We start from the raw sequence: 57,671 nt of genomic DNA on the forward strand, positions 1-57,671 counted from the left end.
GGTTTGAACTCGGGATCAATGAATAGATAAAGGATGCAAGACGGTATCACAGGGTTAGGTAGAAGACTATGAGTGGACTTTTTTAGAAGGCTATTAGAAGGGCTATGATAGGGTTAAAGTACGGAAGGAGGCGGGCAGAGTAAATGTACACAGACAAAAAAGAGTACTCATTCTCGACATGCTGGAATATCAAGCGGCATACGAATGGCGAAGGCATGATCGAAGAGATTCTGTCGCTTGGATTCAGACAGGTAGAGTTAAACTATAATGTGACGGATGAGTTATTGCGGACGATTGAACCGATGATTGAACGCGGGCAAGTGGGTGTATCCAGTGTGCATAACACGTTTCCGCATGTACCTGATCCCGATTATGGTACTGATTCGGTGTTGCTCGGATTCGACGATGAGCCGCGGCGTAAAAGGGCGATTCAACTTTTGCTTCGTTCTGCTGAATATGCCCATCGCTACGGTGCGAAGGCAGTTGTTGTGCACCCGGGGGAAGTGCCGTTTGAGTATAACATCGATGAAGCTCTGAAAAAAATCTATAACGAGCAAGGCAAGGATTCACCAGCTTATCAAGCGTTGTGGCAGGAGATGTTGGAGAAGCGGCAGGCTGGAAGTGAACATTACTTGAAACGTATACAGGAAAGTTTGGAAGAGGTATGCAATCTTTCGGAGCAACGTGGATACGGTGTGAATTTTGGAATTGAAACCCGTTCACGCTGTTATCAGATGCCTACGCTACAGGAAGCGGGATCGCTCATTGGTGAGATGAAGGGGGCACCGCTTGGTTTATGGTATGATATCGGCCACGGCATGATGATGGATCGCATGGGATTGTATGACAACGTGCGTGAAGCGAATGCGCTGATCGATCATGTTGTGGGGGTTCACATCCATGAAACGGTAGGGTTGTCCGATCACTGGTGTCCTTATATTCATAGTCAAGACATGATCTATTTCGATTCATTTCTGGATATCATCGATCGCTCTCCAGTGAAAGTATATGAGCTGAAAGCGGTCTGTACACCGGAAGAGATCGATAAAAGTCATGGATTGATTACGTCTCGCATTGCTGAACGTCACGCGGCGCGTCAGCGCGGATAAGGAGCAACCGCATCAAACATGAATGCACCTCAATAGGAAGATCTTATTGGAAAGTAAACCAACATATAGAGCGGTTCAGAACATACCTTAGGTTGCATTGAGAGGGGTTCTGCCGCTCTTTTGTTGTTCTCGTAAAATGTTCCCGTGCTTTAATGTTTCTTAGGGAGTGCTACGTCACCGAGAATCCCTGCCTGATAGCCTTTGACTACAGCACCTTTCAGAGCAGACTTCACTTCAGGTTGGGTGAAGAATTGATTGATGAACGATTCAGTTTCCTGAGGTAGAGGGAGACTGCTCTCCGTCGATACACTGGATATTGTGGTGAAACTCAGAGATGCAACCAGAAGGATGTTGGCTACGGTACGTTTCCATTTAGGATTAGATTTGTAGCTCTGTAGTTGAGTTGGATAAGTGACTACGTCAGATTTCATGAAATTCTCCTTTGTTTAAAGTTATGTATAATCTCTTACATTTGAGTCACATCTACAATCTATCAGTTCGACTACATTGGCGATTCCGTAGTGCACACTTATTTTTGCGTGATCCCGCAAACGTAGAGGATGCCAAAGTGCGTTTCGAATGATCTTAAATATATGAAAAGAGGTATTTGTCATGATGGACCCAACAGGTGTCTCGACAAATACCTCTTTTTGTTCCACCTCTTATTTTCTAAGGGTAGCTTTACAGTGCGAAGGGATCGGTAGTTAGATATGTAAGCTACTCATACATCCGTCGTTCAAGTTCCGCATAGGCGATGGCTGAGTCATTACTGGAATTGTTGATATAGGCGACGGATGAAGCAGGGAGTGGCCAGGCCACTTCCTTTCGGACGAGAGAAGCTGTGAACGAATCCCAGTTGGCTAACTTCCATTCATCTAATGGAGATTGTCTCGCTGTGATTCGCTTGTGATACAATGCTTCATTTTCCAGATATATATAGGCCACACGCACATCCGTATCATCCAGGGTACGTCCGATCTGTGCAAGTTCCTGAGCAATCCAATCGATGGTTCCAATTTCTTTGGTAAAGGGTCCTACAACGATGGTATCAATACCCAACTGAACGTTATCCAGAGCAGCGTCCATCGTAATGCGGTATCCAAGATCACGGCACAACTTTTTGTATTCAGGCGAATCTCGATCGGATGGATCAAGTCCCTGAAGGGTCATGATCGCCTCAGCCGCGGGACGAAGCAGAATGTCCATATCGAAGAAAGCAGCTTTATGTTTACGGGAAAGGGCTTTGGCAAGGGTGGTCTTGCCACTTCCGGCCCCGCCGAGAAAGAAAATTAGTTTGCTCATGAATGTAATGCCTCCTCAGTATGTTAGAAGATCGTATGGAATGTAAGTTATTTTGTTTATTTTAGCATAGTTCACATTGTAGTCTCACTTGATTACCTGCGAAGGAAACCAGATATGACGCAGGTTCACCCAGCCCTGGCTGTTGAAAGATAGACCACGCACAGAAGGCAGATAAGCGGTTTCTACCGGTTTCTCGGATAAATGGAACAGTAAGTTCTGACTTACCAAGAATTTCTCAATTTGATCTAATTCAGAAGTTCGATCTGCTGCGGTTGGAGAGGCGACGATGGTTTGCAAAATCTTATGAATCGTTATACGAGCAGAATCTTCCAGATGCTCAGATAACGTGGAGTAGAGATCATACCTGCGCAGTTCTTCGTCCCTGTCCCGAATGAGCGAGAAGAGAATCAGATCCGATTCCAGCCGCAGATTCCCTTTGAACTGCTCCATCGTAGCGGTACGGACGGTACAGGTGAAACCGCTGCGCTCCAATATGGATGCCAAATGTTGAGCATCCCTGCGATATTGTGGAATGGTTGCAATGTGCAGGGAAATGGGACTAGGCCAAGTGAGTCGTTTAATAATATCTCTAAATCCCTCTTGCTCAACCATCCCGATATTCACGGCAACAGAGTCAGTAGCGACAACCTCAGAGTCATACGCATGTCCGTCATCACTATTCATTCCAGCAAGGCATAACTGAAGGTAGGCTCTTACTTCCGGATCGTTTAACGGTCCGGATTTTTGCGTATTACACGTGAGTAATTTTTGAACCATTACACCTGCACTTATTTGTGTCCAGTCTGCACCCTCAGACGAAGACGGATTATGAACAAGATGAAAGAACGGAGTTTCGATATCTTGGCTATCGTCTATTTTTGCCGAGGCACTCCACGGAATTTGCAGGATATCTACACGGTCCATATGTGCTCTACCCTGAAAATACGATGAAAAGGCTTCAAGTCTGCACAAGTGATCATCCCAGGCAGTGACCTTGAACGGCCCCGTCCCGACAGGTTTTTGCATCCCGTGCGCATCACCCGAATGCTTTATCTTCTGTTCGTTTTTTCCGGGTGAGGGTACAATCGCCGCACGACTTGTTGTCAGAAAAGACAAAAACAATTCGTGAGGGTCTTTCAACTGGAAAATCACGGTTAAGGAATCAACCGCTTCAATAGAAAGAATCTGTTTATTTACATCACTGTACAGTGTCCGGCGATCTGTAGATTGCAGTCGTTCAAACGTATGTACAATATCATGGGCCGTCAGCATCTGACCATCGTGAAAAGTAATACCTTTTCGCAGATAAAAAATCCAGGTCTTTCGGTCTGCACTGACATCCCAGGTATGAGCCAGACAGGGAAGGATCTCTCCTTGTTCACCCCGCTGAACCAACCCGTCATAGACATGACTGGTAACAAAGGACTCAGCCAACAGATTAATGTACAGCGGATCAAGCGCATGAAGTTGTTGGCGCAGGGGCAATCGAAGTGTATCAATCTGCTCATTATTGGTGCCGGATTCTGTATGATGTCCCGAATACCCAAGCAACCACTGGTTTAGATGATCCTGCATGATTGTTGAACTGGAAAATGCGCTCACCTGCTCGGCAGCTTCCTGCAACTCCCGGCGATTCATGGCCTGCATCATATATTCTGCGGCGATTTGATCAGCCGGAACAAGCAAAGTCAGTGAAGAACGCCGACCACGGCCACGCTGGGAAACCCAATGAATCCAGTCCTGTGCAACCATCTTTTTGACAATTGTTAACGTATTGCGGTGCGTACAATTTAGCAATTCAGCGAGATCGGCGAGTGTAAGTTCATGTTCTGTATGGTGACCGTAATGACGATGCAACAGCAGATATTGCTGATGTAATTTCAAGTGTTGATTCCCTCCTGGAGGTGAACTCTGACGTATTCCTCTAAAATAAGAAGTTCTGTCGATTTTAATTTCTATTTATATTCCTATTTTATCATCTAGAATATAGCATAGAAAGGTTAATGGAGGTTTTTCCCATGATTAATAAAATAATGTCTTCACCGCAACGCGCACTAATCACGCTACTGTCCGCATGGATGTTGGCTATCATTCACCAGTATTTATTCTATGGTAATGAGCTTGGCGTATCGTATCCTATCTTTGTAATTCTCTTTTATGTGTTCATGTATCTGTTTGCACGTGACCGCATGAGGTCTTTCAAGTTCATTGATGCATTTGTGGCGGGTTTAGTGCTGTTGTTGTCGCTAACGTTCCTGTTCTACGACAATGAACTGCTGCGTGTTCTTAATTTCCTGGTTGTACCCGGCGTAGTTATCTTACATATGACGTATCTGATGGGCAGAAAACGGAAGCAGTGGTGGGAAATAGGGTTGATCGGTACGGCGATTGACCATGTGCTGCCTCAAGCGATACGTCATTGGGGGACGGTTGCGGCCATTGCTGTGAGAGCAGGCGGGCGCGGCATGGGCAAATCACAGAAAACGGTTGTTTTCAAAGTGTTCATTGGCCTTGTGGCATCCTTGCCTATCCTCATTGTAGTTATCGCATTACTGTCCTCCGCTGACGGCGTCTTTGATCAATATTTAGCCGGTTTTCCGGAGTGGTTGAATCAGCTGGCTTTTACTCCAGGGATACCAAGAATCATCTGGATTGTCATTGTGGGTATAGTGCTGTTCGGTTATGTATGGGGATTTGTGCAGCCAATGCAATATGAGGCAGAGAAGAGAGAGAACGCGCATTGGAAAAATGGAGCTGCATCCACGTCTATTACGCGTAATCATATGCAGGAAGTCTCTGCTGTGAACCCGGCTACTGAAGGTCAGTTTACGAATAAGATTACACCCGAGCCCGAACGCCCTCCGGTTCATCAGGAAGCATTTAGATTGGACCCCATCATTGTGGGTACGATGCTGATCGTTATCAACTTTGTGTACGTGTTGTTTGTACTTGTACAGTTTTCGTATCTTTTTGGTGCTGGAGAGGGACATCTTCCGGTAGAACTGTCTTACGCAGAGTATGCGAGAAGTGGATTTGTGGAGTTGATTCTCGTCACAGGTATTAACTTCTTTATTCTTATTGTTGCTTTGCAGTATACCCGTCCGAGTGGCAAAGCGGGTTCCATCGTGCATCAGGTACTTCTCCTGATTCTGGTCAGTTGTTCAGCAATTATGTTGTATTCCGCGTTTATGCGCCTAAATCTTTATGAGCAGGCATATGGATATACGTACATCCGCTTCCTGGTACACGCATTCATGATCTTCCTTGCACTCCTGTTGCTGATTGCTGGCCTTCGTATACGCTATACGTCAATACCGCTGATCCGCTGGTATATTGTGCTTGCGCTCACTGCATATGTTGCTGTGAACTATGTGGGCATGGATAAACGGATTGCCGAGCTGAATATTGAACGTTATCATCAGACTGGCAATATTGATGCAACCTATCTGGCGAGTCTGTCAGCAGATGCAGTTCCGTTACTTCGTGAGTTTGCTCTTGAGGAGTATCCTGATCTCAAGAGGGAAATGCTGGAACATCAAGCATATCTGGATATGGATACATCAGATCGTTCCTGGCCTTCTTATAACGTGGCAAGACACCGAGCTGAGCTAGAAATGTCCAAATTGAGAACGGAATAGCTGAATAGTAGTTGTTTTCACGTACGGATTTATGCAAAAACAATATGTAAGTGTTATAATATAAAAATGAACCTATAAAGGGGGTGAATCCCTTGTTTGAACTGCAGGAGTTATTACCATATTTATTCTCGATTGGACTCATCTTCACCGTCAGTTATGCCTATATTGCCCATCTTCATTGTGGCATGACGGAGTACTGGGTGGAAGGTGGCGCCGGTGGTGGACTTGAACCTGTACTTCCCGCCCTGTGTTTGGACAGACAGCACAGACAGGAAGACTGGAGCCGCATGATTAGACGAAGAGAAGCGCCCGATGAAGATGAACCAGATTGTCATTCCTCGTTGAACGATTGGTCAACAAATCAACGAGGAGGATATATATGGAACATAAGACTAACAAGGGGTTCACTTTTAGATCAGGCAAGGGACGGATCTATGGCCTGATTGCTATTTTGTTTGCAGTCATGCTGCTTGCCGGATGCAGCAATAACGTGTCGGAGATTACTTCATCGACACCGGGATTTTTTAATCACTATATTGTATTTCCGCTGTCGTACTTAATACAGCACATTGCCACCATATTTAGCGGAAGTTACGGGGTCGCGATTATTGTAATCACGCTGGTCATTCGATTAGCACTGTTGCCATTGATGATGCGTCAAGCCAAGTCCCAGCAGGGAACTCGAGTTATCATGAACGCCATGAAACCTGAAATGGATGCTCTCAAGAAAAAATATGAAGGCAAAAACGACCCTGCTGATAAGCAAAAGCTGTCTCAAGAAACGATGGAGTTATACAAGAAACATAAGTTCAATCCGCTAAATATTGGTTGCTTGCCGATGCTCATTCAGTTGCCTATCCTTTCAGGTATTTACACAGCCATCCGACTTACACCAGAACTTTCTTCCCATTCGTTCCTGTGGTTCAAACTGGGAGCGCCGGACTATGTTCTCGCTGTGGTGGTCGCGGTTATTTATCTGATTCAAGCCAAGGTATCACAAGCCAATATGGCACCTGAGCAGCGAAAACAGTTTGCCATTATGGGATATCTCTCCCCATTGATGATGGCATTCTTTTCTCTTTCGGCCCCGGCAGCCATGCCGCTCTACTGGACGGTTGGGGGTTCGTTCCTGGTACTACAGACGTTATTGTTCCGTAAAATGTACCCGGTGGAACACCCGCACGAGCCTGTGGTTGTGGAAGTAAGTCAGAAAAAGAATAAAAAATCGAGTTCATCCAAATCTTCTCGGAAACCTGCAAAGTCGTAATATATTCGGTCGCAGGTGACTAGGAACACATGGTGACTACGGAAACTTGTTGAAAACAAAAAAACTAATGAAGAAGCCTGATCCATATGGATCAGGCTTCTTTTTGTACTATCAAGTTTTCTTTTTTTAGTCTTTTTACGAAAGCTGATGAACAGCATAACGTCCGCTTCCTGTTCCCCAATATCACTTAATGATGATATACTTACCTGATGAAATATGATATTGATAATCAATATCAACTAATGGGTGATATATACATGGGAAAAAGTGAAATGAGGAGTGCGGATAGATGCAAGAGGAAGAAGCAAGACAGGGATTTACACCGGAGATGATTGATATGATGGCCAGCATATGGACACGTTCGATCATTACATTAATAGATGTACGCTTTCAGAACGTAGCGTCACAATACCCGTTGGAGCAATATAAAATGCCTAGTAGCATGTTTATCTATGCATATGGGGGAGAAGCGCAAATCCAACTGAATGAAACCACATTTGCAATGGAACGCTTTGGTTTAATTCACGGCGGCAAGGGGAGCCTGCTCAGTATCACACCTAAAGGGGAGATTGTGGAGACTTTTATGGTGTTTTATAGAGCAGAATCGCCTCTCTTTTTCAAGAAACATCTGCAACAATTACTGGAGCAAGTCAATCCATTTGTTCAACAGTTTGGATACACCCCAAGTAATCCCATTTTGCTACGCGATTGGTTCCAACGGATGATGAATGGCTGGAAACGTGGCAAGGCGATGGATCAGCTACAGGCCAAAAGTTTTTTTTATCATTTGATTCATGAGGTGTACAGGGATTTGGAGGGTGGTGAGATTCGATATCTCCAGCCAGATCCAGCCTGTTCTGCCAAGAAATATCTCGATAAACATTACAGGGAACCGATTATGTTTCAACAAATTGCCGATATGTTTGGGATCAGTGGGGGACAATTGACGCGGTTGTTCAAAAAAAGGGAAGGGATGAACTTACAGGAGTATCTCATTCAGAGAAGGATTGAAGCTGCCTGTCATGACTTGAAACATACAGAAGCGACGGTTAAAGAAATCGCAACTGGAGCTGGTTTCGCAGATGAGAAAAACCTGTTCCGAATGTTTAAGAAACATTACAAGATGACCCCAAGTGATTATCGGAAAATAAACGCACTATCCATGCAGGTTGATGGTATTGATAATGATTCTCAATTAAATTACGATGAGAGGGAACTAGCGAGTCTAGTCAAGTCTTATAGAGATGGGGAATCAATTATGTTTGGATCATTAAGAAGTAAAGAAATGATTTTGGCAGCGGCGATAAGCATGATGATGTTATTGACGGCATGTACGTCAGGGACGCCAGCGAATAATGGGGGAACGGTGAATACAACACCCGCGCAGACACAGCAGACGACACAACAGGAAGGGGCGGAGACAGGAGCTTCGGAAGCAGTCTCGCAGACCAGAACAATAACCACAGTAAAGGGTGATGTTGAGGTACCTAACAATCCTCAGCGAGTTGTAGTCGATTATTTGGTTGGTGATGTGGTAGCCCTAGGTGTAACTCCTTTAGGTGTGGCAAGAGCGGCAAGGGGCGAGATGGAGCCTGTTTATGCTAACCAGATTACAGACTCCGTAAAAGTAGCCATGGAGCCGGAAGATATCATGACGCTTGAGCCTGATCTCATCATTTTGGCATGGAGCGATGAGTCATATGATGATTTATCCAAAATTGCCCCGACCATTTATGTTCCTTATGGTGATATGACTACAGAAGAGCGGATACATTTTATTAGCGATGTTTTGAACAAGCAGGAAGAGGCTAAGGCTGTTTTGAATGCTTATAACGGAAAAATCGAAGAATCCAAGCTAGCCTTTCAGAATGCGGGTCTATCCGATGTGAAGATTACGGTTGGAGAATTCAGTGATAAAAGTAACTACATAGCTGGAGCCAAGCATGCGGTTGGTGAGCTTGTTTACAATGAACTTCAATTGCAGGCACCTCCAAAGGTCCAAACGGATATTATCGATGCGGATAAATATTGGGGTGATGTCTCCATGGAAGTATTACCCGCTTACTCTGGGGATTATATGATCTTTTTAGGAGATGGAAACGTTGCTGCTGATAATGCAGTGTGGAATTCCATACCTGCTGTGCAACATGATCGGATCGTAAAGGTGGATTCTTCGCTATCTTGGTCCACGGACGTAATGACTTCCAGTGCATTGATTGATTATATTGTTAGTCAGTTGCTGGCATTAGCTAAATAAGAGTTGAACGAAATTTCAAATGAGAACTCCAATTATCAAACATGACCAGTCGAATTTATGGACGTTAATTTCCATATTCGTTTGGATTGTCAATAGGTGATGAAAGGGAAACGAGATGAAAAGCAAGCCTGAACAAAAACGCCGTGGGGCGATGAACTTCACCATGTACATGGCTGTAGGGCTTGGATTAACGGTTCTCATGTCGGCGGCATCGATTATGTTTGGTGCCGCTGATATGAGGTTAGCAACGGTATGGGAGGCTATTTTCCGATTTGATCCAATGCTCACTGAACATCAAATTATTCAAACCATGCGTCTTCCGCGTACCGTAGCAGATCTCATCGTTGGGTGCAGCCTTGCGGTATGTGGCGCTATCATGCAGGGGACAACGCGCAATCCGCTGGCCGACTCCGGGCTCATGGGGATTAGCTCTGGCGCAGCATTTGCAATTGCACTATGCCTGGCCTTTCTGCCGGGTTATTCGTATTGGCAGATGATGTTGTTCGCTTGTCTGGGAGCGGCGATCGCCACCGGTATGACTTACTTTACCGCGTCACTGGGCAATCGCGGAATGACGCCTCAGCGGCTTGTGCTGGCAGGTCTGTCTATTTCAATGTTGTTTGGCGCACTCAGCCAGTATTTGGCGATCAATTATAACCTGGGCCGAGCATTGACATTCTGGACGGCGGGTAGTACAGCGGGGGTCAAATGGGGAGAATTGCTGATTATCTCACCGCTCTTTGTTGGTGGTATACTGCTGGCACTGGCGCTATCCCCTTCCGTTACATTGCTCAGTTTGGGTGATGATGTGGCAAGTGGACTCGGCATTCGCAGCGGACTGGTCAAGATTTTATCGACAATTATTGTACTCGTGCTGACGGGATTGGCTGTTGTTGTGGTTGGCCCGGTTGGTTTTGTGGGTCTGATTACCCCGCATATTGTTCGATATATGGTAGGTGTCGACTATCGATACATTATTCCAGCAGCGGCGTTATATGGTGCGTTGCTGACCGTATCGGCCGATTTGGCTGGACGTTTGATCAATAAACCGTTCGAAACGCCGATTGCGATTATATTTTCCATCATTGGTGTACCGTACTTTCTCTTCTTGGCTCGAAGACAAAGGAGGGAATACGAATGACCAAACGGCGTTATACGGTGAAACGAGGCATTATCATCAATGTAGTGTTTATGGCACTCATCGTTGTGTTTGCGATCATTAGCATGAATTCTGGCAAGATGAATCTTTCACCGCTAGAAGTGCTGAACGTTCTCATAGGAAACGGTACCGATAAGCAGAATCTGATTGTGTTTGATTTTCGTTTGCCACGAATTGTACTTTCGATCTTGGTAGGTCTGGGAATGGGAGCGGCCGGGGTCGTGATGCAGAGTTTGCTGCGCAATGACATGGCTAGTCCGGGAACACTGGGAATTAGTTCGGGCTCGGGTTTGTTTGTCCTGTTCTTCGTTGTATTCATTGCACCAACAGGGAAGAGTTCCTTCATTGCTCTGCCTCTGTTGGCTTTTGTTGGCGGACTACTGGCGGCGGGTTTGATCTTCTTATTATCGTATCGCCGCGGACGAGACATCTCGCCAATCGGTTTGATCTTGACCGGGGTCGCGCTAGGAAGCGGGTATGGAGCGCTGACGACTTTCTTGACACTCAAGCTGGATGATTCGCAGATGAACTTCATGCTGTATTGGCTGGCGGGGAGCCTATGGGGCGATGATTGGGGCTATATTTCCATACTGACACCATGGGTCTTGATCTTACTCGGCTATATTTTTTACAAGGCGCGCATACTGAATGCCCTCCATCTGGGCAATCAGACAGCACAGGGGCTTGGTGTTTCCGTGAAGCGGCAGTTTTTGGGGTTGTCAATCGCTGCTGTTGCTTTATCCTCTGGCAGTGTAGCCGTGGGAGGAAGCTTCTTTTTCGTTGGCTTGATCGCTCCGCATATGGCGAGAAAACTGGTCGGTCCCGATCACAAATTGCTCATTCCGGCTGCCAGCTTGGCCGGGGGACTAGTCGTGGTGATGGCTGACACGATTACGCGCACGGTTAGCCTCGTAGGAGATGTGCCGACAGGAATCGTTATTACAGTCATTAGTGTTCCATATTTTCTTTATTTACTAGCAAAAGCCAAATAACACAATCAATGAAATAGTCTTGATATTTTGTGGAAAAAGGGTTGGTATAACTGCACGCTGCGTTTTAAAGCAGAATGCACGGTATCAAAAGTTCAACGATCGAAGTTACCCTGTATTACCGCTATGCTTTTTAATCAATAGGATATAGAAAAAGGATGCCATTACGAGGAATCGTATTGGCATCCTTTTGATTTTTTCTCATTCGATAGTCAATTTGATACTGGGAAATTACTGAGGATTTATATCGCGGGTTTCATCCGACAGTTGGAAACGGGAAACGAAATACCAGATGAGCTCGCGACGTGAGGATACTTTGGTTTTGGCAAAAATGGATTTCAAATGATCCTGAACGGTGTAGACAGAAATATGCATGGCGGCAGCGATCTCTTTGGACGAATAGCTGCGAAGCACATATCCAAGCAGTTCCCGCTCTCGACTGGATAGACCATGGCTCTCGGCGAGCAAGGGAAGCAAATCCTGCGGCATCGCCTGCTCCAAACGGATGGCAATCTGATGCGGTCCCGCGAGCTGTTGCATAAGACTGGCATGAAGTAGGAGGTAACGCCCATCCGGAAGTTGGATACAGACTTTGGAGGGCGAGTCAGGAGCGACCTGAGTATCTTCAGCCCGTTCTGCCCGATTCTTGCGCTGCAAGTGGGAACTGACTGCACGTACCGGACGTGGCAGAACATCCGGCCCTACATGTTCCAGCGTGCGTAATTGGGACAGCCAATATTGAGCCGGGGCGTTCAGCGATAAGAGCTGGAACGTGTCCGATGTGATCAAAATTCCGGGTTCCTCAGGACTGCCACTCGTGATCTCATCCACAAGCGTCAGACTTGTGGACCGCAGCATCGATGCAATAGAAGCAGTCCAGGTCTGAATCAGCAACCGTTCTTCTTCTGTAAAAAAAGAATTCTCAGTCTTGCGGTACAGCGTCAGGTATCCCCAACAAGCATCTCCGCTGACTAATACAGCGCGCAGTTCATCACCAAACCCCGCTGGCTGAAGAATGTTGATATAACGTGGGCTTTGTTCAGGTTGTGCGTTCATGGACGTATGAAGAGTAGCTGTATGTTCACCGCTGCGAATTAATTCAGCGTATTTATGTATATCTTCTTCCATGTATTCATTGATGAATAACCGATCATGTATGGCTTCAATACCGTCCTCTGTCACGGCTCCTGTGGAGAGAAGAGTCAGAGGATCAACGGTGGTGAAACAGTATGCGTCGTAAGGTACAACCGAATGGATCTGCTTCAGAACAGCTTCCCGGTAGGTACGTGAGGTCCAGGTTCGTTTTTCAAGAGAAGTGATAAGTCTGTGGCTCCGATCAATACGTGATGTCAACAAAGTTTCTCCTCTCTCTGTGCGCATATCCCAATCTTCTGGGATTGTAGGCTCGGCGTATCCTTCTATAATGAAATTAGACGAACAACGAGTCAAGTCTAACTTCAATTCAAGAGGAGTGCGGTGTCCATGAATCACAATCCATCACCGATGAGCTGGAAAACGGCAGATGTTCATCGTTACGAACAATCGATAGCCCTGAAAATTCCGGGTTATTCTCATATGCATGATCTAATGGAACGGCTGCTTGCAGCATCGCTTGCGGATAACAACGATATTCATATACTTGTAGCCGGAGCGGGAGGGGGAAAAGAGATTGCTCTGCTTGGCTCACGCCATACGGAGTGGACAATGACCGGTGTTGATCCTTCACTGCCCATGCTGCAACTTGCTGAGAAACGAGTGGCGGAAGCGGGTATTGGCTCCAGAGTGACACTGCAACCTGTCACAGTTGAACAATTACCGGAGGATGTTGTATATGATGGGGCGACAAGTATGCTCATGTTACATTTCCTTCAAGGGATGGAGGCCAAGAGAACGTTTCTTACCAGCCTCGCAGCGAGACTTAAACCGGGTGCACCATTGATTATTGCGGCTGTAAATGCCGATCTTCGTTCACCTGCACATCCAATCATGATGCAAGCTTGGAAGGATCACATGTTGAGTGTGGGAGTGCTTTCTGAAGAGTGGGAGCATTTTGCTGCTTCCTTGGGCCGTGAATCCGATCCGATATGCTCTGAAGAGATGACTCAGCTGCTGACGGAATGCGGTTTCTCACATAGTACACGTTACTTCGGGGCGTTCTGGGTGGAGGGGTATTATGCAATTCGAAACTAACGTGAAGCCTACAAAAGATCAAATCTGGGTAGTTGGCGGTTATGGTCAAGTGGGGCAGATGATATGTACTCAACTGGGGAAATTGTTCCCGGGCAAAGTATGGGCTGCGGGTACGCGTATGAACCGTGCGGAAGAGTTCAGCAGATCTACAGGTGGTGCTGTACTACCGCTTCAACTGGATGTGACAAAACCTGTAGAGCCGTCCATGTTAAGACCTGTGAAGCTGCTCATCATGTGTGTTGACCAGAGCGATACCCGGTTCGTTGAAGCCTGTGCAGAAGCCGGAACCGATTATATTGATATTTCTGCAAAATATGATTTTCTTGCTCAGGTTGAACAGCTGCACACCAAAATGCAACGTTCCAAATCAACCGCGTTACTCAGCGTAGGACTATCACCGGGAGTGACTAATCTGCTTGTACGTGAAGCAACCATGCATATGGATCAGGTGGAGGAAGCAGATATTACCGTAATGCTGGGACTTGGCGAGAAACACGGGAAAGCTGCCGTGGAGTGGACCGTTGATCAGATGAATGCCACCTACCAAGTGATGCAAAAGGGCAAACCTGCTGAGGTCCAAAGTTTCGGAGATGGCAAATGTATTAATTTTGGAGCAAAACTGGGGCAGCGGAAGGCGTATCGATTTAACTTTTCGGATCAGCATGTGGTTGCTCGTACGTTACGTATTCCAACCGTATCGACCAGACTCTGTCTGGACTCTCGCTGGATCACAAGATCCATGGCAATCTCCAAACGTGCAGGGTTGTTTTCGTTCTTGCGTATCCCGTCTATTCGGAATGGAACGGTTAAGGCATTTGGCCTTATTCCCGGAGGAGAGCCGATGTATGCGGTCAAGGTTGATGCCGTAGGATGGGAAAATGGTGAGCAAATCCGCGTCGAACAACTACTGGTCGGCGCTAAGGAAGCAGATGCAACAGCAGCGGTAGCTGCAGCCGTGGCAGAACGCGTGTATAGAACAGCATTGCCACATGGTGTGTTTCATATTGAACAGGTTCTCTCTTTACAGGACATTCAGGATGCGCTTCATAAGCCTCTAAAGGTGACGACCAAGATCACCTAGTTTCATGTTCTTTTGCTGGCACCCTCCGATCTGCTATGATGGAACAATAATCATAGTATGAATGGAGGGAGATCATGAACTGCGTTGCTGTATTACCTTATTACAAAGTACAGAGAGAAGTGACGGGTCTCACCCAAGAGATTGAGATGAATGCCCGCTCCATGATTCTGTATTCAGATAAAATCGTGACCAAATACCGCGAGTTCAACATCACGGAAGTTTTTGATATGTCTTTTCGCCGGATGGGGGATACAGGTGGGTTTTTCTATCTGCATACGAGTACAGGCGTGTATCCCTATATGGTGGAGATAGATCCCAGGCCATTTATCCAGACATTCCACCAAATGGCGATTGCACGATTAAAATGATTGACCTTGCCGCTGCGTGAAGCCTTACGCTGGATTGGACACAAATCAATAGTTCCAATTCAGAGGAGTGAAAGTACATGAGTATTTTAATTCAGCAAGCAACAATTCTAACGATGCAAGAAGCCGAAGCCCCCTTTACGGGGGATATTCGTATTGAAGGAAATCAGATTGTACAGATCGCCAGTCATATCATGCCTCAACCTGAGGATGAGGTAATCGATGGGCGAAATAAAATAGCGATGCCCGGTCTTGTGAATGCCCACCAGCATTCGCCGATGAGCCTGCTTCGAGGTTTTTCCGACGATTTGAAGCTGATGGACTGGCTGGAGCACAAGATGCTGCCTGCCGAAGCAAGGATGACACCTGAAGATATTTATTGGGGAGCTAAGTTGGGCATTGCAGAGATGATTCGTTCAGGAACGACGGCTTTTGCCGATATGTACATTCATATGAATGAGATCGCGGAAGCCGTCACAGAAATAGGCATACGTGCATCGTTGACTCGTGGTATGGTCTTTATGGAGGATGATGGAGGACGCAGGCTGCAGGAAGCGATCGATCTGGTGCAGCGCTGGTCAGGGAAAGCAAATGGTCGAATCACAACGATGTATGGACCGCATTCTCCTTATACTTGTCCGATGGAACCGCTGCGTGAAGTCATTGCGATGGCTGTTCAAGACGATATTCCACTGCACATTCATCTGGCGGAGACAAAGGAAGAAGTAGAGAAGATTCATAGTCGCTATGGCATGACACCGACGGAATATTTGGAGGAAGCAGGTATGTTTGAGCGAGCACATGTGCTACTGGCTCACGGAGTACATCTGAATCCAGAAGACGTCAGCAGGCTGAAGGGCATGCGCGGCGGTGTCGCCCATAATCCGGTGAGCAACCTGAAGCTCGGGTGTGGCATTGCTCCGGTTGAGGCGATGATCGCTGAGGGGATCACGGTAGGCATCGGCACAGATGGAGCAGGGAGCGCAACGACGCTGGATATGTTCGAAGAAATCAAGGCTGCATGCTGGCTGCAAAAGCTGGACTACGGTGATCCGACCCGGCTCCCAGCACGTCAAGTGATCGATCTGGCGACCCGTGGGAGCGCGAAATTGTTATCGCTTCAACATGAAGTGGGGGTGCTTGCACCTGGATACAAAGCGGATCTCATTCTGATTGACCTTGCCAAACCTCACCTGCAGCCCATTCATAATGTAGAGTCGCTGTTGGCCTATAGCGTGAATGGGGCGGATGTGCACACCACCATTGTAAATGGGCAGATCCTGATGCAGGACAGAAAGTTGCTTACCATAGATGAGGATGAGTTATATCGGGAGGTAAGCACTCGCGCGAGGCGAATTGTGGAAGGAATTTAAAAATATTTTTTTGAAAATTAAATTGAATATGGAAATTTTTTGATGATTGAAACGCTATGGGAGCTTATCCCATGGCATTTTTTGTCGATTGTTAACTGGTAATAGTTCTATAGACCTGTTCAGAATCGGTTCAGAATAGGTCGTTATACTTGCTATGTATCTATACAAAAATCAGATAAACACGAGGAGGAACATGAATTGAAGGGGAAAAATAAACACAATAAATTAAAGCCGATCATGAAAAAAAGCATGTTGGCCGCACTTAGTCTTGGTATTGCCTTGCCTGTAGCCGGTTCACTTCCTCACGCTCTGGCGGGAGCAATTGAGCCGACCATTAACATCTCACGACCGGTACTTAATGATGATATTTATTGGCTAAGCCATTCGTCTGAGCAAGTGGATGCACTACCTATTATGCCTTCTATGCCAATCGGAGTTGATAATAATACGATCATAATTGATTTGAGTACTCATTTTTCTTCTGATAGGTTTACTCAACTCGGTGCGATTTCAGAGAATACGAATGTCGCTCGTGCTTATGTAACTAATGACAATAAACTTGTTGTTGTTCCTTACCGCAGCGGCAAGATCAACATTCAATTGCAGGCTAAAAATGCACTATCCCCAGAAGGAGAAATGATTAGAGACAATATAGAGCTCTATATCAGCAAAAAAGGAGATCTAAACGGTGACGACAAAGTTGATTCTGCGGATGCAGTTCAGCTATACAATTACCTTCGTAACATGGTAACCCGTCGTGGCTTCTCTTATGTAGAGAAGAACCAAGCGGATGTGGATCGAAACGGTGAACCTGAATTGGCAGACATGAACGCTTTGCTAAGTGGTTACGCTAACCAATCACTTGGTGCTAAGGATAATAGCTATGTGTTAACTTTCAAGCAAGTCGATGACGCTCCTTATGCGTTGAATGGCAAGTTAAATGGGGATTTGAAAGTCGGCGCTACGTTAACAAGTAACATCGAATTCTTTGACCCTGATGGTGATACACCCAGATCGATGCTCTATCAATGGTATCGGGGTTCCGAAGCAAGTGGAGAAGGTAAAACAGAAATCATCGGAGCTACTGAAGCCGTATATAAGATTACTGCTGCCGAGCAAGAGAAATATCTCTTTTTACAGGTTACGCCTCAATCGTATTCATCTGATCGTCCTCAAGGCAACCCGGTAGTCCTTCGTAGTGAGTCAACTGTTGCGGTAAAACAGGAGGATATCGTAAGTCTTTCGCCATCGAATGGTTCTACGGAAGTTAAGACTAATGCGCCATTAGTAATTACGTATAATCGGCCTGTAAAAATAAATATGAACAGTTTCTCCAGCATTATCATTAGGAATCTCACTTCTAATCAAATTGAGGCTAATTATATCTTTTTTTTGGGAAATAATTTCAGAGCAAATGATAATAAGGTCATTATTGACAACCCGGGTTTAAAATACGGTGCTAATTATTCTATTGAAGTCTCAAATGATGCCATCATAGCTGCGGATCCGGATGATAATGCTTATATGCAAGGGACTGTCGTAGAACAAAATGGTGTTCAATGGACATTTACAACACAGATACCACAATAATTTAAAATTCTAGCTTGCTCAAAAATGATATCTACCCATTATTGATTCAGACATGGAGGTTATTAGATGATTCAACTGAAAAAGAAACGTCCAAAATTAAGAAAAACGATGTCAGGCCTGATTATGTTGACGTTATTCTCGTCACTTGTTTTGCCGGGCTCCGCAGGAGCTACACCTCCTCAATCATCACAAGTCGAATTGGCGAATGTGAGTGTACAGGCAGGTCAAACCGTTCATGTGCCTGTTGTTATGAAAGCGACGGAACTTCCGATCAAAGCTTATAATATGCAAGTTGACTATGATACAACATCGTTGGAGATTGTACGGATCACTCCAAGAACGATCAATGCAATCACTTCATTCCCAGAACTAAATACTCCATCCGATTTCCAGTACGTTATTAATAACGAGGAAGGATGGGTGCGGATTATCTGGATGGATCTTAGTGAAGTAGAGCATTGGATCGATACAGGTGACCAAATGTTCGATATCGAATTTAAAGCTAAATCCACTGCTACTCCAGGACAAAAACAGCTCATAGTGAATCAGGATGATTCAGAACACTTCCATTTTGAAAACGTAGACTATGGTACTGATGCCCAATTGTCTGGAGGAACAATCACCATTACAGCAGCTAGCTCAGGCGGTAACTCCAGTTCGCCTTCAACGGGTTCATCAGGTGGAGGGGGAGCGGCACCATCTGCTGCACCATCTGTGCCGACTACATCTTCCGCTCCAGTGGCTACTAAAGGTGTAGACATTTACGTGAATGGACAGAAGCAGGAGCAGTCTGCAACTGCATCAACATCCACGATTGATAACAAGGTGACTACAACGATTCAAGTAGATAACAACAAAGTGATTAATCAGGTGGGGAACGGACTTCGTACACTGTTGCTTCCGGTTACAGGCACAGGTACCAATTCGGTTGTCGGTGAACTGAACGGCAGACTCGTGAAGACGATGGAAGGCAGCAATGCACAAGTTGTTATTCAAACGGATACAGGAACGTATACCCTTCCAGCCAGTCAAATCAAGATAGATCAGGTGGTTAAAAAGCTTGGCGCCTCAGCACCATTGGAAGATGTTAAGTTCCAAATTGCGATTACTCCAAGCAATGACACTAAGAAAGCAGCGATTGCGGCGGCAGCAAGCAAAATGGATAATACAACGGTGATTGCGGCTCCGGTTGATTTCGAGGTCAAAGCCGTTTACCAAGGACAACAGGTCGATGTGAATCGCTTCAATTCTTATGTAGAGCGCACGATCACCTTGCCTAAAGACACCGACGGCTCCAAAATCACCACGGGTGTTGTGCTTCAAGCGGATGGTACGATGTTGCATGTGCCAACTAAAGTGATCAAAGGAACAACAAATGATTCCGCGGTAATTAACAGCTTGACGAACAGCACATATGCGTTGATCTACCACCCGGCAACATTCACGGATATTTCCAATCACTGGAGTCGCACGGATGTTGAGGATCTGGCTTCTCGTCTCGTTGTAGAAGGTGCGGGAGATAACACATTTGCACCGGATCGCAGCATTACGCGTGCAGAGTTCACAGCCGTATTACTCAGAGGTCTTGGTCTGCATTCTCCTGAAAGTGCAGTTACGACAACATTTACAGATGTGAAGTCAGACAGCTGGTATGAAAATGAAGTTCAAACCGCAATTTCCTACGGACTGATCTCCGGTTACACGGATAACAGCTTCCGTCCGAACGACGAAATATCCCGTGCCGAAGCGATGACCATCGTTGCACGTGCCATGAAACTCGTAGACTTGGCTAAAGCGGATGCTTCCGAGACGGCGAATCTGCTTGGTGGATATATTGACGGTAGCAAAGTCCAAGCATGGGCTGCGGAGCCTGTAGCCTCAGCAATTAAGCAAGGTCTGGTTCAAGGCGCTGACGGGAAACTGATGGCTGATGCTGACATTAGCCGTGCTCAGACAGCGGCGATTGTGAAACGTTTGCTGGCAAAGGCCGGATTGATCTAATTTATTTTCAAATGATTGTTCATTAAAATGTAATCCTAACAACAATAGAACACCTGCCTCTCGTTTAACGTTATCGTTGAGTGAAAGACAGGTGTTTTTTATTTCAAACGAAAGCTTTGTTTAGAGGCAGATCATTTGATAAAATAGAAGGGACGCCTCAGTACACTTTTAATAGAAAAAGTATATTGGCACATTTTTAGTTTCTTTACTGTGAGCCTTGTCGTGCGTCTATGTGAATATATGAACATAATCTATATAGTTTGAACATTTTATTTACACAATAACGGAGAGGACAGAAAAAACCTGAAAAAGCGAAGCGCTCGCCTAAAAGCTTTCTGCAAGAAAGCTACATCGGAAGCATACGCTTATCACCGGATTTTCCCTTAGGAAAAAGGGAATCAAAAAATCTGGGGATAACAGCTACCCTCAAGGTTATTCTGTCATTGGAGTGCTTCGTGTAAAGAACTTAAGTTCAACATAATCTAGCGATTTTTATTATACACAGAATGGAGCCATACGATGAAATATCGCAATATGGAAGATTGTATAAACGATCTGGAGCAGCATGGTCATCTGATCAGGGTTAAGGAAGAGGTTGATCCGAACCTGGAGATGGCTGCGATTCACATGAAGGTGCACGAGGCTAAGGGCCCGGCGCTGTTATTTGAAAATGTTAAAGGTTCCAAGTTCAAAGCCGTATCGAATCTATTCGGCACCGTTGAACGAAGTAAGTTCATGTTCCGCGAGACACTGGAAGGTGTACAGCGGGTTATGGATGTGCGAGACGACCCTATGAAGGCGCTCAAGACGCCATTCAAGCATATTCGAACAGGACTTGCCGCCTGGCAGGCCTTGCCGAAGCAAAAATCCATCAGCCTTCCGGTATCGGCGCAGGAGATTCAGATTTCCGATCTGCCGCTCATCAAACACTGGCCGATGGATGGAGGAGCATTTGTGACCTTGCCGCAGGTGTATTCGGAAGACCCGGACAAACCGGGCATTATGAATTCCAATCTGGGCATGTACCGTGTACAGCTGAGTGGCAACGACTATGAGATGAATAAAGAGATTGGATTACATTATCAAATTCATCGTGGAATCGGAATCCATCAAGCCAAAGCTGTGAAAAAAGGCGAACCGCTGAAAGTTAGCATTTTCATCGGCGGCCCACCAGCACATACATTATCCGCAGTCATGCCACTTCCGGAAGGATTAAGTGAGATGACCTTTGCCGGCCTGCTTGCCGGACGCCGCTTCAGATATAGCTACAAGGATGGGTACTGCATTAGCAATGACGCGGATTTTGTCATTACGGGGGAGATTTATCCTGGTGAGACCAAGCCGGAAGGTCCTTTTGGCGACCATTTGGGTTACTATAGCCTGACTCACGAATTCCCGCTTATGCGTGTTCATAAAGTATATGCTAAACCGAACGCGATCTGGCCATTTACGGTTGTAGGACGTCCACCGCAAGAAGATACGGCATTTGGCGATCTTATTCATGAAATTACGGGAGATGCCATCAAACAGGAAATTCCGGGTGTGAAAGAAGTGCATGCTGTAGATGCTGCTGGGGTTCATCCTTTGTTATTCGCCCTCGGCAGTGAGCGTTATACTCCTTATACCGATGTGAAGCAACCAACCGAGCTGTTGACCATTGCCAATCGAATTTTGGGAACAGGTCAACTCAGCTTGGCGAAGTATCTGTTTATTACGGCTGAGGATCAGCAACCACTGGATACGCATAAAGAAGTTGAATTTCTGACTTATATTTTGGAACGGATGGATCTGCAAAGGGATATTCATTTTCATACGCATACCACGATTGATACACTCGACTACTCAGGTACGGGGCTCAACAGTGGCAGCAAGGTGGTTATGGCGGCTTACGGAGACAAGATTCGTGAATTGTGCAAAGACGTGCCGGAATCGTTGAAGAATATACGGGGTTATGACAATCCGCAACTGATCATGCCGGGCATGGTTTCCATCCAGACATCGGCCTTCACTACGTATGAAGATACTGCGCGGGAGATGCGAGAGTTTACAGATGTTCTGCAAGAGCGTGGGGGACTGGAATCATGCCCTGTGATTATCGTGTGCGATGACAGTTCGTTCCTGAGTGCAAACCTCAGTAACTTCTTATGGGCTACGTTTACGCGCAGCAACCCGTCACATGACATGTATGGAGTGAATAGCAGTTATAATCACAAGCACTGGGGCTGCGACCAGCTCATTATCGATGCGCGGGTGAAACCACATCAGGCGCCGCCGCTCATTCCCGATGCATCGGTGGAGAAGGGCATTGAACGTTTTTTCGTAAAAGGTGCAAGTTTGGAATCCATTAAACTTTAAGAGACGCTCTGGACGGTTGAATCGTTCTCAAATCGTAAGTCGCATTGTAATAAATTGGTCATGAATCAGGGGTCCAAACCATGTGTTGGGACTCCTTTTTTATTAAGGTTGTTTCGTTTTATTTGCTTGGGGACACGTGAAAAAGTTATAAAATCTCGTATACGCGAAATTAAAAACCGGGATAATACCTTATTACCTATGAGGATAAAGTCTTAGGTGTTCATTTTTGTCTAAATGATTAAGGTCGTTTGGACTATGTAGAAAATGCGGGATTCAAACGATATAAGATGTATAAGTATGTCTCGGCCCCGATCATCCGGGGTTGTTAACTATAATCATTTGTTCAGGGGGAGTTCCGATTGAGAATCCATATTATGAACCTGCAAGACGGGGACCGTCTGACAGCGGATACGTTTAGTGATGCAGGACTGCACATTCTCGGAAAGGGGACTGTCATTCGAAGCGAGGATATTACCTTGCTTATGCAACATCGGGTAGATTACGTAGACATTGAATTGCGTGAGGAAGGAATTACCGAAGCAGAGTTTTTCGCAGCTTCCATGAAACACGCATCGGAATCCAGAAGTAACAGTAGTTCTAGCGGGACAAGCACTGGTGAACAACCTCCTGAAGAAGAGATGAAGTCTCAATTCCTTCAGACTGTACATAACTATCAGAATGCATTTCTGGAAGCGCTGACCGTGGGCAAGTTTAATGCGACGATGGTAGATGATGCGCTGCAGCCTATGGTGGACGGACTTGATGAGCAAAAGGACGTTGTACATCTCCTGATGATGCTGGAACGCGATGACGTTAACAACTATACCCATTCCATACAGGTAGGTCTGTTATCCTTCTATATTGCGAGCTGGCTAGGGTATTCTCAGGAAGAATGTTACAAGATCAGCCGGGGAGGGTACTTGCACGATATCGGCAAGTGTAAGGTTTCACTCCGAATTCGAAATAAAACAGAACCGTTGACTGCAGAAGAACAGCTTGAATTGCAACGTCATACGATCTACGGACATGAAATCATTAAGAACTCCATGACAGATGAAGCCACGGCTTTGGTTGCTTTACAGCATCATGAGCGTGAAGATGGATCAGGGTATCCAATGCAACTCGGCAAAGGTGAGATTCATCCGTATACTCAAATTGTGTGCGTAGCTGATATCTATATTGGTATGCGGACCGGTAAACATGGAGCGAGCAATCCGAACCTGATTAACAATCTCAGAGATATCTATGGCATGGGATTCGGTAAATTGAATGAAAAGGCGGTTCAAGCACTAATGCAGCATTTGCTGCCTAACTTTATTGGCAAACAGGTGCTGCTAAGCAATGGAGAGAAAGGCGTTATTGTCATGAACAATGCGTCCGATATTTTCAAACCGCTTATTAAAGTGGAGTCCGAACAGTATCGTGATCTGTCCAAAGAGCGCACTCTTTCCATTAACGAATTGCTGATTTAAGCCCAAAAAAAGAAAACAGTCAAAACGAGCTTCTTATCATTGGATGAGAAGCTCGTTTTTTGATGAAACAATTTCAACCATTGTTAGCGATCACGCCTCGCTGCAACGAACCGTTCCGACAGACGATCCGCGATCCATACCAGCAAAGCCGTTATACTGACGCCCGCACCTAATATACACACTCCCCTCCAGCCTGACCAGGCATATACTTGTGTAGAAATAATGGAACCAACTGCGCTGCCGATGGAATAAAAGATCATATACGAGGCAGTTAATCGGCTTTGAGCTTCCGGACGGACTTGATAAATCAGACTTTGATTGGTCACATGTACAGCTTGCACAGCAAGATCAAGCAGGATCACACCTACAACCAGAAACCATAATGAAGTATGTAACAAGCTGGTAGGAATCCAGGATAACACTAAAATCATGAGGGAAATACCGGTTGTTTTCTGTCCAGAACCTTGATCGGCTTGTTTGCCAGCTTTGGCGGCAGCGAGTGCTCCAGCAAGGCCTGCAAAGCCAAATGCGCCTATAGCAGCGTGGGATAACGATATTGGGGTCGCACTGAGTGGTAACACAATGGCAGTCCACAATATGCTGAAGGACATAAAAATCAACATGGCTAGCAACCCGCGGATTCGAAGTACATGCAACTCTCTATATAGTCGCAGCGTGGAAGCCAGCAATTGCAGGTAGCCAAGCTTGGACTGTTTGAACGATCGTTGAGGGAGCATGCGCCCTAATACAAATACACTGATCAACGTGAGACTGGCTGAAAATAAATATACAGATCTCCAGCCAAGCCAGTCGTTCATCAAACCGGCCACAGATCGTGCAAGCAAGATGCCAATAACAATTCCGCTGGTTACCCGGCCTACGATGCTCCCTCGCTGGGAGTCGGCTGACAAATGGGCCGCATAAGCAACAAAGGTTTGTGTGATAACGGCTAGTAATCCAACCATGGCAATAGCTGCGAATAAAAGGGATGGTGAAGCAGAAGTACCTACAACGATTAAAGCGAATGCGGATAAAATCATCTGGATCAGGATCAGTTTTCGGCGGTTGACGAGGTCTCCGAGTGGAACAAGCAGTAAGAGGCCAAGCGCGTAACAAATCTGAGTAATGGTAATTACGAGGCCAATGGTTGCAGTGGATAGATGAAATTCGAGTGCGATGGAATCCAGCAAGGGCTGCGCATAATAAATATTCGCTACGGATAGACCGCTACACACGGCAAATACCCATGCCAATGCTCCTGTCATGCTCTGTTTTGTTGAAGATTCCTTATTTGAATGTTGCATAGAATATTGCATGTGTGTCGCATTCCTTTCTTGTTTTATTTTGTACTGATTGGTATGTTATAGATGGGAATAACCATATATTTTATCTTTCTGAATGTCAATAGGGCTCCTGATTAGAAAAAGAGGACACGGTTATTGAGCCATTGAAATGTAATGTAGAATGTAATGTAGATTGAAGGGGTAGGGTGAGTTGATGATTGAAATACATTTTGACTTTTCGAATCATTGCGTTAATATATAACTATACTGTTCGATAAATAAAGGAGGGGTGTTATGGTTAGAAAGAGAGAGTTTAATACAGAAGAAGCACTGGATGCTGCTATGCATGTATTTTGGCTTAAAGGGTTCGAGGCAACTTCACTAACCGATTTAACAACGGCAATGGGGATTCAGCGACCCAGTTTGTATGCGGCTTTCGGAGATAAATTGGAGTTGTTTGAACATGTGCTTCGTAGATATACCACTTTACATGCTGCGCAAATTAGAGCAATGTTAGGTCATGGTAAGTCCGTCCAAGAAGATTTGCGCGCTGTTTTTGACTGGATTACATCAGAGGAGAAGAAAGTTAATGCTAGTCACGGTTGTTTTTGTATCAACACCATGGTTGAACTGGCTCCTCATGATCCAAAGTTTGCTGTGTTAACACGTGAGCATCAGATGTATTTGGCGGTCATTTTCAGAGAAGCACTCGAAAAAGGTCAGCGGAATGGAGAGTTATCAGATGAGTTAAACGCTGGGCTTGTGGCACAAAGCTTAGTCGTTTCGATGATCGGGTTAACCGTGCTAATGAAATCGGGACCGGATCGTTCGTTCATCGAGCAAAGCATTCAGGCGGCGTTATCTATATTGGAGAACAACGACCATAGAAACGAGCCTCTTATTTGAAAATAAGAAGCTCGTTTTTGTATCTCCATCATGGAGCATCATGATTGCTCTCCATTGCAGAACGTAAATTACATATTCATTCAACGAATGGATACTGCGATAATTGTGTACGGATCAGTTTGTACTCATTCTAGGAACGGGTATTGTTTATCGCGTTTGACGAGCGAATCATAGCTACGCTGGACTCGCGGACAATCAAGCGCGGTTCGAACTGGATATGTTCGTAATCGGAAGTGCTCATCTCACGAACCCGTTTAAGCAACAATTCCGTTGCGAGACGAGCGACCTCCTCACCCATGATCGAGACGGAACTAATCTGAGGAGACGACACCGTTGTCCATTGATTGTTATCCACGCCTACCACAGCAACATCCTCGGGTACTCGTACGCCCAACTCTTTAAAGCGGTTCACAAGTCCAATGGCAACCATATCATTGATTGCATAGACCGCATCCGGCATATGGGTCAAACCGTAGAAATAATCCGCTGCACTTGCTCCCGTAGCAAGTGAGAAGTCCTCTCCGAAGTAAACGAGGGAAATATCCACATGACCGACAGCCTGCTCGTAAGCACGATAGCGCTCCTCAATAATATCTTTGGGAGCTCCGGCATAAGCAATACGGGTTCTTCCGATTTTAAACAGATGTTCCATAACCAGTTTTCCTTCAGGTTGCGACAAAGAGACGATGTCGGCATGAATGCCAGGCTCCAATTTTTTTCCGTAGTTAATAATCGAGATTGGAAGAGGTGCTTTGTCAATAAGACCGGGCAGTGTTTTTGGATAGGCAAGCGGCATGAAAATGAGACCATCGACGTGTAATTTCTTCACATTACGTATCGTTTCAAGTTCTGTTCTGGCATTGCCAGCTGTGTTAATCTGCACAACATGGTACCCGTGCTGTTTCGCGGTCTGCTCAACGGACCAGGAGATTTCAGGAATGATGGCGTTACGGATATCCGGAACAACAAGTGCAATCTGATGCGTTTGCCTGATTTTGAGACTCTGTGCAGAGGTGTTCGGAACAAAGCCTAAATCTTCTATGGCACGCATAACCTTTTCTCGTGTTGCACTGCTGATTCCATCCGAGTTGTTAATAGCCCGCGATACGGTAGCAATTCCTACACCAGCGCGTTCAGCGACATCTTTAATCGTGATTTTCTGCTCTTTACTCACTTTATCATTGACCTCACTTCATCGGAAACGATTCCGTATTTTCGGCTTATGTATGTATTGCAAAGTATGCATATAACTTGATTATACCATTGCAGAAACCCAGTAGCCCGTCAACAAACTGAAAATGATGTAAGTTTATGCATTTTTATGTTTAATTTTCTAATTTATCATCAAGAATAAACGAAATCTTAGAAGAACTAAATTGTTTATTCTCCATATCAGCGCAAAACAGCAGATTAATCGACGAATTTACTCACGAGATTGACATATTTATGGAGAAATATGTTTGACAGGGTATCTCAAATGTGACATATTTAATTTACGGAAACGTTTCCGATATTATACGAATCAATTATTTGGGAGATGAATGAAATGAAAGCATTGCGTTGGCACGGTGTCAAAGATCTTCGTCTGGAACATATTTCTGAACCTCAGATTGAACAGGGTAAAGTGAAAATAAAAGTGGAATGGTGCGGGATCTGTGGCAGCGATCTACATGAATACACAGCTGGGCCGATTTTTATCCCTGCTCAGGATCCGCATCCGCTAACAGGGGAAAAAGCACCTGTGGTTATGGGGCATGAGTTTTCCGGACAAGTGGTTGAAGTGGGTGAAGGGGTGACTCGTTTTCAGGCCGGTGATCGTGTGGTTGTAGAGCCGATTTATGCATGTGGTCATTGCGAAGCTTGTAAACAGGGCAGATACAATTTGTGTGACAAGATGGGATTTTTAGGTCTGGCCGGGGGTGGAGGGGGATTCTCCGAGTATGTAACAGCAGACGAGAAGATGGTTCATGCCATTCCCGATTCCATTTCCTATGAGCAGGGCGCTCTGGTTGAACCTTCTGCAGTAGCTCTGCACGCTGTACGCCAGAGTAAACTGAACGTTGGGGATACGGCAGCGGTATTTGGTGCAGGCCCAATTGGACTGCTGGTGATTGAAGCGCTCAAGGCATCCGGAGCATCCGATATTTATGTTGTGGAGCTGTCACCGGAGCGTAAAGCAAAAGCGAAAGAGCTTGGTGCCATTGTGATTGACCCAACCGAGGTTCAAGTGGTTGAAGAGATTCACCAGCGTACGCAAGGGGGAGTCGATGTAGCCTACGAAGTAACAGGTGTGCCTCGTGTGTTGCAACAAGCGATTGACTCAACACGTATTGGTGGCGAACTGATGATTGTAAGCATTTTTGAACAAGAGGCGCCAATGCAACCAAACTCCATTGTGATGAAAGAGCGAACAGTGAACGGCATCATCGGTTATCGCGATGTGTTCCCGGCTGTCATCCGTTTGATGGAGAAAGGATTTTTCCCGGCCGAGAAGCTAGTGACCAAACGAATTGTACTGGATGAGGTTGTAGAACACGGTTTTGAAGCACTGCTTAAAGAAAAAAATCAGGTGAAAATTTTGGTTAAGGCAGAATAGTTCTTCAATTCTTATAGTAGACCTCATATCTTCGGATACGAGCGTCTACTTTTTTTGCTGAAAAGGGCGAAATTTGTTGCAGTGTACGCACCTTTTACATACTATAAAAAGATACAATTTGTATCTTTTTTGAACGTATTTAAAGTGATTATGTTGAAGGAGGATGCGGATATGCAAAGGAAAGCAACCTGGGCAGCGATTGGGCTGGCTCTTATCGCCGGAGCAGGCTGGATGCTCATGGGGAACCCCAAACCCAAGACGAACACACCGGCTATAAGACCTGCGGCTACAGAGCGAGGGGATATGCAAGTGTCAAATGCCCCGCTCCAATCCGTAGATGTGACAAGCAAACTGGAATTATTAGGGAGGGCTTTTAACAAATCACCTTATGCCAACAACGTATGGGACATGCAACTATACAACGGTAAAATTTATTTAGGTCATGGAAACAGCAGCAATACGGGACCTGCACAAAATGCGGGACCGATCCCTGTCGTATACTATGATGCAGCGAATGCCAAGTTTGAGACACAGGCGGTGACGAACAGTAATCCGAGCATTATACCCTCGACAAAAATGTACGTGGATGAAGAACAGATTGATCTCTATAAGGTTTTAAATGGAAAACTGTATATCCCTGGTCATGACTCCGATGGTGAAAGCTGGGACTTTGGCAACTTTTACCGCTTGGATGAAGGGGTGTGGACCAAATATCGCAATCTGCCCAAGGGTGTTCATGTCTATGATCTCGCATATTATCAAGGCAAGCTGTTTGCTGCACTTGGCACAGAAACCAAACCGACCGTCTTAATCTCACATAATGATGGGCAAAGTTGGCAGCAGTATGCAACGATCAACACATTTGGCTTTAGAGCTTATACCCTGTTTGAAATCAAGGGGAAATTGTATGCCTCCGGAATGATGTACCCCGCCAATAAAATATGGAATGACAAAACGAATATACTGGAGATTAATGAGCGTTTGGAAAAAAGAGATGTAGCCGTCTACGGCAGCAAAATGTTACCTGGGTTAACCTATCAACAAGGTACAGTTCCGTATAACAAAATCGGTAAAAATATTAATTTTAACAATAAGCTGGTGTACATTGCTGGCGGTGTCTTCAATGATAGTCAACTGTTGCCGAAGTCTTTGAATGTGATGACGGATATCAACCAGGCGAGTCGTGTCAATCTGGCAGATGCGAATGCGTTGCCAACAGACCTACTTGTGCGTGATGATAAAGTTTATGTGTTAACGTACACTCGCAAGCAGGCCAATGTCTACGTGAGCAGAGTCTATCAAACCAATGATCTGACAACATGGAATGAAATCTTACGCTTCACACAGGACACGTATGCCAAGTCATTTGAGGAGCTTGATGGCGATTTTTATTTTGGATTAGGTACAGACCCTGATGTTCTATCCCCCTCATCTGGAAAACTATTACGAGTAAATCGAGTGGATATTCCCGTGAATTCGAATTAAAATAGAAGGAAGATTATGGATTATATACTATGCTGCATCCACATTGTTGGTGACCCGGCGATGTGCTGATGATATTCATCGTGCAGACAATCTGCAGCACCCAGGTCAACGGACAGCGGCTCTTCCGAAGCTGTTCTTTTTTTTGTGGTTCAGTTTCGTGTGAGAAATTTGTTTGAAAATAAAAATAAGAATCTATAAAATGGATAAAGAGAAATATTCATGACAGTCTACAGGCGTAGACCACTGCTTAATGTATCAAAAGCATGTCACATCTCAAGGTAAGTGCGAAATGTATACTTCACATTGCAAAGGAGACTAAATCATGAACATACCTTTATCATTGTTTAAACCGTTTACATCTGACAAACTTACCTTGCCCAATCGAATTGTTATGGCACCGATGACGCGGGGATTTTCACCGAGCGGTGTGCCAGGGCCCGATGTGGCTGACTATTACCGCCTTAGAGCGGCTGGCGGCGTGGGACTTATTATTACAGAAGGCACAGGGATAAACCATCCCTCCTCAGTAAGTGGTGAGAACATTCCACTTTTTTATGGTGAAGAAGCACTGCAAGGATGGGCGAATGTGGTCAAGGCTGTTCACGATGCTGGCGGGAAAATAATGCCTCAGCTCTGGCACGTTGGCACTGCAAGGCGCTCTGGAGATTTACCTAATGCAGAGGCTCACCCGGTTAGTCCGTCCGGAATCAGTATGGCTGGTGAAGCGGCTTACGAACCATTAACGGAAGAGGAGATCCAAGAGCTTATACAAGCCTATGCTCAAGCAGCGGCTGATGCGAAACGTATCGGTTTTGATGGAATTGAGTTGCATGGTGCGCATGGATATTTAATTGATCAATTTTTCTGGGCTCAGACGAATCGTAGATCTGACAAGTATGGTGGAGATTTAGTACGCCGAACACAGTTTGCAGTCGAAGTGATCGAAGCTTGCCGTGCTGCAGTGGGACCTGACTTTCCAATTGTTCTTCGTTTCTCGCAATGGAAAATGGGCAGTTACGAGGCAAGACTGGTCGAATCGCCAGAGGAGCTGAAACAGTTTTTGGAACCGCTCAGCGCAGCGGGGGTAGATATTTTCCATTGTTCCACACGCCGCTTCTGGTTGCCGGAATTTGAAGGTTCTGATCTCAATCTTGCGGGCTGGACCCAGAAAATAACAGGCAAACCCGCGATTTCGGTTGGTTCAGTAGGTTTAGAGGCAGAGTTTGTTGAACGTGGCAGTGAAAAGCAAGAAACAGGAGATGCGCATCTTGATTTGCTGAATGATAAGATGGAGAATGGGGAATTTGATCTCATTGCACTGGGACGTGTGCTACTGAGTGATCCGGAATGGCCGCTTAAAGTGAAAGAAGGTCATAATGCTGATATCATTCCTTTTACAAGTGAAGTTTTATCCAAATTACACTAAAAAATTTCATTATATGAAAAATTCGAAATAAGCATACTTAATATGTGATTACATCCATAACAACGGGATAAAAAGGAATTTAAAATCAACAGCAGAGCCGCCGCAGGGCGGTTTTTTATTTTTCTAATAACCATCCTCTTGAACATCAAACTTAATACCCACAATCTTCGATTAATAAATATTTCATTATATGAAAAATTCACAATAGAAAACAGAAATCCGCATTTACTCAGAACATATCCATTACGTTAACGTCCGCGCACTGTTAAAAAGCTATTTATGCCACATCCAGATCCAAGGAGCAAGAATACTTTTCACATCTATATAAGTTGGACTATTCTTTTACACAAAAACGGAGAGGACAGAAAAAACCTGAAAAAGCGGAGCTGAAAGCTTTCTGAAAGAAAGCTACCTCGGAAGCATAGGCTTCGCCTTTATCACCGGATTTTCCCCTTTGGAAAAGGGAATCTAAAAAATCTGGGGATAACCGCTACTCTCCAGGTTATTCTGTCATCGGAGGGGCCGTGTAAAATCTTTAGTTCAACTTATATAAGACCTATTTTGAAAATCATTTACCTTATGGTAAGGTTAGGCCTGAACGAACTCCAAAATTTCCAGAACAGATAAGATATAGGGAGGAAGAACATCCTTGAACATGAATACAAACCTGCGCTTCAATCGGCAGTTCAGATTCGTACTGATGCTGTCTGTGATTGTTGCTCTGAGCCTGTTACTGGCCGCATGTGGACAACCCCCAAAGCCTTCAACTGCAACAGATAACAATAATGGAACAGAAGCGAACCAAAATCATTCACCTTCTGGGAATAACGCCGCTCCACCTCAAGATGAAGTACAAGAAGAACCTCGGGAGGACTCACCAGCGGAAGAGACTGACCTAGTAAAGGAACAGCTTCAGCAACTAACGCTGGAAGAAAAAGTGGGGCAGATGATTCTTGCTGGTGTGCAGGGAACAACGCTAGATGATCAGGCGAAACAGATGATTGCGGGCCAGAAGATCGGCGGCATTATTTTCTACGCCAACAACGTAACGACACTTCAGGGAACGGCTGCTTTTGTGCAATCGATTAAAAAGGCGAATCAGCAAAACCCGGTGCCCATCTTGATGAGTGTCGATCAAGAGGGTGGCAAGGTAAGTCGGATGCCAGACTCGGTTGAGTCCATTCCTTCCAATCGAAAAGTAGGCAAAACCGATGATACCAAGCTTGCTGAGAAGATGGGAGCTTTGCTAGCGAGACAGATCAAGCTTGCCGGTTTTAATGTTGATTTTGCACCGGTGCTGGATATTAACAGTAATCCGAAAAATCCAGTCATCGGGGATCGATCCTTCGGTTCTAATGCTGACCTGGTGACACGTATGGGGATCGCCGAGATGAAGGGGCTCCGCAGTGAAGGAGTTATTCCGGTAGTAAAACATTTCCCTGGGCATGGCGATACTTCCGTCGATTCTCATCTGGACTTGCCTGTGGTGAACAAATCGGAGAAACAGCTTGCAGCGCTGGAGTGGATTCCATTTCAGGCGGCCGTAAAAGAACAGGCGGAAGCGGTAATGGTTGCCCATATTTTGTTTCCCAAGCTGGACCCCGATTACCCAGCATCTCTGTCGAAAGTAATCATCGGGGATCATCTAAGAGGAAAGTTCAAGTATGACGGTGTAGTGATTACCGATGATCTGAGCATGGGAGCGATCTCGAAAAACTACCCATTGAACGAGGCTGCAATCGCAACGGTTCAGGCCGGAAGTGATATTTTGCTGGTGGCTCATAGTTATGAGAGTGCCAAAACGATTTTTGATACATTAATTAACGCAGTCAAGTCGGGCAAAATCAAGGAGTCCCGTATTGATGAGAGTGTGTATCGTATTCTGGCATTGAAACAGCATTTCAAGTTGTCTGACGACCAAGAGGCCACTGGAGATGTTAAGCAGTTAAACGCAGATATTCGAAGCTGGCGCAAGCAAATCGATGCCCGCTAATCTATCCTGTGTTATGATTTGGCTATGGATAGAGGGGAATTTGCCATCATAACAGGTTAGAGGAGAGAGCTTTTGATGTATACCATTATGATTATCGAAGATGATCCCAAAATTGCGGGACTACTGAAATCACATATCGAGCGCTATGGGGACCGAGCTGTATTCGTCGAAGACTTTGAGCAGGTGACGGAACAATTCAAGCAACTCCAGCCTCATGTTGTATTACTGGATATCAACTTGCCGAGCTATGACGGGTTTTACTGGTGCAGACAGATTCGGACGATATCGACATGTCCGATCCTGTTTATTTCCGCGAGGAGTGGCAAGATGGATCAGGTCATGGCGCTGGAGAACGGGGCCGATGATTATATTACCAAGCCGTTCGAACATGAGATTGTTATGGCTAAAATTCGGAGTCAGCTGCGCCGGGTGTATGGAGATTATGCTGCCCGAGATGAGGAACGTAAGGTCGAACTGGACGGACTCGTGGTGTACTTGGAAAGGCTCGAGATCGAACTCGGCGATCAGAAAGTACAGCTTACCAAAAAGGAAACCATTCTACTGGAAACGCTGATGCGTCGCAGTCCAAAGCTGGTCAGTCGGGAAACCATTTTGGAGAAGTTATGGGATGACTCGTTTGTGGATGATAACACCCTTAGCGTTAATATCACGCGGGTACGCAAACGTCTTGCCGAACTGGGTATTACCGATGCGCTGGAAACGGTGAGAGGCTCCGGATACAGGCTGATTAATAACTGGAAAGTAGCCCCCTCATTATGAAGCTGTTTATCCGAGAACATATCGCTCTGACATGCTGGGTGTTTGCGATCATGTTCACCGTGGTTGCTGTATTTTGGTACGATGGATACGATCATTGGAAGACGGCGCTATATGCCGCAGGACTGGGCTTGTTTTTGTATACTGGTTATCTGGTGTATCGTTACTTGTCACATCGAGCCTTTTACAACCGGATGACACAGCCAGTGTATTCGCTTAATGAATTGGTAGCACTACATGAGACAGCACCGTTATCAGCCTCTTTGGAAAAACTGCTGGATTCCCAGTACGGTCAATATCACGCGCATCTGAGCCGGCTCGAACAAAAACAGCAGGAGTATCTTACGTTTATGAACCAGTGGGTGCATCAGATGAAAACACCGTTATCTGTCATTGAGCTGACTGTGGAAGAGCAGGAGGACGATGATGCTCGATTTCGCAGTATTCGTGAGGAAGCAGATCAGATGCGACGGGGGTTGGAAACGGTTCTATATGTCGCAAGGCTAGATACCTTCGAGCAGGACTTCAGCGTTGAGCCGGTTGAACTCCGAGCGGTAGGTGAAGAAGCGATTCATGAGTTGAAACGATTTTTCATTCGTAACCATGTGTATCCCGAGATGCAAATTGATGCTTCGCTAGTGGTGCAATCCGATGCAAAGTGGGTTCGATTTGTGCTCGTACAGCTGTTATCCAATGCCATCAAGTATGCCGCGGGCAGTGGACAGAAAGTGCATGTGCGCGCCTACGAAGCGGAACATAAGATTGTACTGGAAGTTGAGGATCATGGGATTGGCATACCCAAATCGGACCTGAACCGGGTGTTTAGACCCTTTTTCACCGGGGAGAACGGAAGACATTTTAAGGAATCTACTGGCATGGGGCTGTACATCGCGAAGGAAGTGCTGACACGTATGAATCATCAGATTGAACTTGAATCGGTGCATGGTGAAGGAACGACAGTCCGAATTACCTTTTCGGTTTGAATGCAGGAAAATAATAATCGAACCTGAATTTATATATGAAGTTGAATATGAATTAAGTGTGAATGATAACGACGCCTTTTACCATACTGGGAGGAGGCGTTTTTTTCTTGCGATCTTGGAAGGGTACGGAACCTTACAATATTGTCATGTTGGTGAAAGGTTAACCCATAGGAGAATGAGTGGGGTTTCGGGTAGACTGTAGTCAGAAGGTTAGCTAAGAAGTTGAGTACGAAGAAGTTAAAATTAGACGTTAATCGTTAAAGGAGTTGTACGTATGGAGATATGCTCCGTCAAACAGATCAGCAAAATTTATAAAGGGATTGTATCCTATGAAGCGTTGTCAGGCATTGACCTTAGTATTCAAGAAGGAGAGTTTGTGGGCATTATGGGACCGTCCGGTAGTGGCAAAACAACGCTGCTCAACATGATTTCAACCATTGATCATCCGACATCAGGTGAGTTACGGATCGCGGGTCAGAACCCATTTGATCTGGATTCGGATCAGCTGGCTTTATTCCGGCGCAGAGAACTGGGCTTTGTCTTTCAATCTTTCAACTTGCTTAACACACTGACGGTGAAGGAAAATATCGTACTCCCATTAACATTAGACGGTATTTCCGTTCGGGAGATGAATGCGCGAGTAGTAGAGCTTGCAAACAAATTAGGCATTGAAGGAATTTTAAACAAACGCACGTATGAAATATCGGGAGGTCAGGCGCAGCGTACAGCGATCGCTCGAGCGTTAATCCATTCTCCCAAGCTGATTCTGGCGGATGAGCCGACAGGTAATCTGGATTCCAAGGCTGCCAAGGATGTGATGGAGATTCTTGAACAGCGCAATCGAGAGGATCAGGCGACGATGTTGCTCGTAACCCACGATGCTGTTGCGGCCAGCTATTGTAGCAGGGTCGTTTTCATCAAAGATGGCAAGTTATACAACGAAATTCATTACGGTGATAATCGGGCGGCCTTTTATCAGAAAATTATTAACGTATTATCCCTGATGGGAGGCTCTGGACATGAATTTTCGCCAGTTCGCCATTAATAACGTTGTTCGAAACAAACGGATTTATCTGGCTCATTTTCTAAGCAGTACGTTCTCCGTGATGATCTTTTTTATCTATGCGTTGCTGTTGTTTCATCCGGATTTAAAAGATGGTTTGAAAGGTTCTTCCCAAACGGTGACGGTGCTTGCTAACCAGGGTCTGATGATTGCCGAAATCATAATTTTCATATTCTCTTTTCTGTTTCTACTGTATTCGGTCGGTTCCTTTCTGAAGACTCGGAAGAAGGAATTTGGTATCTTCCTGATCATCGGCATGACTCGGAAACAGATGAACCGACTTTTATTTATGGAAAATATGTGTATCGGCCTAGCTTCCATCGTGGCGGGTATCGGACTTGGACTCATATTTGGTAAATTAGTTTTGCTCATTTGCGGTTCCATGCTTGCGGTGGAGAACAGTCTGAAATTTTATTTTCCACTCAAAGGAATTCTCTTAACAGCTGGAGCATTTCTGTTGCTCTTTGTGGTTATTGCTCTATCGTCGTCGTTGTTGATCCGTAAGGGAACGCTGATTGATCTCGTGAAATCGGAGGAGAAACCGAAGCCTGAACCTAAGGCGTCGCGTTTGCTGTCGCTGCTCTCAGTAGTATTGATTGGTGGAGGATATACCGGCGTATTTATTTTTGCTTGGGGTTCGTATATTTTCCCTTTGCTTTTTGGCAGCGTGCTAAGTGTTATTGCAGGTACGTATCTATTGTTTACGCAGCTTAGCGTGTATGTCATTCGGGCACTGAAAAAGAATGAAGGGTTATTTTTACGTAAAACCAATCTGCTCTTCCTGTCCGAGCTTACCTATCGTATGAAAGATAATGCCGTGATGTTTTTTATGGTCAGTGTTATCTCTGCTTCCGCGTTTACAGGCATTGGCAGCATGCTGACTATAGGTGATCCAAGGCTGTCTTCCATGACGAATCCATATGCTTTTACCTATACGAATTCAGGCTTTACGGATTCAGCGGTTGTTGATCGTCAGATCCGAAAAATTGAAGAGACGCTGGTTAATCGCGAAGTTCCATATGTGAAAGGTAGTTATCAGCCACTTTATGAGAACAATAACAACTACATCGTAAAACTGAGTGATTATAACCGTCTTGCCAAAGCGCTTGGCTATGAAGAACGGGTGCTGGACCGTAATGATCTGGCGTTTAATACAGCACCCAATATAAGTGCGCGTAATAAACTGTTAGATACGAAAGAGGACAGTTACCCATACTCCGCTGACTTGTATGTTGGTGAACAGCAGCATTTACAAATGCAGATGTTGCCACCGGCAACCGATATCGTGTTTCCGATGGATGGTGAGGCGGGCGTCTACGTTGTTTCTGATGACCTGTATTCCAAGATTCGAGAAGCATACATTGCAGAGATTAAGATGGATATTGATTTTTACTCCGATCAGACGACGTTTTTTGTGGTAAAAGACTGGATGTCGACGCGCAGCTTTGCTCCGGAATTGCTGGATACGATTCAGAAAGACCGTCCGGAGAAGGGATATGTTCAGTTCACTTCTCTTGTCGTAGATTGGCTGAATAATAAACAAACCAATGGCATTATTCTCATCGTCAGCGGATTGATCGGTATTGTGTTCTTCACCTTCGCGGCGAGCTTCACGTATTTCAGGCTGTATGCAGATCTGGAGCGAGACGAGGCACAGTATCGGATGATTGGGAAAATGGGACTCAGCCGCCCCGAACTTCGCAAAATCGTAACAAGACAGCTCGTGTTGATGTTTTTCTTTCCGCTTCTGGTGGCTTTGATTCACAGCTCGGTGGCATTTGCGGCACTCTATCAGCTGGTTCAGTTTTCTGTTCTGGAACACAGTCTTCGTATCTTCATGGTGTTTGTCTCGATGCAGGTCGTATTCTTTGCACTGGTGCGCTGGCGTTATCTGCGTCATATGTATTCGAAGCTCGTGTAAAAACAAGCTCACCTTGTATTAGTTGCTTTGAAATTTACACACGGACTCCGATGACAGAATTAGTATTCCACCTTATACATTTCACTACTTTTTATCAGCCTTGGCCGGTAGGTCAGGGTTTTCTTTTTTTAGTTAAGAAAGATTTAAGATAGAAGGATTAGCAGAAATGAAGGGACTTGATATATAGTAATAATAATATAGAGAGAAAAGAAAAATTCAAAGCAGAAGAACGGCGATATGGAGGGAAATCTATTGTTTAAAGGTAATTCATTTGTCCGGTTCAGTATTGCACTGGCCCTAGTATTGGTTAATATCTATTTATTATCCCGTGTGAGCTTTATCTTTCAGCCGCTTGTCACAATGATTACGGTGATTACCGTACCAATGATGCTGTCCGTATTTTTTTATTACTTGTTGCGGCCGCTCGTGGGTTATTTGGAGAAATTAAAATATTTGAATCGAACGCTAAGTATTCTGCTAATCTACGTTGTGGCTATTATGCTGGGTGTGGCGTTTATCGTGGGGTTGTGGCCTTCTTTGCGAGAGCAACTGGTGAACCTGGTCGAGAATGCGCCTAATCTATTGAACGCACTTAGTCTGCAATTAAAAGATTTGGAGCAGAATGGTGCGATTCAGGCGTTGTTTCCGAACGACTCCACACCATTATCGCAGGTTACAGAGTATGTGAATAAGGGATTTACGTTTGTAACCAACTATGTGAGTGGCTTCATTTCGTTAATTTCCAGCTTTGCAATCATTCTGTTTACGTTCCCGATCATTCTTTTTTACATGCTGAAGCAGGACAAGCTGTTTGGACGCAAATTGGTGAAGATTGCCCCTAAACGATTCCAGAAAGACAGCCGTGAAGTGGTGCTGGAGATTGATCAGGCTTTGAGTGGGTTTATCGTAGGCAGAGTGCTCGTCAACCTGGCTCTTGGTGTACTCATGTATATCGGCTTTCTGTTAATCGGCCTTCCGTACGCACTGCTGTTGACGGTGGTCGCAGTCATCCTGAACTTTATACCGTTTATCGGAGCGATTGTTTCTTCCATTCCCATCGTCATTATGGGTCTAGTTGTATCGCCGTCGGTTGCCATCTGGTCACTTGTAATCATTCTCGTATCGCAACAGATCCAGGATAATCTTGTTGCTCCGTACGTATTCGGCAAAAAGCTGGATATCCACCCGCTGACGACGATTATTCTGGTGCTTGGTGCTGGAGACCTCGGTGGAATCATTGGTATCCTTATTATTATTCCCGTCTATATGATTGTGAAAATATTGCTGGTTCGAATCTATCAGATGTTTTTCAAAGAGAAATGGCAGAATGCTTAGGGCGTATCTGAAAACGCTGAAGAAAGCAGATTTTGCCGAATTTTCGTTCCAAGCAAGGAAGTTTCCCGCAGTCGTGCCGGGGCACTTCAAGGGGAAGTGACGTAGCAGGGGGCGAAAAGGGGGTAAAAGATGCACTTCAGTAGGTTTCGAGACACGCCCTAGAATCCTTAGAAGAGCTACTCATAGGGCAGAAATGTAACTGCTCGTAAACCATGGTAGAATAGAAGGGATAACATCCATACTTAGAACAACAAAAAAAGATCATAAGGAGAGGAACTTATGTCTGAAATGATTGAAAAAAGTGTAACGGAAGCAGAATATATTGCGCCTCCAGCGGTGCAACTTGGAACAATCCATATTTCTAATGATGTTGTGTCCAAAATTGTTGGCATGGCCGCACAAACCACTCCAGGAGTGTCTTCGATGTCAGTTGGCCTGACGGAAGGGCTTGCCAAGAGCATCAGCGGCAAAAGTCTGCAAAAAGGAATTGACATTCATATTCAAAATGATGAAGCATCGATTCAGTTGCGTATTAATGTGCAGTATGGCCGCAAGATGCACGAGGTCTGCCAGGAACTGCAACATAATGTACAGCAAGCTGTGGAGCAGATGGCAGGTGTAATCGTCAAAGAAGTTAAAGTACAGGTTGTCGGCATTGCCATGCCTGAGAACGTGTAAATCGTATAATCTTATTAATTAGGTAAGCACCTTCCTACACATGGGATCATGAGGGAGGTGCTGTTTTGTGTTTGCGATAGTAAGTGGGAGCTTCACCCACCACTTTTTTGAACATTTTGGAGAAAAGAAGCTGGTCTGTATATCCCACGGAACGGGCAATATCCCCGATACTCAGGTTAAGATCAAGCGTCAGCTCGGCTGCTCTGCGCATACGATAATGGACGAGATAAGATTGAATGCTGCTTCCGATCTGATCTTTAAAGAGGGAACACAGATAACTTCGCTGCAAGCCGATGTGAGAGGCGATGGACTGTACTGTAATGTTGTTGGCATAGTTCATCTCGATAAAATCAATCACCTGGGTCACATAAGCTTCTTTGCCATAATCTGCGGTGGGCTGCGCGTTTTCGTCATGCGCATGATCGATCAGAATCGCAAAGAATTGATACAGCCATCCGGTCATACTAATCTCCCAGCCTTTATGAGTCGTGCGAGAGTGAACGATGCGGTGCAGACAGGAGCGCATCTCGTCGTCTTCGTCACCGAGATCAAAAATGGGGTGTTGTTCCGATAAAGAGGCTTGATGTAAAAAGGAAGCACTGTGCGTGCCCTGAAATGCAACCCAGCTATACTCCCAAGGATCATCTTGATCAGCCTTATAATGTACCACCGAATGGGGCACGATCAGGAAACCTTGGCCCTTTTGTAGATGGTAGGTCTTCCCTGCAACTTCAAACGTGCCTTTGCCGTTCAGAACATAATGAATTTTATAGTAATCTCTCATTGCTGGACCGAAGTGGTGCCCAGGTGTGCAGGCTTCCGTACCATAATGAAGGAGCTGCAACTCCTGAAAATGCGTGTTTTTGAACATATACGTAATCATTGCGTTCACTCCTATGTGAATCAGTTGATTCATGCATTTTAACATATATGAAAATATATATGATATATAAATTAAAGTGTGAGTATAAATATAACAATCATTTTTACATATCGATGTAGTGATAAACCATATCGTTTATGCAGAAAAATGACTAAGATAAAAGAGTGTTAACGGTCTTGCTTAACCAACTTTACAGAAAAGAGTGAATGAACGATGCCTTATATTGCAAATGAACAACGTTATGATGATATGAGCTATTCTCGCTCAGGAAAATCCGGCATTAAGCTGCCACAGATTGCGCTGGGATTATGGCAGAATTTTGGCGGCAATCGCACGCTCGATATTCAAGAAGAAATGATTTTACGTGCGTTTGATCTCGGTATTAACCATTTCGACCTGGCGAATAATTATGGGCCGCCCCCAGGGTCAGCAGAAGAGAACTTTGGGGTGATCTACCACAAACATCTGCGTCCTTACCGGGATGAGCTGTTGATCTCTTCTAAGGCGGGGTATCATATGTGGAGCGGCCCTTACGGCGAGTGGGGTTCCCGTAAAAATTTGATTGCCAGTCTCGACCAGAGCTTGCGCCGAATGGGATTGGATTATGTAGATATTTTCTATCACCATCGTCCAGATCCAGACACGCCATTGGAAGAAACGATGACAGCGCTGGATCACATCGTAAGGCAAGGAAAAGCGTTATATGTGGGCTTGTCCAACTATAATGCACAACAGACGCAAGAAGCAGTGACCATGCTGCGCCGGCTCGGAACACCTTGTCTCGTTCACCAGCCGAACTATTCCATGCTGAACCGCTGGATCGAAGATGGTTTGCAAGATGTGCTGGGCGAGCAAGGTGTAGGTTCTATCGCGTTTTGCCCACTCGGTCGAGGTCAGTTGACGAACAAATACGTGGACAAAATCAAAGCGGAACGGGCGAATCCTACAGGAAATCTGAAAAAAGAATCTTATACCGACGAACGTATCGCGAAATTTGAAGCGCTGCAAGCCGTGGCAGAACGACGAGGACAGACGATTTCACAGCTTGCACTCAACTGGGTATTACGTGGTAACCGTGTAACGTCTGCATTGATCGGAGCCAGCCGAGTATCGCAGATTGAAGAAAATGTTGCTGCGCTCAATGCTCCTGAATTAACAGCTGCAGACCTAAGTGAGATGGATACGATTTTGGACGGCATCGGCAACATCCCTTGGTAAACGTCTTGTATAGATAATATTTTATATTGAGTACCTTTTCTCTATATAGAGAAGGGGTACTTTTTATGTTCAGAAGGGAAGAACTGGCGTATCGAGTAGCATAAGGTTTATACTGGAATGATTCGTTATTAGGTTATCAGATGAGCAAGAAAGGGAGATGCATCATGGAGTTTTATCGATTTGATCGCGAGAGCGGCAGGCCAATCACGAAATTTGACTCGAATTTTGTGATGTCTCGGATCATTCAAACGAGCGGTAACGCGCATATAGGCTGTATGCATATCCCCGCTAACGGTGTGGTTGGATACCACCAGGCCGTATCACCGCAACTGATGCTCATTATGACAGGAGCAGGAAAGGTCCGAAGCGGGAACGATGATTTTATCGAAATAAAAGCGGGAGAAGCTGTTTTTTGGGAAAAGGGAGAATGGCATGAAACCATATCAAAGATCGGTCTAACAGCGATTGTTATCGAAAGCGAAGAACTGAACCCATCAGCATACATGACTTCCAGAGAAAGTGACCTCTAAATAATCACGAATGGAATGAGAAAGTCCTGTTCTTATTATAAAAAGGTTGTTGTTCATAGTACCTGGTCATAGGATTTGATGTATAATATAAAGACGTTATATAAATGAACTATTTTTACACATAAACGGAGAGGACAGAAAAAACTGGAGAAGCGAAGCTAAAAGCTTTCTGTAAGAAAGCTACATCGTAAGCATAAGCTTCGCATTTATCACCGGATTTTTCGCGTTAAAAAGGGAATCAAAAAAATCTGGGGATAACAGCGATAGGAAGGTTATTCTGTCATCGGAGTGAATGTGTAAACTTGTTCAATTTATATATATTAGATGATAAAGGAGAGGCTCCATTTGAATTTTGAACAGTGGATTGCGCCTGAAAACTATAACCTGACATCCGAGATGGAGAACCACCCGTCAGATCGGATTGCACTTAGATGGCTCAGCGATCAGCAAGAAGTAGAGGAGATTACGTACGGTGATTTGTTAAAACAGGCTAACCGTCTCGCTGGAGGACTGCGTGAACTTGGTTTGGTAAAAGGGGATCGGGTGCTGGTCATGGTACCACGCCGGATTATCGCTTATGTAATATATATTGCATGTCTGAAACTTGGCATTGCTGTGATTCCATCTTCAGAGATGCTGCGTGCGAAAGATTTGGAATATCGTCTGCGGCATTCATCGGCGAAAGCAGTCATTGTCTGGTCTGAGACCACATCGGAAGTGGAAAAAATGAATTCCGATCTGCCAGCACTTGCCCATCGTATCGTTGCATCACCTAACGGAGACCATACTGTTCCTGGAGAAGACTGGGTTAACGTGCATCAATTGATGCAGAATCAGCCGGAAGAAATGCATGCTGTTCAGACGCATCGTGATGATATGGCCATTCTCGCGTATACTTCGGGCACGACGGGGAATCCAAAGGGCGTCGTACATAGCCACGGCTGGGGTTACGCACATCTGCGGATTGCATCCACGTTATGGCTGGATATCCAGCCGACCGATATGGTGTGGGCAACAGCAGCACCTGGATGGCAAAAATGGATCTGGAGCCCGTTCCTGTCGGTACTCGGAAGAGGGGCAACAGGTTTGGTATACAACGGCTCATTCCAGCCGAAGCGTTATCTGGAACTGATGCAGGCGCATCAAATTAACGTGCTCTGCTGTACACCGACGGAATACCGCCTGATGGCAAAAACGGATGATCTCGGACATTTTGATTTATCCCATCTTCGCAGCGCTGTATCGGCGGGCGAACCACTGAATCAGGAAGTGATTGAAATCTTCCAGCGTCATTTCGATCTTACAATCCGCGATGGTTACGGACAGACGGAAAGCACGCTGTTAATCGGCAGTTTGAAGGATGCGCCTGTGCGCATCGGTTCCATGGGTCAGTCCATTACCCCGGGACTGATCGAGATTATCGGCGAAGATGGACAACCACTACCTGCCGGCGAAGTCGGAGATATTGCTGTGCATAAGGACATGCCGGCGCTGTTCCGTGCTTATTATGAGGACGAGGGTCGCAAGGAAGCGAACCAGCGCGGGGAATATTTTGTTACAGGTGACCGGGCAAAAAAAGATGAAGAAGGTTACTTCTGGTTTGAAGGTCGCAGTGATGATATCATCATCAGTTCGGGATACACGATTGGGCCGTTTGAGGTAGAAGAAGCGCTTATGAAACATGCGAGTGTGAAAGAATGTGCTGTCGTTGCAAGTCCCGATGAAATTCGGGGCAACATTGTCAAAGCCTTTGTTGTGCTGCGAGACCCTTCCCAAGCCTCAACGGGACTCGCGCATGAACTGCAAAGACATGTGAAGGAATGGACAGCGCCTTACAAATATCCACGCAAAATTGAATTTGTATCTGATCTGCCAAAGACCAATTCAGGTAAGATTCGCCGCATTGAACTGCGGGAGCAGGAAAAACGCAACGGTTAGTTTGCGGACTGTGTATAGAGCAATATAGAGGCTAAAGAAGAAATAGCATCTTATATGATGATGTTTGAGAATACAGCAATTTGAATCTTACCGAAGCAGGAGTGAAGCTAACATGAGCTCGTTTGAACAATCTTTTGCAACATCATTGGAACAATACGCTGAATTAGTAGTTAAAGTTGGTGTAAATATCCAGAAGGGACAAGACCTATTGGTAACAGCCCCGATTGAAACACTGGAGTTTACGCGTCTGATCGCCCAAAAAGCATACGCGGCCGGAGCCAACTATGTACAAGTCGATTTCGAGGACGATAAAATTACACGCAGCCGGTTTGAGCATGGTTCGGATGATAGCTTTGATTATTATCCGAAGTGGAAAGGCGACATGATGGAACGGTTCGCCGAAGCTGGAGGAGCAACACTGACGATTAAAGTACCTGATCCAGATTTGTACAACGGAATCGAAGCGACAAAAGTATCCCGTGCGACCAAAGCAGCAGCAGAGGCACGCAAAGGATATTCCAAATATACACGTAATCATGATATTAGCTGGTGTCTGATCAAAGCGCCAACCAAAGCATGGGCCAATAAAGTATTTGCCGATATCCCGGAGGAAGATCGCATCAACGTGATGTGGGATACCATCTTCAAGATGAATCGTGTGGACGGCGGAGACGCTGTACAGAACTGGAAAGAGCACATCGAAACGCTGAACAAAATGAGTGAATTACTCAATCAGAAAAATTATAAGAGCCTGCACTATCGTGCACCAGGTACGGATCTGAAAATTGAACTGGTGGACAACCACATCTGGGGCGGTGGTGGCAGTGAAAACAAACAAGGGGTCTACACCGTCGCGAATATGCCGACAGAAGAGGTATTTACGATGCCGAAGCGTAGCGGTGTAAACGGTTATGTTAGCAGTACGATGCCGCTGAACCTCAATGGCCAGCTCGTAGATCAGATGCGAATTACATTTAAAGATGGTCAGGTTGTTGCGTATACAGCAGCTTCTGGCGAAGAGCATCTGAAGAACCTTTTTGCGACAGACGAAGGTGCTCGTTATTTGGGAGAAGTGGCGCTTGTACCGCATAATTCGCCAATCTCGAATTTAAATCGTATTTTCTATAATACCGGCATTGATGAGAATGCATCCTGCCATCTGGCTGTCGGAAGTGCGTATCCCTTCAACATGAAGGGCGGCACAGCGATGTCGAATGAAGAACTGTTGAAACATGAATGCAATGTAAGTCTGACACATGTTGATTTCATGATTGGTTCTGCGGAACTGGACATCGACGGAGAGTTGCAGGACGGCACGATTGAGCCGGTGTTCCGCAAAGGAAACTGGGCATTTTAAGATGAAATAGACATCCAATTAAGATGATTGCGATTTTTTTCAAATCCAGTCAATAACAGCTCTAACTTAGAAAAGTGACTTCGATGAAAGTCACTTTTCTGTTTAAATACAGTTTTAAGGAATATCAAAGACTAGACCTGACATAAAACATTTAAAACTCTTTTGCTTTAATCAGTTGTTACAGGAATACAAAGCTCGCATAAATGCTGATCAAGCAGTGGAAGACAATATCTTTCGATAACAGGTTTTGTATTATCCATCCGATAGCCATTCAAGTGTAACTGTGGAATCATCTCATTCCAGGCTTTCTGGATACCCTCAACCGTATGCGGAATCGTGATCGTCAGGTAGTTTCCACTTGGTGATTTTCCTAAGCTAATATCAAGGCCAGGCTCTTGTTCAAAATTGAAATCATCGCTGATCACTATACATGCATCGTATCTGCAATGTTCTGGCATAGTTATCCGAGGATCATCTTGAGGAATACCATACAGTATGGCATCTTCCTTTAGCAGTTCTTTCTGGTTCGCCCATTGTTTCAGTCTTTCCATTGTCTGCATGTTTGAAGGGCCATAAGGTCCAGTTTGACGTACATATGCCATACGGAAGGGGCGAAGCTGTTCGAGATACAAGTTTTTCTTATCTATGATTATCATCTCCTAATTGGATATCATGCTTACTTGAAGAATGCTAACATGTTATAAAAAAAAATGTATACTTTTTTTAGCAAAGTCGGTAAAAACGTTGATTCGGTAAGGGATATCGTACAGAAATGATAGTCTGGTAGCATTGAAAACCTCTCAAAGAACTCATAAAATAGTCATGATATGACATGTACAGTGAACCGTATGCAAAGTGGTTAGGGAGGAGATTCCAAGATGAGTATAGATGGTGGGATGGATATTACAAATGCCTTTACAGATGAACTTTTCAAGCAATACATATTAGCGAATTATTGTGATCAACGAGGTTATATTCGGGCGCAAGATGTGAGTGAAGTGGAGACACTGGAGCTTCCCAAAGTCGGTATGAAAAATCTTCAGGGGATTGAATATTTCACGAAACTCAAGATGCTCGATTGCACATATAATGCGTTGATCAGTCTGAACGTCGAACATAATTTGAAGTTGAAAACGTTATTATGCAGAGAAAATCAAATTGTTGAGCTGAACCTGTACTCCAATACAGAACTTGAAGCACTGGATTGCAGCTTTAATCGTCTGCGTAAACTGGAACTGTCGCAGAATCACAAGCTGATGTCGATTGAATGCAACTGGAATCTGCTCTCTGAGCTGAAAGTAGAGCATTTGAAGCAATTGCAGAGACTCTCCTGTAGCTACAACACACTTTTCTCACTGGATATGGCCAATAACGAGCAGCTAACTTATTTGGATTGTGCAAGCAATGATCTTATCGAACTTGATGTCACCGGCTGTCCTGCTTTACTTGAGCTTCGCTGTCATCACAATCAACTCAAAAGTCTGGATCTCCGCTCCAATTACCATCTGGAAAGTGTGCGTTGTTTCAATAATCATATTCGTAAACTGGATTTGCGCAATAATACCGAACTTGTGGAGTTATATTGTTCTGAAAATAAGCTGAAATCACTTGATGTGAGTCATAATTCCAAGATGGAGCGCATGCAGTACGGGGATAATCTCATCATTGAACCGGATCATGAAGTTTCAGGCATGGGTACATTCCAATATGATAATGAAACGACGATGTATCGTATGGATTTGCAGGATGAAGGAAGGGAACTGCGAGTTAACGCACAAATTTCAACGAAGGCCGCTATGGCTGCGTTATCGGGTTTCTTTGAAGCGGCGTGGAAACAATGGCATGTCCTGCGAGAGCAGGCGCTTCATTTGATTGGTAAAGCTCATCCAGACGAGGATGTAAGTACTTTGGTGCTGGTTGATGCAGCATTTCAAGCGGATGGCAGTTTAAAGTTGGGATTTGATGCCGGCGATACGCCAGCCGGGCAGCTCTATATCTATGCTGAATTCGATAGCGATCTCCAGATCTCGGATGAGTTAATATATGAAACGTATTGAAACAACGGAGCGTTAAGAAGGCTATGAAGGCATTCAGTAACTTGATTAAGTTGTAAACACGAAAAAGCCACGAAGTTGAAGTCGTGGCTTTTAAAGCACTTATATTTTAGGAAAGATCGACTATATAAGTTGAACTATTCTTTTACACTTTAACGGAGAGGGCAGAAAAAACCTGGAAAAGCGAAGCGCTCCTCTAAAAGCTTCTGCAAGAAAGCTACATCGGAAGCATACGCTTATCACCGGATTTTCCCCTTTGGAAAAGGGAATCCAAAAAAATCTGGGGATAACAGCGATTAGAAGGTTCTTCTGTCTCGGAGTGGACTGTGTAAAATCTTTAGTTCAACTTATATAATACTTATTCGGCATTCAATTTATTAAAGCTAACATACTCATGAATAGGTTTGCGATATCCGCGCGGCCGCTGTTTGGATTCTGATTTTTTGCCGATGGTAATCATCATTGCAGGTACGTAATGATCCGGAATGCCCAGGCTTTGCTGCAACTCTTCAGCATTAAATCCAATCATCGGGCAAGTGTCCCAGCCACGATCCTGAGCGATCAACATGAATTGCATCGCTGACAGGCTGGCGTTACGGATGGCATCCTCACGTTGGAAAAATCTGCCGCGAGTTTCATAGAATTCAATAACACTCTGTGATTCCTGCTCGTATTGAAACGGTGTGAGTGCGCCCAAGTTGAGAAGTCCTTCGTTGATCGTGCGAATATGATGATGTGCGTTGACATCCCCTAACACGATAATGACCGCAGAAGCTGTTTTCACTTTATATTGTTGCGAAGCCTGATATACTTTCTCTTTTTGAGCTTCATCGGTCAATACAAGATAATGAGTGTGTTGCAGGTTAAATGCGGATGGCGCAAATTTGTTCAAAGCAAACATTTCTTCCAGTTCGGACTCTGAAATTTCAATTCCCTCTTCAAAAATAACAGCAGATCTGCGGTTTTTAATCAATTGATCCAATTCGCTCATGTTGTATACCTCACTTATGTATAGTTTGCTTGCTTATAAAGTGAATATAACATACTTAATTACTTTATGTAAGTATTATTTTTGAATAAGACAAGATGTGCTCGCCATACGCTAGTAGAAAACAGCAGAGGTGAGTCATGAGATCATTCATCCTCAGAATAAAATCAGCTTGGCGGCATCATGAGTTCCAGGTTTATGTCTTTGAATCCTCTGCCCTTAAAAAGTTTGTGGTGGTGGAGATCATACTGGGTTACCTTGTATACAAAACAGCCTTTTATCTGAGCCACAACGATTTACTGGCAGGGGCAAGTTCCTGGGCAGGTACCGAAGGTGTGAAACGGTTGCCTGTCTTGATTCGGCGTATTGCCGGAGTTTGAAAAATGTTGAAGAATTGATCTGTAACCGTATGGGGTACGAGACTGCTCTCAAGAACACTTTCTCAGAATACATGGGTGCAAAGATGCTTTCCTGGAACTACAGCTATCTTGTAATTTATATGGAGAAGGGGCAAGTGTGCCCCTTTCTCCAGGTGTCATTTTGCATATGAACAGATCGATTTAACTAAGCTGCTCGCCCAACCAAGAGCTTATTTTGCACGTTCCAAATATTGCTCCAAAGTTAATTTTTGGCTAGTAACCTCGCCGGCGATATAGACACCAACATAACGGACATGCCAAGGCTCATATGAATATCCGGTCAATTTTTCTTGGTCTTTGCCATAACGGATAATAAAACCGTATTTGTGGGCGTTGGCTTTCAGCCATTTGCCTTCTTTGGTGTTGCCAAAACTTTGCTGCAGATCATAACCTGCCGAAGCGCTGGAAATGTCCATGGCGAGTCCGGTTTGATGTTCGCTCTGTCCTGGACGAGCACTTGTTTTATTGGCAACAGCTTCGCCTTTGATGCTGGCATTACGGTCAAAGATTGCTTTCTGCGTAGAATAAGAGCGGTAGCCGGAAACAGCTTTGATATCGATACCGTCTTTTTTAGCGGCGGCAAACAACTTCTCCATTGCTGATGCTGCGACTTTACGCATCTGTTTCTTCGGACTGGAGCCGGAGAAGCTGAATGGGATGTTAGGAACGACCAGATCTTTCGGCTCGTAAGTGGATGGTAAGTTTCTTTTTTTATTAACAAGCACAACGGTGCTAGAGAGGTTCGTCACGGTAGCAACGCCTTTGCTAGAAGTTGTAATGGTACGGCTTGGCGCATTATCGTGCAGAAATTGAGAGAAACTTGAGCTTGCCGCAGAAGCAACCGGGTTAAATATTTGGTTGATCGGAAGTGTAGTAAACGCTGTGCCTGCAAGCACCGAGCCAACCAGAAGTGTCGATATGATGGATTTGCGAGTAAATGAAGACATGATGGGAATTCCTCCTTGGAATATATTAATCTATAAACCAAGTATACTGGAGGATTATGTCCATAGGTTCTCCAAATGTTTCCGACTTGTAAACAAAGTTTGCAAGAATCTCTTTTTCATTTGGCGATTTGGCGGGAGTAAGAATGTCATCTCCGAGATAAGAGGTTGGCAATCGAAAATAATGGTGGAGTCTAGATTGTAACCGTAGTTTCATGATGTGCACCAGACAAATCGTACATTAGAAAAGTAATGGAAAAGTAGATGAGAGTTCGAATATCGCAGTTGTCAGAGATGGAAGACGCAGGAGCTCGGCTGCTGCAGCACAAAAGATACTGGAAGGAGAAATGTAAACGGTGAGGGAGACAGGTGAAAGTGAGTAAAGACATAAAGAGCGTATAGAGCACAAAGTAAAGAGCATAAAGGGAATAAAAAGGGAGGGCATAAGTTATACATCAGCAAAGTCAAGGCATAAGCAAGTAAAACAATTTAAGCAAGTAACTCCAGGCTTTTATCAAGTAAGTTGTAAAAAATCTAACAATCACCACAGACGCTATTTGCCGCTTTTTACACATTCTAAAATTTTAACGATCACCAGAGAGCTTATTCTGCGAAAACAGCCCGTTTTTCAGCCTCAAAGGCTGTTTTCAAAGCAAATAACATTACTGGTGATCGTTAGATTTTGAATCTATCTATTTTGGGCTAAATAAGGTTCCTCATGATCGTTAGAAGTTGGTCCAAGCATCAGGTGCTCGAGAAAGATGGACAAATCATTTTTGCAGACTCAGTAGCCTTTGAATTGGCAGCGGTTAGATGAGAACACATCCGCAAACAAACGCGCTCTTTTCGAGGCGGATCGCTTTCCTACAAGAGCGGCAATACTCTGCTTACCTGCTGTTTAGGATAGAGTACATGCGTTAACAGCACTTGGTGTACCTACTGCGGCAGCGCGTGCATCACGAAGCCGGAGGTTACTGCTGATTACACCCGAATCACTGCTCAAAGTAAAGGCAGGATAGTTTTCTTGTGCATCCAGTTTCATGCTTGATTCCAGGTTAAGCTGGTGTTTGGGATCCACGTAGAATGGAACAAAGTTGGTTTCAATCTGCTCATCCAGCGTTGCCAGTTCATCAACAATCAGCAGCACGACAACACCGTTACATCCGCAGCCTTCCATATCGTAAAATACTTTGAAATAACCCGGTTGATCATTCAAACTTGCTGTCAAACGCGTTGCTGCCAAATCTGTAATTTGCATATGCATATCGCTTCACTCCTCTATATATTGACATCGTCATAAACGGTTAATGAACATTCAACCTGTAGTGCCATTATACCACTTTGTCGAAATTTAAATCATTCATTTTCTTGACTGATCAGTCTGGAATGTATATGATGAGTTTAACGAAGAGGAGGTGGGAACACCAGTTGGGAAGAGCGAAAGAGTTTGACACAGAACAAGTATTACGAAAAGCGACTTCTGTTTTTGGCGCTTATGGTTATGAAGGGACCTCGTTAACGGTGTTACTTAATGAACTCGGCATTGCCCGGCAAAGCCTCTATGACACTTACGGAACAAAACATGATTTGTTTGTCTCTGCTCTGAAGTTTTACGTGCAGCAGAAAACAGAAGCATCGACGCAACTGTTAGAACAAAGCGGCAGTGTACGTGAGGGTATGCAACAATTGTTTGAAGAGGTGGTGAACGTGTTAGCCGATCCCGATCGGCGCAACGAATGTTTTATCATTAACAGCGCGATAGAACAGGCACCTCAGCAACATGAGATCGCTGCGTTTATACAGGCGAATAACCGCTGGATGGAGAACGTATTTTACACTGCACTTTTACGAGGGTGTAATACGGGAGAGTTACAGTTACAAGAAGAAGAACTGCATCGCATTGCACGGTTTCTTAACTATTCAAGGCTTTCGTTCACGTATACGGCAAAAAGTGGTGCGAGTGAGGAAGAGTTGCGGGACCTTGTGCAGACGACGTTGAAGGTGTTGGATTATAATGTAGTTTTGTAGTGTTTTGATGTTTTTAGCGTAAGATGAGTTGTTGTTCTAGAATTTTATAAATGAACGCGAAAAGCGTTTATTTTTTCGTTGTTTATAGACTGATCAGTCCGAAAAAAGGAGAGGGTTTAAATGACAACAACTTTATCCATCGGGCGCTTGTTCTCAAAACAGATGATAGAGCAGCGTAGATAAGAAATTCTTCGTGGACATTAGATCAATGCATAATCTATTAATACAAGGGATAAGAACATAAGGGAAGCATATAAGATAGATTATAAGGTAGTTTACAAGGTAAACGTACAGGGGATGTCGAATTCGTACACGTATAGACGAAACCTTGAAAAATAGGCTATCGCAAAATTGGAAGTAGGTCATGCAACTGCTATATTCTCCGTACACGTGAGTGATGAGAATATGGGAGTTGCAAGATTCACTTTTGCAAGGATGGGAGAGAGGATGAGAATGGAGATGTCCGCCAACTTTACAAACCTTGAACGAGGAAGCTGGACAACCGAGCCTGTTCATACCCAACATGATGGAGAGCGGTTGATTGTGCAGGCTCAGGAGGGCAGTGATTTTTGGGAAGAGACTTTCTATGGTTTCTGTCACCGAAATGGACATGCCTTGCTTGCGCCGTGGGATGGGGAACAAGCTGTTGAAGTTTCGTTTGATCTAAATTCGTTCACAGAATTATATGATCAGGCGGGATTAATGCTGTGGCATGGAGAACATCAGTGGATTAAAGCCGGGGTTGAGGTCAATGATGGTGTCGTACATGTCGGTGCTGTTGTCACAGATCAATTCTCGGATTGGTCACTGTCACCTGTACCGGAGTGGGGAGGAAGAATTGTTACGATTCGTGCGTCGTATCACCAGGAATCCGTTATCATTCGTGCGCGTACAGATGAGCATCCGTGGCGTACGATTAGGGTGGCAAGATTTGCTTATCCGGCCCACAAGCAGGCAGGACCGTTCCTTTGCTCGCCTAAACGGGCAGGCTTTGAGGTTGCTTTTACAAGATGGACCTATACTGCGCCAGATACAGACTTGCATTCCGATCCACCGATCGATGATGAAACAGGGAATGGTGCATGAATATATCGTAAAGGTGTACAGTGCGTAGCGGATGAGTTGTCGCCAGAACAGGTAATCCCATGGCATAACAAAAAGGAAGCAAGTTTCCTATAGAGGAACTTGCTTTCTTGCTTCTTTCAATGAATACTCAAGCTTAATGAGTAGTCGGGCATGATTCGTTTCATACATACTCTAATGAATCATAATACCGGGATTAGAGAGCAGAACTGCGCATTAATTTTTTTCGGATTCCTGAGCAGGCTCGTTGTCTTGTTCTTCTTTGTCCTGCATTTCGCGCATACGTTCTTCGTAATCGTCCAGGAACCATAGCGGGTCCATATTATCTTCCTCGCCGTTATAGTTAATGAGGATTTCTTCGCCAGCTTTGATGTCTTTATAAGCATAGAAATCAAAGGTGTGATTTTCGAAGTTAATATCATACGTGGCATTAGGCTCGTAGGAATGATTAATCAGACTGCCGTATCCTAACAGGATCGCGGTATGATTGGCACCGTATTCGAAGACGTAATCCTCCAGAATCGTTTTCTCAATATGCTCGTGATCTTCATTCGGATAAGGTACGACGGGGGCCTGATGGATCAGTTGACCTTTTGCAATATCCACTGTAGCAAATACCCCACGGTTAAACTCACCGCCGTCACCCAGCCTGGACTGTTTTACTTCAATCATGACATTCACCTGATGCTCTCGCTGAGAGCTCCGTTCTATATAATGGTTGTAATTCGTTTAAGGCAAAATTTTACCGCATACGCCGGGATAAGGCAAATGGAACATCACATTTTTAAAATAGGGCGTTGAGTTGTGCCGTAGATAACGCTTATAATATACAAAGAATTAAGTCTATATAGAAAAGGTGTCATGAATGAGTATATTAAATGTAGAAAAATTAAGTCACGGTTTTGGTGACCGTGCTATCTTTAACAACGTTTCATTCCGCTTGCTTAAGGGCGAGCACATTGGTCTGATCGGGGCGAATGGAGAAGGTAAATCCACCTTCATGAATATTATTACAGGTAAGCTTCAGCCAGACGAAGGTAAAGTGGAATGGTCCAAACGTATGCGTGTAGGTTATCTCGATCAGCATGCGGTACTCAGCAAAGGGCAATCGATTCGCGATGTGCTGCGCAGCGCATTCCAATACCTGTTTGACATGGAACAGGAAATGAATGAGATGTACGGCAAAATGGGCGACGTTACGCCAGAGGAACTGGAGCAGCTGCTTGAGGATGTAGGTACCATTCAGGATACACTGACAAACCAGGACTTTTACATGATCGATGCCAAAGTCGACGAAACCGCACGTGGTCTGGGCTTGACCGACATCGGTCTGGATAAAGACGTTAATGACCTGAGCGGTGGACAACGGACCAAAGTACTGCTCGCCAAACTGTTGCTGGAAAAACCGGATATTTTGCTCCTCGACGAGCCGACAAACTATCTGGATGAACAGCATATTGAGTGGCTGAAACGTTATTTGCAGGAATATGAGAATGCATTCATTCTCATCTCACATGATATTCCGTTCCTGAACAGCGTAATTAACCTCATTTACCACATGGAAAATCAAGATCTGACGCGTTATGTGGGCGATTACAACCACTTCCAGGAAGTCTACGAGATGAAGAAACAACAGCTGGAGTCGGCGTACAAGCGTCAGCAGCAAGAGATTGCAGACCTGAAAGACTTCGTCGCACGTAACAAAGCCAGCGTTGCCACTCGGAATATGGCGATGTCCAGGCAGAAGAAACTCGACAAAATGGATGTTATCGAGATGGCCAAGGAGAAACCGAAGCCACAATTCAACTTCCGCGATGCGAGAACGTCAGGCAAGCTTATTTTTGAAACGAAAGGCCTGGTTATTGGTTATAACGAACCGTTGTCCAGACCGCTTGATCTGCGTATGGAGCGCGGCCAGAAAATTGCTCTTGTTGGTGCGAACGGGATCGGTAAAACAACCCTGATGCGTAGCATTTTAGGTGAGATTCAGCCTTTGGAAGGGAATGTGCAGCGCGGCGAGAATCTGGAAATCGGATACTTCCAGCAAGAGATGAAAGAAGCCAACTACAATACGTGTATTGAGGAGATTTGGCAGGAGTTTCCTTCCTACACCCAGTTTGAAGTACGTGCCGCACTTGCCAAATGCGGACTGACAACCAAGCACATTGAGAGTAAGGTCGCTGTCCTCAGCGGTGGCGAGAAAGCGAAAGTGCGTCTTTGCAAGCTGATCAATAATGAGACTAATCTGCTTGTACTTGACGAGCCGACGAACCACTTGGATGTGGATGCGAAGGATGAGTTGAAACGTGCGCTTCAAGCGTACAAAGGCAGCATCCTGCTGATTTCACACGAACCTGAATTTTACCGTGACGTCGTGACAGACACATGGAACTGCGAATCCTGGACGACGAAAGTTTTCTAAAAGGCGCGTATTTCACTTGCATAGCGCATGTGGAATACGCGTTTTTTGTCATTTAAGAGAAAGGGTGAAATAGGACCAAAGAATGGTTGACAGCCCTAAAAGCAAACGATATTCTAATTTTAGAAAGCGGTTACAATTTGCGTTTAAGAAACCTGTTTTACGACATGGGCAAAAAAAGAAACGCTTCTCGGTTCTCCGTAACGTGGATGATTGCACCTGCCTGAGTAAACGGGTCTTTTTTTGCTCTTAAATGAAACCGGTTTCATTAATTAGGGAGGTGTGATCAGCGGAGAAGTATGGTCTGTGCTCTGATTGACTGATTCATGTGTACTAGAAGTTTAATCACTACGCTGGATGTGTAAGGAACCTGCTTATATTTTCAGACGCAAAGGAGCGAATCGAGATTGGATAAACTGAGAAAACCGGTTGCAATCCTGTTATCCGCTGCACTGATGTTCTCTTCAGGACCATTAATGTACCCGAACAAGGTTCTTGCAGATGGAGCTCTTATTCCCGGATTGTGGATTCAAGACGATTTTTCCGATGGAGATTATACCGTTTCACCTGAATGGCATGTGATCTCAGGCCAGTGGCAAGTGACATCAGATCCAGCGGACGCGTCCAACCAGGTTCTTTTTCAAAATGGAACCGATGAAGGTTTTATCACAACGGGGGAGTCCATTCCGGATAAGACAGTGTCAATGCGTTTTTATACAGGAGCGGGTGAGGGATTTCCCGGAATTTTACCGCGGTTTCAAGACAAGAGCAACTATTACTACTTCCAAATGCAGATGCCCGGCAACAAACTCGTTTTCAGCAAAAGAGTAAATGGCGCAGATACTACGCTAAAATCGGTGGACTACACATTTAACAAAAATACATGGTATACGCTTAAAGTGGCGGTATCGGGGACCTCGATCCGCGGTTATATCACCGAAAATGGGATGGACCGATTGGTTTTTGATCTGATGGATACATCTATTGCAACCGGTACAGTTGGCATTCGAAATAAGTGGCAGACCGTACATATTGATGATGTAATGATCGCGGAACCGCCTCAAGTGAATGAAGCTGTGCTTGCAAAGGATGGAGAGACGGCATCTTCGATTTCCTTGCATTGGCCGGAGATTGAAGGGGCGACAGGGTACCGTCTGTACCGCTCGAATATGCTGGAAGGCGGTTACGCTTATGTAAGTAAGACATCATCAACAAG

General features: G+C 44.9%; 49 protein-coding genes (2 of these 49 cut by a window edge). 37 read left to right on the forward strand and 12 right to left on the reverse strand.

What is annotated here, in order from left to right; translation table 11 throughout:
• Together ABIE27_RS17540 and ABIE27_RS17545 are read left to right on the forward strand one after the other, a co-directional pair.
• Nucleotides 1-26: the 3' end of a hypothetical protein gene (locus tag ABIE27_RS17540; protein WP_429351088.1), read on the forward strand. It extends 1,669 nt beyond the left edge of the window; the window shows 26 of its 1,695 coding nt (coding positions 1,670-1,695); its start codon lies beyond the left edge, outside the window; its stop codon occupies nucleotides 24-26.
• A gap of 117 nt (nucleotides 27-143) precedes the next feature.
• Nucleotides 144-1,109, forward strand: a complete 966-nt coding sequence (locus ABIE27_RS17545) for a sugar phosphate isomerase/epimerase family protein (protein ID WP_123063725.1) — start codon at nucleotides 144-146, stop codon at nucleotides 1,107-1,109.
• 149 nt (nucleotides 1,110-1,258) lie between these two features.
• Here the strand turns inward: ABIE27_RS17545 and ABIE27_RS17550 are convergent, their stop codons facing one another.
• The 3 genes from ABIE27_RS17550 to ABIE27_RS17560 form a co-directional block, all read right to left on the reverse strand.
• Nucleotides 1,259-1,540 carry a hypothetical protein gene (locus tag ABIE27_RS17550; RefSeq protein ID WP_429351089.1) on the reverse strand — a complete coding sequence of 94 codons (282 nt, stop codon included), beginning with the start codon at nucleotides 1,538-1,540 and terminating at the stop codon, nucleotides 1,259-1,261.
• Between the two features lie 286 nt (nucleotides 1,541-1,826).
• Nucleotides 1,827-2,411: an AAA family ATPase gene (locus ABIE27_RS17555; RefSeq protein WP_123063724.1), complete on the reverse strand. Its 585-nt coding sequence runs from the start codon at nucleotides 2,409-2,411 to the stop codon at nucleotides 1,827-1,829.
• An 84-nt stretch (nucleotides 2,412-2,495) separates the two neighbouring features.
• Complete coding sequence (locus tag ABIE27_RS17560) at nucleotides 2,496-4,295, reverse strand: ABC transporter substrate-binding protein (RefSeq protein WP_429351090.1); 1,800 nt, start codon at nucleotides 4,293-4,295, stop codon at nucleotides 2,496-2,498.
• A gap of 134 nt (nucleotides 4,296-4,429) precedes the next feature.
• Between ABIE27_RS17560 and ABIE27_RS17565 the strand changes: the two genes are divergently transcribed.
• The 6 genes from ABIE27_RS17565 to ABIE27_RS17590 all read left to right on the forward strand — a co-directional run bounded on the left by ABIE27_RS17565 (nucleotide 4,430) and on the right by ABIE27_RS17590 (nucleotide 11,724).
• Nucleotides 4,430-6,049, forward strand: coding sequence for a DUF4153 domain-containing protein (locus ABIE27_RS17565; RefSeq protein WP_429351091.1), 1,620 nt, complete (start codon nucleotides 4,430-4,432; stop codon nucleotides 6,047-6,049).
• Between the two features lie 92 nt (nucleotides 6,050-6,141).
• The gene (locus ABIE27_RS17570) at nucleotides 6,142-6,492 is read left to right on the forward strand and encodes a hypothetical protein (RefSeq protein ID WP_240036721.1); all 351 of its coding nucleotides are present in this window, start codon (nucleotides 6,142-6,144) and stop codon (nucleotides 6,490-6,492) included.
• Nucleotides 6,429-7,316 carry a membrane protein insertase YidC gene (gene yidC / locus ABIE27_RS17575; protein ID WP_123063721.1) on the forward strand — a complete coding sequence of 296 codons (888 nt, stop codon included), beginning with the start codon at nucleotides 6,429-6,431 and terminating at the stop codon, nucleotides 7,314-7,316. The genes ABIE27_RS17570 and yidC overlap by 64 nt, the downstream gene beginning before the upstream one ends.
• Before the next feature lie 289 nt (nucleotides 7,317-7,605).
• A complete protein-coding gene (locus tag ABIE27_RS17580; RefSeq protein WP_123063720.1) occupies nucleotides 7,606-9,573 on the forward strand; it encodes an AraC family transcriptional regulator in 1,968 nt (655 codons plus the stop codon).
• 115 nt (nucleotides 9,574-9,688) lie between these two features.
• Nucleotides 9,689-10,714: a FecCD family ABC transporter permease gene (locus ABIE27_RS17585; protein WP_315935099.1), complete on the forward strand. Its 1,026-nt coding sequence runs from the start codon at nucleotides 9,689-9,691 to the stop codon at nucleotides 10,712-10,714.
• Entirely contained in the window at nucleotides 10,711-11,724 is a 1,014-nt protein-coding gene (locus tag ABIE27_RS17590; RefSeq protein ID WP_429351092.1) for a FecCD family ABC transporter permease, read from the forward strand. Before ABIE27_RS17585 ends, ABIE27_RS17590 begins: the two co-directional genes overlap by 4 nt.
• A gap of 228 nt (nucleotides 11,725-11,952) precedes the next feature.
• Here ABIE27_RS17590 and ABIE27_RS17595 read toward each other — a convergent pair whose 3' ends face one another.
• On the reverse strand, nucleotides 11,953-13,074 hold the full coding sequence (locus ABIE27_RS17595; RefSeq protein ID WP_240036720.1) for a helix-turn-helix transcriptional regulator: 1,122 nt from the start codon (nucleotides 13,072-13,074) through the stop codon (nucleotides 11,953-11,955).
• A 129-nt stretch (nucleotides 13,075-13,203) separates the two neighbouring features.
• Here ABIE27_RS17595 and ABIE27_RS17600 point away from each other — a divergent pair, with 129 nt between their 5' ends.
• The 8 genes from ABIE27_RS17600 to ABIE27_RS17635 all read left to right on the forward strand — a co-directional run bounded on the left by ABIE27_RS17600 (nucleotide 13,204) and on the right by ABIE27_RS17635 (nucleotide 24,148).
• Nucleotides 13,204-13,911 (forward strand): class I SAM-dependent methyltransferase, encoded by a 708-nt coding sequence (locus ABIE27_RS17600; RefSeq protein ID WP_429351093.1) that lies wholly within the window; start codon nucleotides 13,204-13,206, stop codon nucleotides 13,909-13,911.
• Complete coding sequence (locus ABIE27_RS17605; protein WP_429351094.1) at nucleotides 13,895-14,992, forward strand: saccharopine dehydrogenase family protein; 1,098 nt, start codon at nucleotides 13,895-13,897, stop codon at nucleotides 14,990-14,992. The genes ABIE27_RS17600 and ABIE27_RS17605 overlap by 17 nt, the downstream gene beginning before the upstream one ends.
• Nucleotides 14,993-15,066: 74 nt before the next feature.
• Nucleotides 15,067-15,360 carry a hypothetical protein gene (locus ABIE27_RS17610; RefSeq protein WP_123063714.1) on the forward strand — a complete coding sequence of 98 codons (294 nt, stop codon included), beginning with the start codon at nucleotides 15,067-15,069 and terminating at the stop codon, nucleotides 15,358-15,360.
• Nucleotides 15,361-15,437: 77 nt separating this feature from the next.
• Nucleotides 15,438-16,730: an amidohydrolase gene (locus tag ABIE27_RS17615; RefSeq protein ID WP_429351095.1), complete on the forward strand. Its 1,293-nt coding sequence runs from the start codon at nucleotides 15,438-15,440 to the stop codon at nucleotides 16,728-16,730.
• 198 nt (nucleotides 16,731-16,928) lie between these two features.
• A complete protein-coding gene (locus ABIE27_RS17620; RefSeq protein WP_123063712.1) occupies nucleotides 16,929-18,320 on the forward strand; it encodes a dockerin type I domain-containing protein in 1,392 nt (463 codons plus the stop codon).
• A gap of 66 nt (nucleotides 18,321-18,386) precedes the next feature.
• Nucleotides 18,387-20,321 (forward strand): S-layer homology domain-containing protein, encoded by a 1,935-nt coding sequence (locus ABIE27_RS17625; protein ID WP_429351096.1) that lies wholly within the window; start codon nucleotides 18,387-18,389, stop codon nucleotides 20,319-20,321.
• A 519-nt stretch (nucleotides 20,322-20,840) separates the two neighbouring features.
• Complete coding sequence (locus tag ABIE27_RS17630; RefSeq protein WP_429351097.1) at nucleotides 20,841-22,676, forward strand: UbiD family decarboxylase; 1,836 nt, start codon at nucleotides 20,841-20,843, stop codon at nucleotides 22,674-22,676.
• A 359-nt stretch (nucleotides 22,677-23,035) separates the two neighbouring features.
• Nucleotides 23,036-24,148 carry an HD-GYP domain-containing protein gene (locus ABIE27_RS17635; protein ID WP_429351098.1) on the forward strand — a complete coding sequence of 371 codons (1,113 nt, stop codon included), beginning with the start codon at nucleotides 23,036-23,038 and terminating at the stop codon, nucleotides 24,146-24,148.
• 83 nt (nucleotides 24,149-24,231) lie between these two features.
• Here ABIE27_RS17635 and ABIE27_RS17640 read toward each other — a convergent pair whose 3' ends face one another.
• Nucleotides 24,232-25,452, reverse strand: coding sequence for an MFS transporter (locus tag ABIE27_RS17640; protein ID WP_429351099.1), 1,221 nt, complete (start codon nucleotides 25,450-25,452; stop codon nucleotides 24,232-24,234).
• Nucleotides 25,453-25,725: 273 nt separating this feature from the next.
• Between ABIE27_RS17640 and ABIE27_RS17645 the strand changes: the two genes are divergently transcribed.
• On the forward strand, nucleotides 25,726-26,337 hold the full coding sequence (locus ABIE27_RS17645; RefSeq protein WP_123063708.1) for a TetR/AcrR family transcriptional regulator: 612 nt from the start codon (nucleotides 25,726-25,728) through the stop codon (nucleotides 26,335-26,337).
• Nucleotides 26,338-26,467: 130 nt separating this feature from the next.
• Here ABIE27_RS17645 and ABIE27_RS17650 read toward each other — a convergent pair whose 3' ends face one another.
• On the reverse strand, nucleotides 26,468-27,511 hold the full coding sequence (locus ABIE27_RS17650; protein WP_123063707.1) for a LacI family DNA-binding transcriptional regulator: 1,044 nt from the start codon (nucleotides 27,509-27,511) through the stop codon (nucleotides 26,468-26,470).
• A 372-nt stretch (nucleotides 27,512-27,883) separates the two neighbouring features.
• Here ABIE27_RS17650 and ABIE27_RS17655 point away from each other — a divergent pair, with 372 nt between their 5' ends.
• From ABIE27_RS17655 to ABIE27_RS17700, 10 genes are all read left to right on the forward strand, one after another.
• Nucleotides 27,884-28,933 (forward strand): 2,3-butanediol dehydrogenase, encoded by a 1,050-nt coding sequence (locus ABIE27_RS17655; RefSeq protein WP_123063706.1) that lies wholly within the window; start codon nucleotides 27,884-27,886, stop codon nucleotides 28,931-28,933.
• Between the two features lie 171 nt (nucleotides 28,934-29,104).
• On the forward strand, nucleotides 29,105-30,418 hold the full coding sequence (locus ABIE27_RS17660; RefSeq protein WP_429351100.1) for a hypothetical protein: 1,314 nt from the start codon (nucleotides 29,105-29,107) through the stop codon (nucleotides 30,416-30,418).
• A 322-nt stretch (nucleotides 30,419-30,740) separates the two neighbouring features.
• Entirely contained in the window at nucleotides 30,741-31,844 is a 1,104-nt protein-coding gene (locus tag ABIE27_RS17665) for an NADH:flavin oxidoreductase (protein WP_123063704.1), read from the forward strand.
• Between the two features lie 655 nt (nucleotides 31,845-32,499).
• Nucleotides 32,500-33,837 (forward strand): beta-N-acetylhexosaminidase, encoded by a 1,338-nt coding sequence (gene nagZ / locus ABIE27_RS17670; protein ID WP_429351151.1) that lies wholly within the window; start codon nucleotides 32,500-32,502, stop codon nucleotides 33,835-33,837.
• A 75-nt stretch (nucleotides 33,838-33,912) separates the two neighbouring features.
• Complete coding sequence (locus tag ABIE27_RS17675) at nucleotides 33,913-34,617, forward strand: response regulator transcription factor (protein ID WP_123063703.1); 705 nt, start codon at nucleotides 33,913-33,915, stop codon at nucleotides 34,615-34,617.
• Entirely contained in the window at nucleotides 34,614-35,597 is a 984-nt protein-coding gene (locus ABIE27_RS17680; RefSeq protein ID WP_192895073.1) for a sensor histidine kinase, read from the forward strand. Before ABIE27_RS17675 ends, ABIE27_RS17680 begins: the two co-directional genes overlap by 4 nt.
• Before the next feature lie 274 nt (nucleotides 35,598-35,871).
• Entirely contained in the window at nucleotides 35,872-36,642 is a 771-nt protein-coding gene (locus tag ABIE27_RS17685; protein WP_123063701.1) for an ABC transporter ATP-binding protein, read from the forward strand.
• Nucleotides 36,617-38,581, forward strand: a complete 1,965-nt coding sequence (locus ABIE27_RS17690) for an FtsX-like permease family protein (RefSeq protein ID WP_429351101.1) — start codon at nucleotides 36,617-36,619, stop codon at nucleotides 38,579-38,581. The genes ABIE27_RS17685 and ABIE27_RS17690 overlap by 26 nt, the downstream gene beginning before the upstream one ends.
• A 252-nt stretch (nucleotides 38,582-38,833) precedes the next feature.
• A complete protein-coding gene (locus ABIE27_RS17695; protein ID WP_429351102.1) occupies nucleotides 38,834-39,916 on the forward strand; it encodes an AI-2E family transporter in 1,083 nt (360 codons plus the stop codon).
• A 279-nt stretch (nucleotides 39,917-40,195) separates the two neighbouring features.
• Nucleotides 40,196-40,594, forward strand: a complete 399-nt coding sequence (locus tag ABIE27_RS17700) for an Asp23/Gls24 family envelope stress response protein (protein WP_123063698.1) — start codon at nucleotides 40,196-40,198, stop codon at nucleotides 40,592-40,594.
• 46 nt (nucleotides 40,595-40,640) lie between these two features.
• Here the strand turns inward: ABIE27_RS17700 and ABIE27_RS17705 are convergent, their stop codons facing one another.
• A complete protein-coding gene (locus ABIE27_RS17705) occupies nucleotides 40,641-41,477 on the reverse strand; it encodes an AraC family transcriptional regulator (protein ID WP_123063697.1) in 837 nt (278 codons plus the stop codon).
• 213 nt (nucleotides 41,478-41,690) lie between these two features.
• Here ABIE27_RS17705 and ABIE27_RS17710 point away from each other — a divergent pair, with 213 nt between their 5' ends.
• The 4 genes from ABIE27_RS17710 to ABIE27_RS17725 all read left to right on the forward strand — a co-directional run bounded on the left by ABIE27_RS17710 (nucleotide 41,691) and on the right by ABIE27_RS17725 (nucleotide 46,520).
• A complete protein-coding gene (locus ABIE27_RS17710) occupies nucleotides 41,691-42,695 on the forward strand; it encodes an aldo/keto reductase (RefSeq protein WP_123063696.1) in 1,005 nt (334 codons plus the stop codon).
• A gap of 164 nt (nucleotides 42,696-42,859) precedes the next feature.
• On the forward strand, nucleotides 42,860-43,225 hold the full coding sequence (locus tag ABIE27_RS17715; protein WP_123063695.1) for a cupin: 366 nt from the start codon (nucleotides 42,860-42,862) through the stop codon (nucleotides 43,223-43,225).
• A gap of 324 nt (nucleotides 43,226-43,549) precedes the next feature.
• Nucleotides 43,550-45,163 (forward strand): acyl-CoA synthetase, encoded by a 1,614-nt coding sequence (locus ABIE27_RS17720; RefSeq protein WP_429351103.1) that lies wholly within the window; start codon nucleotides 43,550-43,552, stop codon nucleotides 45,161-45,163.
• Nucleotides 45,164-45,275: 112 nt separating this feature from the next.
• The gene (locus ABIE27_RS17725; protein ID WP_123063693.1) at nucleotides 45,276-46,520 is read left to right on the forward strand and encodes an aminopeptidase; all 1,245 of its coding nucleotides are present in this window, start codon (nucleotides 45,276-45,278) and stop codon (nucleotides 46,518-46,520) included.
• A 167-nt stretch (nucleotides 46,521-46,687) separates the two neighbouring features.
• Here the strand turns inward: ABIE27_RS17725 and ABIE27_RS17730 are convergent, their stop codons facing one another.
• Nucleotides 46,688-47,122 carry an AraC family transcriptional regulator gene (locus ABIE27_RS17730; protein WP_429351104.1) on the reverse strand — a complete coding sequence of 145 codons (435 nt, stop codon included), beginning with the start codon at nucleotides 47,120-47,122 and terminating at the stop codon, nucleotides 46,688-46,690.
• Nucleotides 47,123-47,398: 276 nt separating this feature from the next.
• Here ABIE27_RS17730 and ABIE27_RS17735 point away from each other — a divergent pair, with 276 nt between their 5' ends.
• Nucleotides 47,399-48,577: a leucine-rich repeat domain-containing protein gene (locus tag ABIE27_RS17735; protein WP_429351105.1), complete on the forward strand. Its 1,179-nt coding sequence runs from the start codon at nucleotides 47,399-47,401 to the stop codon at nucleotides 48,575-48,577.
• Between the two features lie 355 nt (nucleotides 48,578-48,932).
• On the opposite strand, the gene ABIE27_RS17740 is transcribed toward ABIE27_RS17735, so the two are convergent.
• Nucleotides 48,933-49,565: a nitroreductase family protein gene (locus ABIE27_RS17740; protein ID WP_123063691.1), complete on the reverse strand. Its 633-nt coding sequence runs from the start codon at nucleotides 49,563-49,565 to the stop codon at nucleotides 48,933-48,935.
• Between the two features lie 137 nt (nucleotides 49,566-49,702).
• On the opposite strand from ABIE27_RS17740, the gene ABIE27_RS17745 reads away from it, so the two are divergent.
• Nucleotides 49,703-49,942, forward strand: a complete 240-nt coding sequence (locus ABIE27_RS17745) for a hypothetical protein (protein ID WP_123063690.1) — start codon at nucleotides 49,703-49,705, stop codon at nucleotides 49,940-49,942.
• A 209-nt stretch (nucleotides 49,943-50,151) separates the two neighbouring features.
• Here ABIE27_RS17745 and ABIE27_RS17750 read toward each other — a convergent pair whose 3' ends face one another.
• Both ABIE27_RS17750 and ABIE27_RS17755 read right to left on the reverse strand, forming a co-directional pair.
• Nucleotides 50,152-50,928 (reverse strand): M15 family metallopeptidase, encoded by a 777-nt coding sequence (locus tag ABIE27_RS17750; RefSeq protein ID WP_429351106.1) that lies wholly within the window; start codon nucleotides 50,926-50,928, stop codon nucleotides 50,152-50,154.
• Between the two features lie 895 nt (nucleotides 50,929-51,823).
• The gene (locus ABIE27_RS17755) at nucleotides 51,824-52,189 is read right to left on the reverse strand and encodes an iron-sulfur cluster biosynthesis family protein (protein ID WP_123063688.1); all 366 of its coding nucleotides are present in this window, start codon (nucleotides 52,187-52,189) and stop codon (nucleotides 51,824-51,826) included.
• A 164-nt stretch (nucleotides 52,190-52,353) separates the two neighbouring features.
• Here ABIE27_RS17755 and ABIE27_RS17760 point away from each other — a divergent pair, with 164 nt between their 5' ends.
• On the forward strand, nucleotides 52,354-52,953 hold the full coding sequence (locus ABIE27_RS17760) for a TetR/AcrR family transcriptional regulator (RefSeq protein WP_123063687.1): 600 nt from the start codon (nucleotides 52,354-52,356) through the stop codon (nucleotides 52,951-52,953).
• A gap of 447 nt (nucleotides 52,954-53,400) precedes the next feature.
• On the forward strand, nucleotides 53,401-54,039 hold the full coding sequence (locus ABIE27_RS17765) for a DUF1349 domain-containing protein (RefSeq protein ID WP_240036716.1): 639 nt from the start codon (nucleotides 53,401-53,403) through the stop codon (nucleotides 54,037-54,039).
• A gap of 213 nt (nucleotides 54,040-54,252) precedes the next feature.
• Here ABIE27_RS17765 and ABIE27_RS17770 read toward each other — a convergent pair whose 3' ends face one another.
• Nucleotides 54,253-54,708, reverse strand: coding sequence for an SET domain-containing protein (locus ABIE27_RS17770; RefSeq protein ID WP_123063686.1), 456 nt, complete (start codon nucleotides 54,706-54,708; stop codon nucleotides 54,253-54,255).
• 193 nt (nucleotides 54,709-54,901) lie between these two features.
• On the opposite strand from ABIE27_RS17770, the gene ABIE27_RS17775 reads away from it, so the two are divergent.
• Nucleotides 54,902-56,458, forward strand: coding sequence for an ABC-F family ATP-binding cassette domain-containing protein (locus ABIE27_RS17775; RefSeq protein WP_429351107.1), 1,557 nt, complete (start codon nucleotides 54,902-54,904; stop codon nucleotides 56,456-56,458).
• 404 nt (nucleotides 56,459-56,862) lie between these two features.
• Nucleotides 56,863-57,671, forward strand: partial view of a fibronectin type III domain-containing protein gene (locus tag ABIE27_RS17780; protein ID WP_429351108.1) — the start only. Its footprint extends 4,396 nt past the window's final position; 809 of the gene's 5,205 nt are visible here — the first part of the coding sequence; it begins with the start codon at nucleotides 56,863-56,865; its stop codon lies beyond the right edge, outside the window.

The organism is Paenibacillus sp. 4624, from assembly GCF_050435065.1.
Lineage (GTDB): Bacteria > Bacillota > Bacilli > Paenibacillales > Paenibacillaceae > Paenibacillus > Paenibacillus amylolyticus_D.

Coding starts and splice junctions, on each gene's coding strand:
- ABIE27_RS17545 (WP_123063725.1), top strand. CDS start 144: ATGTACACAGACAAAAAAGAGTACTCATTCTCGACATGCTGGAATATC.
- ABIE27_RS17550 (WP_429351089.1), bottom strand. CDS start 1,540: ATGAAATCTGACGTAGTCACTTATCCAACTCAACTACAGAGCTACAAA.
- ABIE27_RS17555 (WP_123063724.1), bottom strand. CDS start 2,411: ATGAGCAAACTAATTTTCTTTCTCGGCGGGGCCGGAAGTGGCAAGACC.
- ABIE27_RS17565 (WP_429351091.1), top strand. CDS start 4,430: ATGATTAATAAAATAATGTCTTCACCGCAACGCGCACTAATCACGCTA.
- yidC (WP_123063721.1), top strand. CDS start 6,429: ATGGAACATAAGACTAACAAGGGGTTCACTTTTAGATCAGGCAAGGGA.
- ABIE27_RS17580 (WP_123063720.1), top strand. CDS start 7,606: ATGCAAGAGGAAGAAGCAAGACAGGGATTTACACCGGAGATGATTGAT.
- ABIE27_RS17585 (WP_315935099.1), top strand. CDS start 9,689: ATGAAAAGCAAGCCTGAACAAAAACGCCGTGGGGCGATGAACTTCACC.
- ABIE27_RS17590 (WP_429351092.1), top strand. CDS start 10,711: ATGACCAAACGGCGTTATACGGTGAAACGAGGCATTATCATCAATGTA.
- ABIE27_RS17600 (WP_429351093.1), top strand. CDS start 13,204: ATGAATCACAATCCATCACCGATGAGCTGGAAAACGGCAGATGTTCAT.
- ABIE27_RS17605 (WP_429351094.1), top strand. CDS start 13,895: ATGCAATTCGAAACTAACGTGAAGCCTACAAAAGATCAAATCTGGGTA.
- ABIE27_RS17610 (WP_123063714.1), top strand. CDS start 15,067: ATGAACTGCGTTGCTGTATTACCTTATTACAAAGTACAGAGAGAAGTG.
- ABIE27_RS17615 (WP_429351095.1), top strand. CDS start 15,438: ATGAGTATTTTAATTCAGCAAGCAACAATTCTAACGATGCAAGAAGCC.
- ABIE27_RS17625 (WP_429351096.1), top strand. CDS start 18,387: ATGATTCAACTGAAAAAGAAACGTCCAAAATTAAGAAAAACGATGTCA.
- ABIE27_RS17630 (WP_429351097.1), top strand. CDS start 20,841: ATGAAATATCGCAATATGGAAGATTGTATAAACGATCTGGAGCAGCAT.
- ABIE27_RS17640 (WP_429351099.1), bottom strand. CDS start 25,452: ATGCAACATTCAAATAAGGAATCTTCAACAAAACAGAGCATGACAGGA.
- ABIE27_RS17645 (WP_123063708.1), top strand. CDS start 25,726: ATGGTTAGAAAGAGAGAGTTTAATACAGAAGAAGCACTGGATGCTGCT.
- ABIE27_RS17655 (WP_123063706.1), top strand. CDS start 27,884: ATGAAAGCATTGCGTTGGCACGGTGTCAAAGATCTTCGTCTGGAACAT.
- ABIE27_RS17660 (WP_429351100.1), top strand. CDS start 29,105: ATGCAAAGGAAAGCAACCTGGGCAGCGATTGGGCTGGCTCTTATCGCC.
- ABIE27_RS17665 (WP_123063704.1), top strand. CDS start 30,741: ATGAACATACCTTTATCATTGTTTAAACCGTTTACATCTGACAAACTT.
- nagZ (WP_429351151.1), top strand. CDS start 32,500: ATGAATACAAACCTGCGCTTCAATCGGCAGTTCAGATTCGTACTGATG.
- ABIE27_RS17675 (WP_123063703.1), top strand. CDS start 33,913: ATGTATACCATTATGATTATCGAAGATGATCCCAAAATTGCGGGACTA.
- ABIE27_RS17680 (WP_192895073.1), top strand. CDS start 34,614: ATGAAGCTGTTTATCCGAGAACATATCGCTCTGACATGCTGGGTGTTT.
- ABIE27_RS17685 (WP_123063701.1), top strand. CDS start 35,872: ATGGAGATATGCTCCGTCAAACAGATCAGCAAAATTTATAAAGGGATT.
- ABIE27_RS17690 (WP_429351101.1), top strand. CDS start 36,617: ATGAATTTTCGCCAGTTCGCCATTAATAACGTTGTTCGAAACAAACGG.
- ABIE27_RS17700 (WP_123063698.1), top strand. CDS start 40,196: ATGTCTGAAATGATTGAAAAAAGTGTAACGGAAGCAGAATATATTGCG.
- ABIE27_RS17705 (WP_123063697.1), bottom strand. CDS start 41,477: ATGATTACGTATATGTTCAAAAACACGCATTTTCAGGAGTTGCAGCTC.
- ABIE27_RS17710 (WP_123063696.1), top strand. CDS start 41,691: ATGCCTTATATTGCAAATGAACAACGTTATGATGATATGAGCTATTCT.
- ABIE27_RS17715 (WP_123063695.1), top strand. CDS start 42,860: ATGGAGTTTTATCGATTTGATCGCGAGAGCGGCAGGCCAATCACGAAA.
- ABIE27_RS17720 (WP_429351103.1), top strand. CDS start 43,550: ATGATAAAGGAGAGGCTCCATTTGAATTTTGAACAGTGGATTGCGCCT.
- ABIE27_RS17725 (WP_123063693.1), top strand. CDS start 45,276: ATGAGCTCGTTTGAACAATCTTTTGCAACATCATTGGAACAATACGCT.
- ABIE27_RS17730 (WP_429351104.1), bottom strand. CDS start 47,122: ATGGCATATGTACGTCAAACTGGACCTTATGGCCCTTCAAACATGCAG.
- ABIE27_RS17735 (WP_429351105.1), top strand. CDS start 47,399: ATGAGTATAGATGGTGGGATGGATATTACAAATGCCTTTACAGATGAA.
- ABIE27_RS17740 (WP_123063691.1), bottom strand. CDS start 49,565: ATGAGCGAATTGGATCAATTGATTAAAAACCGCAGATCTGCTGTTATT.
- ABIE27_RS17745 (WP_123063690.1), top strand. CDS start 49,703: ATGAGATCATTCATCCTCAGAATAAAATCAGCTTGGCGGCATCATGAG.
- ABIE27_RS17750 (WP_429351106.1), bottom strand. CDS start 50,928: ATGTCTTCATTTACTCGCAAATCCATCATATCGACACTTCTGGTTGGC.
- ABIE27_RS17755 (WP_123063688.1), bottom strand. CDS start 52,189: ATGCATATGCAAATTACAGATTTGGCAGCAACGCGTTTGACAGCAAGT.
- ABIE27_RS17765 (WP_240036716.1), top strand. CDS start 53,401: ATGAGAATGGAGATGTCCGCCAACTTTACAAACCTTGAACGAGGAAGC.
- ABIE27_RS17770 (WP_123063686.1), bottom strand. CDS start 54,708: ATGATTGAAGTAAAACAGTCCAGGCTGGGTGACGGCGGTGAGTTTAAC.
- ABIE27_RS17775 (WP_429351107.1), top strand. CDS start 54,902: ATGAGTATATTAAATGTAGAAAAATTAAGTCACGGTTTTGGTGACCGT.